The organism is Sphingorhabdus profundilacus (genome assembly GCF_009769755.1).
GTDB lineage: Bacteria > Pseudomonadota > Alphaproteobacteria > Sphingomonadales > Sphingomonadaceae > Sphingorhabdus_B > Sphingorhabdus_B profundilacus.
Window position 1 is genome coordinate 1,202,057 of sequence record NZ_SDWJ01000002.1, and the last position, 52,517, is coordinate 1,254,573.

Annotated in this window: 49 protein-coding genes and 1 tRNA gene (1 of these 50 cut by a window edge); 30 read left to right on the plus strand and 20 right to left on the minus strand. The window is 55.8% G+C overall.

Annotated elements, in window-relative coordinates; translation table 11 throughout:
* Window positions 1–1,488: the final stretch of a TonB-dependent receptor domain-containing protein gene (locus tag EUU23_RS13705; RefSeq protein ID WP_343032727.1), read on the plus strand. The gene continues 1,620 nt to the left of window position 1, outside the view; the window shows 1,488 of its 3,108 coding nt (coding positions 1,621–3,108); its start codon lies beyond the left edge, outside the window; the stop codon is at window positions 1,486–1,488.
* A gap of 133 nt (window positions 1,489–1,621) precedes the next feature.
* Window positions 1,622–3,625, plus strand: a complete 2,004-nt coding sequence (locus tag EUU23_RS13710; protein WP_160354604.1) for a tetratricopeptide repeat-containing sulfotransferase family protein — start codon at window positions 1,622–1,624, stop codon at window positions 3,623–3,625.
* A 96-nt stretch (window positions 3,626–3,721) separates the two neighbouring features.
* On the opposite strand, the gene clpB is transcribed toward EUU23_RS13710, so the two are convergent.
* Complete coding sequence (clpB, locus tag EUU23_RS13715) at window positions 3,722–6,295, minus strand: ATP-dependent chaperone ClpB (RefSeq protein WP_160354605.1); 2,574 nt, start codon at window positions 6,293–6,295, stop codon at window positions 3,722–3,724.
* Window positions 6,296–6,521: 226 nt separating this feature from the next.
* Between clpB and EUU23_RS13720 the strand changes: the two genes are divergently transcribed.
* From EUU23_RS13720 to EUU23_RS13745, 6 genes are all read left to right on the plus strand, one after another.
* Window positions 6,522–8,633 carry a penicillin acylase family protein gene (locus EUU23_RS13720; protein WP_160354606.1) on the plus strand — a complete coding sequence of 704 codons (2,112 nt, stop codon included), beginning with the start codon at window positions 6,522–6,524 and terminating at the stop codon, window positions 8,631–8,633.
* Between the two features lie 238 nt (window positions 8,634–8,871).
* Window positions 8,872–11,751 (plus strand): M16 family metallopeptidase, encoded by a 2,880-nt coding sequence (locus EUU23_RS13725; protein WP_160354607.1) that lies wholly within the window; start codon window positions 8,872–8,874, stop codon window positions 11,749–11,751.
* Window positions 11,752–11,762: 11 nt separating this feature from the next.
* Complete coding sequence (locus EUU23_RS13730; RefSeq protein ID WP_160354608.1) at window positions 11,763–12,062, plus strand: hypothetical protein; 300 nt, start codon at window positions 11,763–11,765, stop codon at window positions 12,060–12,062.
* Between the two features lie 276 nt (window positions 12,063–12,338).
* Window positions 12,339–12,899, plus strand: a complete 561-nt coding sequence (locus tag EUU23_RS13735; protein ID WP_160354609.1) for a TspO/MBR family protein — start codon at window positions 12,339–12,341, stop codon at window positions 12,897–12,899.
* A 38-nt stretch (window positions 12,900–12,937) separates the two neighbouring features.
* Window positions 12,938–13,255, plus strand: coding sequence for an accessory factor UbiK family protein (locus tag EUU23_RS13740; RefSeq protein WP_160354610.1), 318 nt, complete (start codon window positions 12,938–12,940; stop codon window positions 13,253–13,255).
* A 110-nt stretch (window positions 13,256–13,365) separates the two neighbouring features.
* The gene (locus EUU23_RS13745; RefSeq protein WP_160354611.1) at window positions 13,366–13,878 is read left to right on the plus strand and encodes a type III secretion system chaperone family protein; all 513 of its coding nucleotides are present in this window, start codon (window positions 13,366–13,368) and stop codon (window positions 13,876–13,878) included.
* Between the two features lie 12 nt (window positions 13,879–13,890).
* Here the strand turns inward: EUU23_RS13745 and EUU23_RS13750 are convergent, their stop codons facing one another.
* The 5 genes from EUU23_RS13750 to pyrC all read right to left on the minus strand — a co-directional run bounded on the left by EUU23_RS13750 (window position 13,891) and on the right by pyrC (window position 18,487).
* A complete protein-coding gene (locus tag EUU23_RS13750; RefSeq protein ID WP_160354612.1) occupies window positions 13,891–14,310 on the minus strand; it encodes a PaaI family thioesterase in 420 nt (139 codons plus the stop codon).
* Entirely contained in the window at window positions 14,307–14,780 is a 474-nt protein-coding gene (locus EUU23_RS13755; RefSeq protein ID WP_160354613.1) for a PaaI family thioesterase, read from the minus strand. The genes EUU23_RS13750 and EUU23_RS13755 overlap by 4 nt, the downstream gene beginning before the upstream one ends.
* On the minus strand, window positions 14,777–16,387 hold the full coding sequence (locus tag EUU23_RS13760; RefSeq protein WP_160354614.1) for an amidase: 1,611 nt from the start codon (window positions 16,385–16,387) through the stop codon (window positions 14,777–14,779). Before EUU23_RS13760 ends, EUU23_RS13755 begins: the two co-directional genes overlap by 4 nt.
* Entirely contained in the window at window positions 16,384–17,193 is an 810-nt protein-coding gene (gene proC / locus EUU23_RS13765; protein WP_343032728.1) for a pyrroline-5-carboxylate reductase, read from the minus strand. Before proC ends, EUU23_RS13760 begins: the two co-directional genes overlap by 4 nt.
* 247 nt (window positions 17,194–17,440) lie before the next feature.
* Window positions 17,441–18,487, minus strand: coding sequence for a dihydroorotase (gene pyrC / locus EUU23_RS13770; RefSeq protein ID WP_160354615.1), 1,047 nt, complete (start codon window positions 18,485–18,487; stop codon window positions 17,441–17,443).
* A gap of 38 nt (window positions 18,488–18,525) precedes the next feature.
* Between pyrC and ygfZ the strand changes: the two genes are divergently transcribed.
* Window positions 18,526–19,257: a CAF17-like 4Fe-4S cluster assembly/insertion protein YgfZ gene (ygfZ, locus tag EUU23_RS13775; protein ID WP_160354616.1), complete on the plus strand. Its 732-nt coding sequence runs from the start codon at window positions 18,526–18,528 to the stop codon at window positions 19,255–19,257.
* A gap of 325 nt (window positions 19,258–19,582) precedes the next feature.
* Here ygfZ and EUU23_RS13780 read toward each other — a convergent pair whose 3' ends face one another.
* On the minus strand, window positions 19,583–20,857 hold the full coding sequence (locus EUU23_RS13780) for a YceI family protein (protein ID WP_160354617.1): 1,275 nt from the start codon (window positions 20,855–20,857) through the stop codon (window positions 19,583–19,585).
* Window positions 20,858–21,088: 231 nt separating this feature from the next.
* Between EUU23_RS13780 and EUU23_RS13785 the strand changes: the two genes are divergently transcribed.
* A complete protein-coding gene (locus EUU23_RS13785; protein ID WP_160354618.1) occupies window positions 21,089–23,077 on the plus strand; it encodes a hypothetical protein in 1,989 nt (662 codons plus the stop codon).
* Between the two features lie 101 nt (window positions 23,078–23,178).
* The gene (locus EUU23_RS13790) at window positions 23,179–25,194 is read left to right on the plus strand and encodes a S1 family peptidase (RefSeq protein ID WP_160354619.1); all 2,016 of its coding nucleotides are present in this window, start codon (window positions 23,179–23,181) and stop codon (window positions 25,192–25,194) included.
* Between the two features lie 126 nt (window positions 25,195–25,320).
* On the opposite strand, the gene EUU23_RS14005 is transcribed toward EUU23_RS13790, so the two are convergent.
* A complete protein-coding gene (locus EUU23_RS14005) occupies window positions 25,321–25,572 on the minus strand; it encodes a hypothetical protein (RefSeq protein WP_179956552.1) in 252 nt (83 codons plus the stop codon).
* A 28-nt stretch (window positions 25,573–25,600) separates the two neighbouring features.
* A complete protein-coding gene (locus EUU23_RS13795) occupies window positions 25,601–27,547 on the minus strand; it encodes a TIR domain-containing protein (RefSeq protein WP_160354620.1) in 1,947 nt (648 codons plus the stop codon).
* Window positions 27,548–27,664: 117 nt separating this feature from the next.
* Here EUU23_RS13795 and EUU23_RS13800 point away from each other — a divergent pair, with 117 nt between their 5' ends.
* The 3 genes from EUU23_RS13800 (at window position 27,665) to EUU23_RS13810 (ending at window position 30,129) form a co-directional block, all read left to right on the plus strand.
* The gene (locus EUU23_RS13800) at window positions 27,665–28,504 is read left to right on the plus strand and encodes a peptidyl-prolyl cis-trans isomerase (RefSeq protein ID WP_160354621.1); all 840 of its coding nucleotides are present in this window, start codon (window positions 27,665–27,667) and stop codon (window positions 28,502–28,504) included.
* Window positions 28,501–29,478 carry a HupE/UreJ family protein gene (locus tag EUU23_RS13805; protein WP_160354622.1) on the plus strand — a complete coding sequence of 326 codons (978 nt, stop codon included), beginning with the start codon at window positions 28,501–28,503 and terminating at the stop codon, window positions 29,476–29,478. The genes EUU23_RS13800 and EUU23_RS13805 overlap by 4 nt, the downstream gene beginning before the upstream one ends.
* 117 nt (window positions 29,479–29,595) lie before the next feature.
* The gene (locus tag EUU23_RS13810; protein ID WP_160354623.1) at window positions 29,596–30,129 is read left to right on the plus strand and encodes a hypothetical protein; all 534 of its coding nucleotides are present in this window, start codon (window positions 29,596–29,598) and stop codon (window positions 30,127–30,129) included.
* 143 nt (window positions 30,130–30,272) lie between these two features.
* Here EUU23_RS13810 and msrB read toward each other — a convergent pair whose 3' ends face one another.
* The 4 genes from msrB to EUU23_RS13830 form a co-directional block, all read right to left on the minus strand.
* On the minus strand, window positions 30,273–30,749 hold the full coding sequence (gene msrB, locus EUU23_RS13815; RefSeq protein ID WP_425505125.1) for a peptide-methionine (R)-S-oxide reductase MsrB: 477 nt from the start codon (window positions 30,747–30,749) through the stop codon (window positions 30,273–30,275).
* Window positions 30,750–30,811: 62 nt separating this feature from the next.
* Window positions 30,812–32,092: a cytochrome P450 gene (locus EUU23_RS13820; RefSeq protein ID WP_160354625.1), complete on the minus strand. Its 1,281-nt coding sequence runs from the start codon at window positions 32,090–32,092 to the stop codon at window positions 30,812–30,814.
* A gap of 252 nt (window positions 32,093–32,344) precedes the next feature.
* Entirely contained in the window at window positions 32,345–33,571 is a 1,227-nt protein-coding gene (locus EUU23_RS13825) for an ABC transporter permease (protein WP_160354626.1), read from the minus strand.
* Window positions 33,568–34,500: an ABC transporter ATP-binding protein gene (locus tag EUU23_RS13830; protein ID WP_160354627.1), complete on the minus strand. Its 933-nt coding sequence runs from the start codon at window positions 34,498–34,500 to the stop codon at window positions 33,568–33,570. The genes EUU23_RS13825 and EUU23_RS13830 overlap by 4 nt, the downstream gene beginning before the upstream one ends.
* Window positions 34,501–34,548: 48 nt before the next feature.
* Here EUU23_RS13830 and queG point away from each other — a divergent pair, with 48 nt between their 5' ends.
* On the plus strand, window positions 34,549–35,694 hold the full coding sequence (gene queG, locus EUU23_RS13835; protein ID WP_343032729.1) for a tRNA epoxyqueuosine(34) reductase QueG: 1,146 nt from the start codon (window positions 34,549–34,551) through the stop codon (window positions 35,692–35,694).
* Window positions 35,695–35,702: 8 nt separating this feature from the next.
* Here the strand turns inward: queG and EUU23_RS13840 are convergent, their stop codons facing one another.
* Window positions 35,703–36,062 (minus strand): hypothetical protein, encoded by a 360-nt coding sequence (locus tag EUU23_RS13840; RefSeq protein ID WP_160354628.1) that lies wholly within the window; start codon window positions 36,060–36,062, stop codon window positions 35,703–35,705.
* Window positions 36,062–36,727 carry an EI24 domain-containing protein gene (locus tag EUU23_RS13845; RefSeq protein WP_160354629.1) on the minus strand — a complete coding sequence of 222 codons (666 nt, stop codon included), beginning with the start codon at window positions 36,725–36,727 and terminating at the stop codon, window positions 36,062–36,064. The genes EUU23_RS13840 and EUU23_RS13845 overlap by 1 nt, the downstream gene beginning before the upstream one ends.
* A gap of 73 nt (window positions 36,728–36,800) precedes the next feature.
* Between EUU23_RS13845 and EUU23_RS13850 the strand changes: the two genes are divergently transcribed.
* Window positions 36,801–37,796: an adenosine kinase gene (locus EUU23_RS13850; protein ID WP_160354630.1), complete on the plus strand. Its 996-nt coding sequence runs from the start codon at window positions 36,801–36,803 to the stop codon at window positions 37,794–37,796.
* On the opposite strand, the gene EUU23_RS13855 is transcribed toward EUU23_RS13850, so the two are convergent.
* From EUU23_RS13855 to tsaD, 3 genes are read right to left on the minus strand one after another with little or no spacing between them, the layout of a single operon-like run.
* On the minus strand, window positions 37,793–39,310 hold the full coding sequence (locus tag EUU23_RS13855) for a lipopolysaccharide biosynthesis protein (RefSeq protein WP_160354631.1): 1,518 nt from the start codon (window positions 39,308–39,310) through the stop codon (window positions 37,793–37,795). The two genes, EUU23_RS13850 and EUU23_RS13855, sit on opposite strands and share 4 nt — an antisense overlap.
* Before the next feature lie 23 nt (window positions 39,311–39,333).
* Window positions 39,334–40,314: an NAD(P)H-dependent glycerol-3-phosphate dehydrogenase gene (locus EUU23_RS13860; RefSeq protein WP_160354777.1), complete on the minus strand. Its 981-nt coding sequence runs from the start codon at window positions 40,312–40,314 to the stop codon at window positions 39,334–39,336.
* A gap of 11 nt (window positions 40,315–40,325) precedes the next feature.
* The gene (gene tsaD, locus EUU23_RS13865; protein WP_160354632.1) at window positions 40,326–41,360 is read right to left on the minus strand and encodes a tRNA (adenosine(37)-N6)-threonylcarbamoyltransferase complex transferase subunit TsaD; all 1,035 of its coding nucleotides are present in this window, start codon (window positions 41,358–41,360) and stop codon (window positions 40,326–40,328) included.
* 42 nt (window positions 41,361–41,402) lie between these two features.
* On the opposite strand from tsaD, the gene hemC reads away from it, so the two are divergent.
* From hemC to EUU23_RS13915, 10 genes are all read left to right on the plus strand, one after another.
* Window positions 41,403–42,356 (plus strand): hydroxymethylbilane synthase, encoded by a 954-nt coding sequence (gene hemC, locus EUU23_RS13870; RefSeq protein ID WP_160354633.1) that lies wholly within the window; start codon window positions 41,403–41,405, stop codon window positions 42,354–42,356.
* Complete coding sequence (locus EUU23_RS13875; RefSeq protein ID WP_160354634.1) at window positions 42,353–43,006, plus strand: uroporphyrinogen-III synthase; 654 nt, start codon at window positions 42,353–42,355, stop codon at window positions 43,004–43,006. Before hemC ends, EUU23_RS13875 begins: the two co-directional genes overlap by 4 nt.
* 59 nt (window positions 43,007–43,065) lie before the next feature.
* A complete protein-coding gene (locus EUU23_RS13880; RefSeq protein ID WP_160354635.1) occupies window positions 43,066–43,893 on the plus strand; it encodes an MICOS complex subunit MIC60 in 828 nt (275 codons plus the stop codon).
* Between the two features lie 48 nt (window positions 43,894–43,941).
* Window positions 43,942–44,679, plus strand: coding sequence for an esterase/lipase family protein (locus tag EUU23_RS13885; protein ID WP_160354636.1), 738 nt, complete (start codon window positions 43,942–43,944; stop codon window positions 44,677–44,679).
* A gap of 158 nt (window positions 44,680–44,837) precedes the next feature.
* Window positions 44,838–45,278 (plus strand): flagella basal body P-ring formation protein FlgA, encoded by a 441-nt coding sequence (locus tag EUU23_RS13890; protein WP_160354637.1) that lies wholly within the window; start codon window positions 44,838–44,840, stop codon window positions 45,276–45,278.
* Between the two features lie 100 nt (window positions 45,279–45,378).
* Window positions 45,379–45,651, plus strand: a complete 273-nt coding sequence (flgM, locus tag EUU23_RS13895) for a flagellar biosynthesis anti-sigma factor FlgM (RefSeq protein WP_160354638.1) — start codon at window positions 45,379–45,381, stop codon at window positions 45,649–45,651.
* Window positions 45,648–45,950: a hypothetical protein gene (locus EUU23_RS13900; RefSeq protein ID WP_160354639.1), complete on the plus strand. Its 303-nt coding sequence runs from the start codon at window positions 45,648–45,650 to the stop codon at window positions 45,948–45,950. The genes flgM and EUU23_RS13900 overlap by 4 nt, the downstream gene beginning before the upstream one ends.
* Before the next feature lie 67 nt (window positions 45,951–46,017).
* Window positions 46,018–46,800: a transglycosylase SLT domain-containing protein gene (locus EUU23_RS13905; RefSeq protein WP_160354640.1), complete on the plus strand. Its 783-nt coding sequence runs from the start codon at window positions 46,018–46,020 to the stop codon at window positions 46,798–46,800.
* The gene (gene flhA, locus EUU23_RS13910; RefSeq protein ID WP_160354641.1) at window positions 46,797–48,911 is read left to right on the plus strand and encodes a flagellar biosynthesis protein FlhA; all 2,115 of its coding nucleotides are present in this window, start codon (window positions 46,797–46,799) and stop codon (window positions 48,909–48,911) included. Before EUU23_RS13905 ends, flhA begins: the two co-directional genes overlap by 4 nt.
* A complete protein-coding gene (locus EUU23_RS13915; protein WP_160354642.1) occupies window positions 48,901–49,611 on the plus strand; it encodes a sigma-70 family RNA polymerase sigma factor in 711 nt (236 codons plus the stop codon). The genes flhA and EUU23_RS13915 overlap by 11 nt, the downstream gene beginning before the upstream one ends.
* Window positions 49,612–49,619: 8 nt before the next feature.
* On the opposite strand, the gene EUU23_RS13920 is transcribed toward EUU23_RS13915, so the two are convergent.
* Complete coding sequence (locus EUU23_RS13920) at window positions 49,620–49,940, minus strand: DUF1905 domain-containing protein (protein ID WP_160354643.1); 321 nt, start codon at window positions 49,938–49,940, stop codon at window positions 49,620–49,622.
* 16 nt (window positions 49,941–49,956) lie between these two features.
* The gene (locus EUU23_RS13925) at window positions 49,957–50,970 is read right to left on the minus strand and encodes a peptidylprolyl isomerase (RefSeq protein WP_160354644.1); all 1,014 of its coding nucleotides are present in this window, start codon (window positions 50,968–50,970) and stop codon (window positions 49,957–49,959) included.
* 80 nt (window positions 50,971–51,050) lie between these two features.
* Here EUU23_RS13925 and EUU23_RS13930 point away from each other — a divergent pair.
* The 4 genes from EUU23_RS13930 (at window position 51,051) to EUU23_RS13945 (ending at window position 52,371) form a co-directional block, all read left to right on the plus strand.
* Window positions 51,051–51,141 (plus strand) — tRNA-Ser (locus EUU23_RS13930).
* A gap of 64 nt (window positions 51,142–51,205) precedes the next feature.
* On the plus strand, window positions 51,206–51,379 hold the full coding sequence (locus tag EUU23_RS13935; protein ID WP_160354645.1) for a hypothetical protein: 174 nt from the start codon (window positions 51,206–51,208) through the stop codon (window positions 51,377–51,379).
* 44 nt (window positions 51,380–51,423) lie between these two features.
* Window positions 51,424–51,837 (plus strand): hypothetical protein, encoded by a 414-nt coding sequence (locus EUU23_RS13940; RefSeq protein ID WP_160354646.1) that lies wholly within the window; start codon window positions 51,424–51,426, stop codon window positions 51,835–51,837.
* A 312-nt stretch (window positions 51,838–52,149) separates the two neighbouring features.
* Entirely contained in the window at window positions 52,150–52,371 is a 222-nt protein-coding gene (locus EUU23_RS13945) for a hypothetical protein (protein ID WP_160354647.1), read from the plus strand.
* Window positions 52,372–52,517 lie beyond the last annotated feature (146 nt).

Consider the following 52,517-nt stretch of genomic DNA (forward strand, 5'->3'; position numbering starts at 1 on the left):
CTCAATGCAAGCGGTTTCCAAAAAGGTCAGACATCTGAACAGGTCTTTTCTGCTTCGATGACAGGCCTGCTTGGCGAATATGGCGTCAAGGCACCTTGGGCGAATGACGGCGTTGCCATCAACTTTGGTGTTGAGTGGCGCAAAGAATCGCTCGAACTGTTGACCGACAATGCGTTCCAGACAGGCGATCTGACCGGTCAGGGCGGCGCTACTTTGCCGCTATCGGGTGATTTCACCGTGAAGGAATTCTTTGTCGAGGCACAGATCCCCGTCATACAAGATAGCTTCATCCAGGAATTGTCGTTTAACACCGGCTTCCGTTATTCGGATTACAAGACAAGCTCGGGCAATTCCTACAGCACGAGCACCTACAAGATCGCTGCTGATCTTGCCCCTGTCGAAGACATCCGTTTCCGTGCGGCCTATAACCGTGCGGTTCGTGCGCCTAACATTCAGGAATTGTTTGCAACGCCAACAGTCGGCCTGAACGGTTCGGTTGATCCGTGCGCCGGCGTGGTCATCACTGCGGCTGATTTTGGCTGCTTGGCGCAAGGACTGATTGTCGGTCAAACGACAGCAGCAAACCCTGCCGGACAGTATAACGGCTTTGTTGGTGGCAACCCCAACCTGTCACCTGAAAAGGCAACAACCAAGACAATCGGTTTCGTGCTGCAGCCATCGTTCTTGCCGCGCTTTTCACTCACCGTCGACTATTTTGACATCAAGGTTGCGAACGCTATCCGTTCGTTCGGCCAAGATGCCATTCTTGGTGATTGTATCGCAAACGCAACCGCAACATTTACACCCGTTTCATGCGGACTGGTAGATCGTGATGCGGCTGGTTCAATCTGGCTAACCCCAGGTGGATTTGTGAACGATTTGCCAAACAATGTCGGTGAAGTGCAAACCAAGGGCATTGAAATCAACAGTGGTTATAATACCGAACTGGGTAGCCTTGGAACATTGTCCTTCAGCTTTGTCGGAACCTATCTGGATGCCTATAAGGTCGATAACGGCCTGACCCAGCCTTATGACTGCGCGGGCCTCTATGGTCCAACTTGCAGCAAGGGCGGCACCACGGACAGCGGCGCGCCGCTTCCTAAATGGCGTCACAAGGTGCGGACAACATTGCAGATGACCAATGGCATTGGTCTTTCACTGCAATGGCGTCGTGTCGGTAAGGTACGGGCTGAAACGCTTTCGAGCAATCCGTCGCTTTCCGGTGCATTCAACTTTGACCCAGGTCTTCGTATCAAGGCTCAGGATTATTTTGACCTTGCCACGACCGTTGCAATTGGCGACAATTTCAACTTCCGTCTGGGCGTAAATAACGTGCTTGATAAGCAACCGCCATTGGTCACATCAGGAAACGGCAACCGTGCCGGATCCAATTTGTGCCCAACCGGACCTTGCAATGGCAACACCTATCCTGCGACTTATGACGCACTGGGCCGCTATCTCTATGCGGGTATAACACTGGATTTCTAAATCCGGTTTGAAAGTGAAGTTCAGGCGGCCGGCATCACACCGGCCGCCTTTTCTTTTGCCTGAACACGGTCTATTCGACTGTTGCTGAGGTGCCCTGTTCTGCCAGCCTCCAAAAACGGATTGATTGGACTCCATGCTTGACCCGTTAACCGCCGATATTCTCAAAAGGGCGATGGCCGAAGTTCAAAAAGGCAATTTTGGACAGGCAAAGATAATTGCACAGGACGGCCTTTTGCAGTCGGGCGACTTGGTTGCACTGAATGCCTTTCTCGGCATGGTTTTTGCCCATGATGGCGACCTGAAAACTGCATCCGGCCATTTGCAAATCGCGCATCAAGGGCAACCCGGTGACGGCAAAATTGCCCTCAATCTGGTAAGCGCTCTTGTCGAACTGGGCGAATTTCGGGCCGCATTCGACATCGCATCATGGGACCAGCTGCTGGCCGATCCAACATTGCGTATGGCGCGGTATCGAGCATTTTTGGCCCAATCGCTGGAATTATTCCCCGAAGCGGTTCAGGCCTATCAATATATAGTGGCGCGCGCCGAAGATGATTTTGAAAGCTGGAACAATTTGGGCAATGCCTTGCAACCCGTCGGTGATTATCTGGGCAGCGTGCAGGCATTGGAGCGGGCAGTTGCGCTCGATCCGAAGTCTGCGCCGTCGCGGCTCAACCTGGCAGCGGCATATTTTGCTGCGGATCGTCAGGCGGATGCGGAGACCGCCATTCGCGGAGTCATTGCAGATTACCCCGGGACCGCCCCGCCATTTTACGAACTATATCTTTTTTGCAAGCGCGCCGACAGGACGGACGAAGCCATATATGCCCTTGAACAGGCGGCCGGGCTGGACCCTGACAATGCCGATTTTCAGCTCAAGCTCGGCGTCGAATATGGCAATGCATTGAGAACAGAAGAGGCTGAAAAGGCATATCTCAAAGCGATTGCAATCCATGCCGGGTTGGCGGAAGCCTATTTGGGGCTGGCGATCCAATATGAACATATGAACCGCGAAAGTGAATTTTCGCCGCTGATTGTCCGTGCGGAAAAAAATGGGCTGGATGTCGGCGTCCTCGCTTTTCTCCGTGCGCTGGAATTGCGACGGACGGGCGCATTTTTGGAAGCGCTCGACGCGATCGCACATGTTCCGGAAACGCTGGAACCTGAACGCACGGCGCATATCCGGGCCACGCTTCTGGATCGGCTTGGCCGTTCGGATGAAGCATTTGAAGCGTTCGAAACGACGGCAAAACTGCACCAGATGGATCCTTCCGATCCCTTGTCCCGCGCGCGCGCGATCCGCGATCAACTGCGTTCCGAGATCGGGTTGCTGACGCCCGAACTTGCATCGACATGGACTGGACCAACTGCCTCAATCGACAGACCCGACCCTGTTTTTCTCGTCGGATTTCCCAGATCGGGTACAACATTGCTGGATACTATCCTGATGGGGCATCCGCACACGACGGTTCTTGAGGAAAAACCGGCGCTGAATCGCGTGGATCATCTGATCGGTGGCCTGCTGGGACTGCGATCGCTTGGCCCGGACGAAGTCACAAAGGCGGTGCAACACTATTTTGCTGAGGTCGATGCGGTAACAGACGATCCGAAAACAAATTTGCTCATCGATAAATCACCCCTTTTTCTGCAAAAAGTTCCGCTTATTCAGCGTCTCTTTCCAAAGGCGCGCTTCATACTCGCATTGCGTCACCCCTGTGATGTGTTGCTCAGCTGCTTTATGAGCAATTTCCGCCTGAACTCCGCAATGGCCAATTTCCTGCGTCTCGAAGATGCGGCGGAATATTATGACCTGACCTTCCGCCATTGGCAAAAATCCTGCCAGTTATTTTCTCCCAATGTCCATGTCATTTCCTATGAACGCATGGTCGAGGACATGGAGTCAGAGGTTCGGCCGCTTTTCCAGTTTCTGGATCTGGAATGGCGTCCGGATGTGCTTGACCATCAACGCACGGCAAAGGCACGGGGGTTGATTACGACCGCCAGCTATTCTCAGGTGACCGAACCGATATACCGGCGCGCATCCGGTCGTTGGCTTCGCTATCGCGATAAAATCGCGCCGGTTTTACCGATATTGCAGCCCTGGATCGATGAATTTGGATATGAGTCGACGACTTAGGCTGGGATGTTGGGGACTGTCCCCTTTTTTGAACCCATTTTGCCCTGCGGCTTCCTTCCTTACCAATCTCGACGACGAAATTTATGCGATCATGGCCTAGGTCAAAACCAACGCACCTTCGCCTTCATCCACCTGCACCGTCGATCCGTCGGGGATTTCCCCGCGCAGCAATTTGTCGGCCAGCGGATCTTGCAGATAGCGCTGGATCGCACGTTTCAACGGACGTGCGCCATAGACCGGGTCATAGCCCACCCGCCCCAGCCACGCTTTCGCCTTGTCGGTCAGCGCCAGCTCGATCTTCCGGTCCTTCAGCAATTTCTGTACCCGCTTGACCTGAATTTCCACAATCGGTGCCATATGTTCGGCGGCGAGACGGTGGAACAGGATGATCTCGTCCAGACGGTTCAGAAATTCCGGCCGGAAATGGCTGCGGACAATTTCCATGACTTGGGGTTCGACATCTTTCACATCCTGACCGTCCTCCAGCCCCGCCAGATACTGGCTGCCCAGATTGGAGGTCAGAATGATGAGCGTGTTGGAAAAGTCGACTGTGCGTCCCTGTCCATCGGTCAGACGCCCATCGTCGAGCACCTGCAACAGGATGTTGAACACATCGCTATGCGCTTTTTCGACCTCGTCAAACAGCACGACCTGATAGGGTCGCCGCCGCACGGCCTCGGTCAGCACGCCGCCTTCTTCATAACCGACATAGCCCGGAGGCGCTCCGACGAGACGCGATACGCTATGCTTTTCCATGAATTCGGACATGTCGATGCGGACCATGGCATTGTCATCGTCGAACAAGAAGCTCGCCAGTGCTTTGGTCAGTTCGGTCTTGCCAACGCCCGTCGGGCCTAAAAACAGGAACGACCCCAGCGGACGGTTCGGATCCTGCAACCCTGCGCGGCTGCGGCGCACCGCCTTGGATACGGCCTCGACCGCATCCTTTTGCCCGATCACCCGGCCCCCGATCAGCGCCTCCATATTGAGCAGCTTGTCGCGCTCACCTTCGAGCATCTTGTCTACCGGGATACCGGTCCAGCGGCTGACGACACCGGCGATATCCTGCGCGGTAACCTCTTCGCGCAGCATCGCATTGCCGGCAGCGGCTTCGGCTTCCTCCAATTGTTTTTCAAGGCCTGGGATCGTGCCATATTGCAGCTCACCTGCCTTGGCCAGGTCGCCACCGCGTTGCGCCTGTTCGAGCTCGATCCGCGCAGCATCAAGCAATTCCTTGATCTTGGCTTCGGCCGAAATCTTTTCCTTTTCCGCCTGCCAGCGTTGCGTCAACCCGGCGGACTGCTGTTCCAGATTGGCCAGTTCGTTTTCCAGCGTCGCAAGCCGGTCCTTGGACGCATCGTCGCTTTCCTTTTTCAGGGCCTCGCGTTCAATCTGCAACTGCATGATCCGGCGGTCGAGATTCTCGATTTCTTCGGGCTTCGATTCCACCTCCATCCGCAACCGCGATGCAGCTTCATCCATCAGGTCGATGGCTTTGTCGGGCAGAAAGCGGTCGGAAATATAGCGGTGTGACAAAGTAGCGGCACTGACTAGCGCGCCATCTGTAATCCGCACGCCGTGGTGCAGTTCGTATTTTTCCTTGAGGCCACGCAGGATGGATATCGTGTCCTCTACTGTAGGCTCGCCTACAAACACCGGCTGGAACCGACGTTGCAGCGCGGGGTCTTTTTCGACATGCTTTTGATATTCATCAAGCGTTGTCGCGCCAATGCAATGCAATTCGCCGCGCGCGAGGGCAGGCTTGATCAGATTGGCGGCGTCCATCGCGCCTTCGCCCTTACCCGCGCCGACCAGCGTGTGCATTTCGTCGATAAACAGGATGATGTCGCCCTCGGCCTGCTTGACCTCGTCGAGCACGCCTTTCAGCCGCTCCTCAAACTCACCGCGATATTTCGCACCGGCAATCAGCGAGCCCATGTCGAGCGAGAGCAGCTTGCGATGCTTCAGGCTGTCGGGCACGTCGCCATTGGCAATGCGGAGCGCAAGGCCTTCGGCGATGGCGGTTTTTCCGACACCGGGTTCCCCGATCAGCACAGGGTTATTCTTGGTCCGACGGGCCAATATCTGGATGGTCCGGCGGATTTCTTCGTCGCGTCCGATGACCGGGTCCAATTTGCCGGCGCGCGCCACTTCGGTCAGGTCGCGGGCAAATTTCTTCAGCGCGTCATAGCGGTCTTCGGCACCGGCGGTATCCGCCGTGCGTCCACCGCGCAGTTCGTTAATCGCGCCGTTCAACCCTTCGGCATTCACGCCGGCCGCCGCAAGCGCCTTACCCGCCGCGGTCGTCGTGGCAAGGGCCAAAGCGAGCAGCAGACGCTCGACGGTGACATAGCTGTCGCTTGCCTTTTGCGCGACCTGCTCGGCTGCGTCGAGCACGCGCACGGCGTCATTGTCCAGACCCGGCGTCTGTTGCGCGCCACCGCCGGACACGGCGGGCACTTTGGCCAAGGCCGCATCGGTTTCGCGCAGCGCCGTAGCCGCATCGCCGCCTGCCGCCTTGATAAGGCCGGACGCCATACCCTGTTCATCCTCCAGCAGCGCCTTGAGCAAATGCTCCGGGCTGATCCGCTGATGGCTCATTCGGATGGCTACGGTCTGCGCGCTCTGCAGGAAGCCCTTGGCGCGGTCGGTAAATTTTTCGAGATTCATGCCTTCATTCCATCTTTCTCAATTGCTTCCCCACCATTGATCTAGGAAGCGTTCTTCGAAGATGTAATGTTGCATTTATGCCACACAAGCCCGGTGCATCAATTTATTCACTTTAAGCGGGAAGACCTGATCGCTGACGTTTCGATTGTAACGGATCGAACAATTCAGGGGCGACATCAGCCGAGCGAGTTGCTAGCAAATTAAAAAACATATTCGGGAGAGAGAGATGAAGCGTTGGCTTTTAGGTGTTTCGGCGGTGATTGCCACCGTTGCAGTGGCAGGACTTGTTTGGGAACCATTGGTCGCAACGGAATATGCTGCGCCGCCGTCCCGGAAATATGATGTCGAAATCGCCCGCGATTCTTTTGGCGTTCCACATATCAACGGCAAGACTGATGCCGACGCAGCCTATGGCCTAGCCTATGCCCATGCCGAGGATGATTTTTCGACGATCGAAGATGTCGTGGCCATGACGCGGGGGCGCTATGGCGCGTTGGCGGGGTCTGACGGGGCAAAGGTCGATTATGTCCTGCACTTGCTGGGCGCACGCGAAACGGCGGAGCGCCGCTATACCGAATTGTCCCCGGAAGTGCGCGCTGTGGCCGAAGGCTATGCTGCTGGCCTGAACCATTATGCACAAAAACATCCGCAAGAAGTGCGCCTGTCGAAACTGTTTCCGGTAACCGGGCAGGATATCGTCACGGGTTTCGTCCTGCGTGCGCCTTTTTTCTATGGGCTGGACAATGTCATTGGCGCGCTGGCCGAGGGTAAGCCGCAGCCGCGTGAAAGCGCAGCGCGGATGACGCCCATTGGCCGCGATCCCGAAATGAACGGCTCCAATGCCTTTGCCATAGCGCCCAAGCGTATGGCTGATGGCAAAACCTGGCTGATTTCCAATTCGCACCAGCCCTATGAAGGTCAGGTGGCATGGTATGAGGCGGTGACTCATTCGGGTGAAGGGCTGGACATGGCAGGCGCGTTGTTCCCCGGATCGCCTTTTGTGCTGCTGGGGCATAACCGCAATCTGGGCTGGACCAATACGGTCAACCGTCCGGATCTGGTCGATGTATATAAGCTGGTGCTGAACAAGGCAGGCGACAAATACCGGTTCGACGGCAAGTGGCTGACGCTCCAGTCCAAACGGATATGGCTGCCGGTCAAATTCGGACCATTTACTTTGCCGGTGCCCCAGACGGTGTATCGTTCGATCCACGGGCCAGTCATCAAAAATGATAAAGGTGCCTTTGCCGTCCGCTATGCCGGTATCGACAGCGTGAAGGCGGTCGAACAATATTATCGCAACACAAAGGCCCAAAATTGGGAAGAATGGTCGAAATCGATGGCGATTGGCGGCATTCCGGCGACCAATTTCGTCTATGCCGACAAGACCGGCCGTGTCGCCTATATTTACAATGCCCTATTCCCTGACCGGAAACCCGGTTTTGACTATACGCAGGAATTGCCCGGCGACACATCGGCGGCGCTGTGGAACGGCCCTGTTGGATTTGACCGCTATCCCAAGATCGTCGATCCAGCCTCCGGCTTTGTCCAAAATGCCAACAACAACCCCTTTCTGGCCGCAGGTCCGGGGTCGGAAATGAAACCGTCGGACTATTCACCCTATCTCGGGATCGAACGGGGGATGACCAACCGCGGATTGCGCGCGACAGAGCTGCTCGCTGCGGACATGTCCATCACACCCGAAGAGCTTTTGGCCATCAAGATGGACACCGTTTACAGCAAGCAAAGCTGGGTCGGTGCATGGATGGCCGCATTTGCCGCGCTGGATTTGAAAGATGATCCCGACTTGCAAAAAGCGCAGAAATTATTGGCGACATGGGACTGGTCCAGCGATGGAAACGGCGCTGCTGATGCGTTCGCAGAACGTATCATCCGTTTGGGTGCGCGGCCAAACTGGCGCGGTGATCCGATGCCGGATGCGCGCAAAACGCTAAAAGAGGCGGCAGATGAGTTTAAACTCCGCTTTGGCCGCATCGACCCGCCTCTCGCCGATATTCAGCGATTGCGGCGCGGCAAGGTGGACATGGCGATGCTCGGCGGCACCGACACATTGCGTGCAACCACGATGTGGGATACCGAACAGCCGGACAAGAAAGAGCGGGTTCGCCATGGCGACAGCTTCATCATGCTGATCCGCTGGGACAAGGATGGCACGCTGACATCAGAATCGATCCAACCCTATGGCGCGGCGACCACACGACCCGATTCCCCGCATTACACCGATCAGATGAAGCTATTCGTGGCCGGAAAATACAAGCCGGTGCATTTTGAGTGGGCCGACGCCGTGAAGGCATCGAAGCGTCGTTATCGACCATAGGGGAGGCGGCAGTTTCAAGCCGATCAGTCGCTTTGCTTCTGCTTATGGCGCCGGATAGCGCGGGTTTTCTAGTGTCCGAAAAATTTGCAGGTTTCGCACCTCTCTTGCAAATGGGAGCGCACGGTTTGCTGTTTAATCCTAACAGGATGCCGTTTGTCGAATTATTGGCGGGGCCGCATTGTGTTTGGTCCCGCTTTCGCTATCTTTCCGGCTATTATTAAAGCTTTGGGAGCATCACATGGTTCGTAAATTCACTCTCGCGCTCTTGCTATCGGGCAGCGCGCTCATTTCCTCTGCGCCCGCTTTGGCGCAAGAGCCTGCACCTGTTTCCAAACTGGTCGAGGCGGTCAATATCCCGCACGAGAAATTTGTTCTTCCCAATGGCTTGACCGTGCTGGTGCATGAAGACCGCAAGGCACCGGTGGTGGCCGTGTCGATCTGGTATGCAGTGGGGTCGAAGAATGAGCCGAAGGGCAAGACCGGCTATGCCCATTTGTTCGAACATATCATGTTCAACGGCAGTGAGAACGCACCGGGTGATTATTTCGAATATACCAAGAAAATCGGCGCAACCGACCTGAACGGCACGACGTGGCTCGACCGCACCAATTATTTCCAGACCGTGCCGACAACCGCGCTTGAATCCGCGCTGTTCCTCGAAAGCGACCGGATGGGCTATTTGCTGAACGGTCTGACCAAGGAAAAGCTCGATAACCAGATCGGCGTCGTTTCCAATGAAAAGCGGCAGGGCGATAACCAGCCTTTTGGACTGGTGGATTATAAAAGGTCTGAAACCCTGTTCCCCGTCGGGCACCCCTATCATCATGACACGATCGGCAGCCTGGAAGATCTGGCTGCGGCGTCGCTGGATGACATGAAGACGTGGTTCACCGACCATTATGGTCCGAACAATGCGGTGCTGGTGCTGGCGGGCGACATCAATGCCGCACAAGCCAGACCGTTGGTCGAAAAATGGTTCGGTAAGATCAAGCGCGGCAAAGATGTTGCGCCTGTGAACGCGCCGGTTCCAACATTGGAAAAGCCGATCAAGATTGTCATGAAGGACAAGGTTCCGACAACACGAATCTATCGCAACTGGGTGGTGCCAGGACTTGCTGACCCCGATACCAATGCGCTTTATGTGGCGATGAGCGTTCTGGGCGGGCTTTCAAGTTCGCGGCTCGACAATATCCTGATCCGTCAGGAACAAAGCGCAGTTTCCGCTTCGGCCTATCTGTTGCCATTCGTACATGGCAGCGCCGTTAACATCCAGGTGGATGTCAAGCCGGGCGGCGATGCCGATGCGGTGGCCAAAAGGCTTGATGAAATCCTTGCCGATTTCATCGCCAACGGCCCCACGGCCGAAGAAGTACAGCGCGTTGCCACCAGCACGATTGCCCAGCAGATTGACGGGCTGGAACAGGTCGGCGGGTTCGGCGGAAAAGCCGTCGCACTGGCCGAAGGACAGCTTTATGTGGGCGATTCCAACTTCTACAAGAAAGAACTGGAGCGTTTGGCCGCGACCAAACCCGAAACCGTGAAGGCCGCGCTGCAAAAATGGCTGACCCGGCCGGTGCTGGAAATCCGTGTCGAACCGGGCGAGCGTGAAGCCTATCAGGAAGTAGCGGCGGGAACCGGATCGCGTACCGGCACCTTGTCCGCCCCTGCATTTTACAGCCCCCCGGGTAGCGACGATATGGCCGGAACTGTGGGAACCACTTTTCAGGACCGCAGCAAATTCCCTGAACCCAGCGGAACCCCGGCACTGGATTTCCCGACGGTAGAAGAAACCACGCTGACCAACGGGATCAAGGTGTTCTTCGCCCGCCGTGCCGCTGTGCCAACCGTGCGCGTCGCGGTCAGCTTCAACGCTGGCTATTCTGCTGACCCTGTCGACAAGCGCGGTATTGCGTCGATGATGTCGACGATGCTGTTGGAAGGCACCAAGACGCTGACCTCGACACAGATCGCAGAAACCGAAGAGAAGCTGGGCGCCGACGTCAATGTCAATTCCTCGCTTGACCGGACCGTGGCAAGTGTGCGGGCGGTCAAGCCCAATCTGGCGCCGTCGCTTGACCTGTTGGCGGACGTCATCAAAAATCCCGCTTTTGACGATAAGGAACTGGAGCGCGTTCGCGTGCAACAGCAAACGCGCATCAAGTCGGAAAATAATCAGCCGCAGGGCATCGCTGTCCGCACGCTGCCGCCGCTCATCTATGGTCGGGGGCATCCATATGGCGGTCCTCAAACCGGCAGCGGCTATGCCGAAACCGTGGCCACGATCAGCAAGGCCGAAATATCTGCCTTTCACCAGGGTTGGGTTCACCCATCCAAGGCGGAGATATTCGTGGTCGGCGACACCAGCCTGAAGGAAATCAAACCGCTCCTTGAAAAGCGGTTCGGCAATTGGAAGCCTGCAATGGCGGCCGCGCCTGCGAAGAATTTCGCGGTCGCGATTCCGGCGGCTCAGTCGAAAATCCTGCTGATTGACCGTCCCAATTCGCCGCAATCTTTGGTGATGGCGGGTACGGTTCTGGGTGCCAAGGGGTCCGACGACCTATTGACATTGCGCGCCGCGAACGAAATTTTCGGCGGTGACTTCCTGTCACGGATCAATATGGACCTGCGCGAAACAAAGGGTTGGTCTTATGGGGTTCGCTCTCAGGTAAACGGTGCCGAAGACCGCGTACCTTTCTATATGTTTGCGCCGGTGCAGACCAACCAGACAGGTCCGTCGATCAAGGTTTTGATGGACCAGCTCAATGATTTCAACGGGACGAAACCGGTGACGGCTGACGAACTGGACAAGACCATCAAAGGCAATGTTCTTGAACTGCCCGGCAGCTATGAACAATCAGCAGCGGTGCTCGGCCAGATGCAGGCGGATCGTTTGAACAAGCGTCCGTTCGATTATGCCGAAACCATTGCGGCCAAATATACCGCGTTGACCGCAAAGGCGTTGAATGACGAAATGCGTGCCAAAATCGACCCTGCCAAGATTACGTGGCTCGTTGTCGGCGATGCGGCAAAAGTAAAACCGCAACTGGAAGCACTCGGTTTGCCGATTGAAATGGTCGGCGAAACTGCTAACACCAGTGCAAGCAACAACGCTAAATAAGGAGCAGGAATATGGCATCAGTTGATGGCGATTGGGATGTAACGATCAAAAGCCCGATGGGCGACCAGAAGGCAGTTCTTACCGTGAACAGCGACGGCGCAAGCTTTTCTGGCAAGATGGCGGGTGGACTTGGCGCGATGGATATCCCCAGCGGATCAGTTGATGGAAACACGATAAGCTGGTCGATGGACATGACTGTTCCGATGCCAATGAAACTGGATTGCACAGCCACAGTCGATGGTGACGCGATTTCCGGCGAAGTAAAAGCAGGCGCTTTTGGTTCGATGGGGCTTTCAGGTTCACGCAAATAAATTCGGCTTCGCAAAAGCTGTATCTTAAATGACGGTCTGGGCCGCCTGCCCTTCGGGGAAGGCGGCCTTGTTCTATTAGTCCGGACTGCAAAGGATCAGGACAATGAAAAGACTTGCGAGGCGTCAGAAAGCCTTGGGATATATTTATCCCGGCGGCTTCCTTTCTCGCCCTGAGCAAATGGCCTCAAACCTCGCAATTGCTTTTAACAGGTCCGGACCCTAAGGACTTGGGGGAACGGCGTTCGCCCGAATCGCCGGATACGTCTGGAGACTCCCATGAACCAGCTTGCATCTGCTTCACAGCTACGCATGTCGCTCTTGCGCTGGGCGCTTTTTGTGATCCCTGTTATCATGTTTCTTGGATTTTTATCGGGGACCATATCGGGCTCTACGGCGGATAATAACTGGTACCAGACATTGATAAAGCCGGATATTCAACCCCCTGGCTGGGTCTTCGGAATTGTCTGGCCGCTATTATATCTATCCATGGGCCTTGCCTTTGCGATGGTGCTGCATGCGCGCGGTGCCCAAAATCGCGGGTTGGCGATCGGTCTTTTTCTGGTCCAGTTTCTCATCAATCTGTCCTGGTCTCCGATTTTTTTCGGCCAGCACAAGGTTAGTTTCGCCCTTTACGTCATCGTCACCCTGATTGTCGCGGCCATCGCCACGACCTTTGCCTTTGGCCAGATTCGCAAGGCGGCAGCTTGGTTGATGGTGCCTTATTTGGTCTGGATCAGCTTTGCCGCGATCCTCAATTTTAAGATTGATCAGCTAAATCCCGATGCAGAAAGCCTTTACGTTCCGGCTGCGAGTTCCCAAATAGGGTCTGGCCGCTAAATCCCGCCCCCCGGGACACTGGCAATGGAGTAAACGACATGCAAAGCGAAAAGCGTATTTTTGATGATCTGGCCAAGGTGCTGAACGGCGTTGCTGGTACAGTCGCAGGCATGGGCCGCGAAGCCGAAGCGAGTATGCGCGAGCGCGCCCGCGAATGGGCAGGCGGGCTGGACCTGGTTACGCGTGAAGAATTTGATGCGGTCAAGGCGCTTGCCGCCAATGCCCGTGCCGAAGCCGACGCATTGGCCAAGCGCGTCGCCGTTTTGGAAGCGGCGGCGGGGCTGAAATCGGCTTCGGCGGCCAAGGTTGCGCCGAAAGCGAAGCCTGCCGCGAAGAAGCCGGCGACCAAAAAGTAAAAACTTTTCCACAACCCGCCCACAGACTTGTTCGGACAGACGACGCAAGACCCTTGCGCGCGAGTCCGCGGCAAGGCAGAATCAGACGATATTAATGGGCGCTTCACAGCATGCACGATGCAGACGAACAATATGAGCAGTTTGAACGGGATGAATCCGCACCTGTAGACATGCTTGCTGCATTGTTCGAGGCGCGCGGCTGGTCCTATGAACTGGACGGTGAGGATGAAATCACCGCAGAATATAAGGGAAGCTGGACCAGCTATCAGATCCGCGCCATCTGGCGTGAAGAGGATAATGCCCTGCAGCTCATTCTGCTGCCCGATGTGACCGTCCCCAGTGACAAGCGTGACAGCGTTTACAAGGCACTGGGGCTCATTAACGAACAATTGTGGCTAGGCCATTTCGATATGTGGTCGGCCAATGGCATATTGCTGTTCCGGCACGGCAGTTTGATGCCATCAAATGGCCTGCTGGGTGTCGACCATGCCCAGACCATCATCGACGTCGCTATCGACGAATGCGAACGCTTTTATCCCGTATTCCAGTTCATTATCTGGGGTGACAAATCGCCCGAAGAAGCCATCGCCAGCGCCTTGATCGAAACCCACGGCGAAGCGTGAAAAGCGACTTTTTTAACTTCCCTCGATTTTCGGACGACGGATCAGATAGTGCATGGTGGCCATCGCAATAGGCTTTGTCCTGTCGTCCTGCCATGCACGGGCTTCGACATTGGCCATTGTCCGGCCCAGCCTTATGACCTCACCCACCGCATAAGTCATGTGCCCCACGCCGCCGCGCATGAAATCGATGGTGACATTGACTTGCTTGATGCCGCTGTCGCTGCCTTTGGCACGCAATGCCTGATGGATGGCGGCGACTGCGGCGATTTCCAGCAAGCCTGATATGGCGCCGCCGTGCAGAAATCCGGGGCGGCCTTGCACCTTGTTGGCAAAGGGCATGCCGATCACGGGCGCACCCTCGACATTGTCGACAATTTCCATATCGAGCGCCAGCGCATAAGGCGGCAAGCCGGCAGGATGGGTGTGGTTCATGATACCCGGTCGCCTACGCGGATGAAGGTGCCGCTGGCATGGGCCAGCGGGTCATCCGGGTTGCCATTATGGGCAAAGCCCCGCACAAATCCGATGCTGTGCGTCAGATGGTAACAAATCCCCCGACCATAGACCCGCGCGCCTGATGGTGACGGGCGCAGATAATCGAGGCGCAGGTCCATGGTAACCTGCGGGCGGAATTCGCCCAATTTAGTCCAGATCGACATGCTGGTGGCATTGTCCATCAGGCTGATGACCACTGCCGATGCGAGAATGCCGGTATCGGGATCAGCCACCAAATCCTCGCGCCAATCGATGGCGAGTTCCACCCAATCGTTGCCATGCCCGACATATTCCATATCGAGAAAACCGCCATGCCCGAATTTGCCCATCAGCTTGTTGACCAAAGCCGGATCAAACGCTGCATTTTTCGGGATTGCACTTCGCAAATCAGGTTTATTAGGTGTCATTGTTTTTCATCCACACTGGCAGCAAATTTGGGGACAGACCGCATTTGCGAAAGCTGTTCATAGGCAAAGCCGGCCTTGAGCACCACATGGTCATGCCATTTTGCGCCAATGAAACTCAAGCCCACAGGCAGGCCGCCCGATAGACCCATGGGAACGGTAAGATGCGGAAATCCCGCAATCGCAGGCCATTGACTGGCGCTTGGCCCGGTAAAGGCATCGCCCTTGCCCAAGGTTGACACCCATGCCGGTCCATTGGTTTGCGCGACGATGACGTCCAGCCTGTGGGTGGTAAGCATGCTGTTAAGCGCGTCCGCCGCCAGCTGTCGCGACGTTGCCAAAGCGGTCTTGTAGGCGGGGTCATCAAGTCCTGCTTCCTTGTCGGCGAGCTCAAAAGTTTCCTGTCCGAAATACGCCAATTCAGTGTCGGCATGGACCTTGTTGAAGGCAATGATATCAGCAAGGGTTTTATGCGGAACAAGATTTTGCGGCAGCCCTTGAAGATAGGCTGCAAGATCGGCTTTCAGCTCGGCCAGCAAAACCTTGAATTCCGCCGCCCCCATTTTTTCCCCGTCAACCTTGCTGCTATCAAGCAGGATGATTTCGGCCCCGCCTGCTTTCAATGTCGCAATGGCGGCGTCGAACCGGGCGGCGTCCACATCCGGCGCGCGCAAGACACCGATCCGCATCCCGGACAATGCCGTCACAGACAGCCCCGCAGCATAATTGCCGCGCCACCGGTCTGCCTCTGCTGTAGCGGCGTCTTGCGGGTCAGTGCCCGCCATCGCGGTCAACATAATCGCTGCGTCCCTTACGGTGCGGGTCATGGGGCCTGCCGTGTCCTGGCTATGGCTGATCGGGACGACAAAGCGGCGCGAGATAAGGCCCACGGTCGGTTTGAACCCGACAATGCCATTGACACCCGAAGGGCAGGTGATGGAACCGTCGGTTTCAGTACCGATGGTCGCCGCCGCCAGCCCGGCCGCCATGGCCGATCCGCTTCCGCTCGAAGATCCACAGCTGTTGCGGTCCAGCGCATGGGGGTTTTTGGTCAAACCGCCCACCGCGCTCCATCCGCTGGTGGATTTTTCAGACCGGATATTGGCCCATTCGCTCAAATTTGTCTTGCCCAAAATCACCGCCCCCGCTTCGCGCAGCCGGGCGATCAAAGGGGCGTCGCGGCCAGTAACATTAGTTGCCAGCGCCAGCGAACCCGCGGTGGTCGGAATTGGGCCGGCCACTTCGATATTATCCTTTACCAGCACGGGCATTCCATGCATCGGCCCGCGATATTTACCGGCCTTCAGCTCTGCATCCATTGCCCGCGCTTGATCCAATGCATCGGGAAATGTGGCGATGACAGCGTTCAGCATGGGGCCGTTGTCATCCACCGCTGCAATCCGCGCAAGATAGGCCGCGGTGATCGCCTCGCTATTAAGCGCGCCGTCATCAATGCCGTCTGCCAATTGCGACAGGTCGAAACTCTCAATGGGACCCGCCTTGGCAAGGTTGGCCTTGGCGATTTCGGTCGTGGGTGGCGGTGCCACCGAAGCGATCAGCGGCGATGAAAGCAGGGCAAGGCCTGCCCAGATTGCGCCTTTAACCGTCATGTCTTGTCCCCTTTGGCCAATTGCGCGCCACGGTCACGGGCCGCTTTCAATGTTGCTTCGACCAGATTTCGCAAGCCGTCCCCTGCGTCCAGCACGGCAAGCCCCGCCGCAGTGGTGCCGCCCGGGCTGGTGACGCGCATGGCCAATGCCGCCGGACTTTCGTCCGATACCGCCGCCAGCCGTGCTGCACCTGCAACCGTGGCCAATGCGAGCCGCGCCGATGTTTCCGCAGGTAACCCCGCCGCAACGCCGCCTTGGGCCAAGGCGTCGATAAAACGGTAGACAAAGGCCGGACCGGACCCGGCAAGCGCGGTGACGGCATCCATTTGCGCCTCGTCGTCGATCCAGACCGGCGTTCCCAAGGGCGCCACCAAAGCGTCCACCGCGTCCCTTTCCGCCGAAGACAGCGCAGCGGAAAACAGACCCAGCGGTGAAAGCCCCAGCGCCGCCGACAGATTAGGCATCAACCGTACGATATGGGTGTCTGGAAAAAGGGCAGCAAGCGCCGATGTCATAGCACCGGCCAAAATTGAAAGAACCAGCGCATTCGGCGCAATCCGCGCACGGATGGCAGGGGCAAGACTGTCGAGAATCTGGGGCTTAATGCCCAAAAGGACCGTGTCGAATGATTCATCGAGCGCATCAGCCGATGCCACATGGCGGACCCCTGACGGCAGATCCTGCGCCACCGGATCAATCACGGTAAAATGCTTCGGCGACCGTCCTGAAGCCACCCACCCGCGCAACATCGCACCGCCCATATTGCCGCAGCCAACAATCAATATGTGAGACGAAATTTCGGGCACACCATCCATCCTGCAGTTCACACAAGGTCCATGCCCTATCTGTACGCAGACGGCAACCTCAGGGTCCGCTTCTGTTCTTCGCGTCCGGTGCAAACACAATGCGGGGGTTCGAAATACCCTTCTTCATCGCTTTACCTTTACCCTGGCCTAAGTTGGAGGTGATGGGGGCAAAAAAGTCGGCCTCTCCCACTAACGGGAGGGAAGCAGGATTTGCGAACCTATGAGACGATAGTCGCGGGGAGGACTTTCAAAGGTCCGCAGCAGCCACAACCCAACCAAGCGTCTCGCCTGCATGGAAAGGCACGATCGTGGTGCCATTGGCATCGACCGTATGGGGGACATTGGTTGACCCGCGCTCCAGCGTGATTGTACCCTTATTCAAGGGCAGACCATAAAAACGTGGGCCGTTCTCGCACGCAAAGGCCTCGAATCGGTCAAGCGCACCTTCTTCGTCAAACACCGTGACATAGCTTTCCAGCGCATAGGGTGCGTTGAAAATGCCCGCACAGCCACAGGCGCTTTCCTTTGCCGATTGGGCGTGCGGCGCGCTATCTGTGCCGAGAAAATATTTGGCGTTGCCCGATGTCGCCGCCTTGCGTAGCGCAAGCCGGTGCACCTCGCGCTTCGCAACGGGCAGGCAATAGGCGTGCGGGCGCATCCCGCCCTCAAACATCGCATTGCGGTTGATATGCAGATGCTGCGGCGTGATCGTCGCGGCGACATTGGGTCCGCTGGCATCGACAAAGGCGGCGGCATCGGCAGTCGTGATATGTTCGAACACGATCTTGAGTTCGGGCAAATTCCGGACGAGGCCGGTCAAAATACGCTCGATAAACACGGCCTCACGGTCGAAAATATCGACATGGCTGTCGGTCACCTCGCCATGGATCAGCAAGGGCATCCCCACCGACGCCATTGTTTCGAGCGCGGGCATGATCCGCGCGATGTCGGTCACGCCATGCGCGCTGCCCGTGGTGGCATGGGCAGGGTAAAGCTTGGCGGCCGTAAACACGCCCTCGGCATAGCCCCGCGCCAGTTCGTCGCCGCGCACATCATCGGTCAGATAGGCTGTCATCAAGGGCGTGAAATCCACCCCCGCAGGCACAGCCGCCTGTATTCGGTCGCGATAGGCGGCGCAGCCTTCGACGCTGGTCACGGGCGGCGACAGGTTGGGCATCACAATGGCGCGGGCAAATTGCCGGGCGGTAAAAGGAACAACCCCGTTCATCACGGCGTCATCGCGGAAATGGAGGTGCCAGTCATCGGGGCGGCGGATCGTCAAGCTGTCAGTCATCCCTTCCCTTTAGGCGAAGCGGACCCTATCTGTCACGCATGTCCAACCCCCGCCTGTTCGATCGCGCCGTCCTCCGCCTCTCCCCCACCGAGGAGGACGAAGATGTACGCGGATTTCTGCAAGGGTTGGTGACACAGGACAGCAAAGGCACCCTGCCCGCATGGTCCGGACTGCTTACGCCGCAGGGCAAGGCTCTGTTTGATTTCATCCTGTGGGACGGCGGCGCGGATATCCTGATCGATTGCGAGGCCGCACAGGCCGAGGCGCTGGCACGGCGGCTGTCCATCTATCGCCTGCGCCGCAAGATTGCCATTGGAGTCGATGATACCCTAGGCGTGTTCTGGTCACCCGAAGGCGAAGGCGACCCGCGCCACCCCGCGCTTGGCCGCCGCTGGATTGCGCCCGTCGACGCTAACGATGCGGACACAAGCGCCACCTTCCGCCGTCACCGGCTGGCGCTCGGCATCGCGGAAGGTCTGGCCGAACTTGGTAGCGACCAGACACTCTGGCTGGAAACTAACGCGGCGGAGCTGGGGGGCGTGTCCTTTTCCAAAGGATGTTATGTGGGACAGGAAAATACCGCGCGGATGAACTGGCGGCAAAAAGTCAACCGCCGGCTGATAGTCGTCCCGCTGGCGAACGCCGACCCCAAAAGACAGCGGATGGCCTATCCGGAGCTTGGGCTCTCGGTCGAGTTGCGGCGGGTGGAGGATATGGCGGGGCTGGAGTTGCCGGAGTGGCAGCGGGCTGCTTTGGGGGTCACGCATTGACGAAATGGTAAGTCAGTAGTTTGGGACCTGAACAAGCGCAATGATTTTTGAAAATATGCTCCCCTCATTGTGGGAAGAGGAGAGCTTAGATGCCTGTCGGTGGGGTCGCAATTCACCGTCAGGCATTATCAAACCGGAATGGCACTCTATCGAGGAGCATGCCCCCACATCCGATTCTTTTCTATGTCTAATCTGCATAAGCGCATCATTTTTTAAGTCAAGAAACATCGCGAAACACGACAGGGCAAATCACGCAAAAGGCACATTAAAATTGCGACTGTTGCAACAATGGCACATCGGCAGAAGGTCACGGAATTTGTCCGAATTAGTTTTTGGCCTTGGCAGAAAAGTTAAACGAAACCGATACATTGTCCGCCACTTCATCAGTCGCCGCCCATTCGCCGCTGCCTACGCCAAATGCCGTGCGCTTTATCCGCGATGTGCCCGATACTTTCGCGGACTGCCCGTTAATCTTAAGATTGAAATCGAGCGATAAAGGCTGCGTTCGGCCATTCAGATTCAATGTGCCGCGCGCCCGATAGGTGTCGCCGCCGACATGGGTGATGGATGAAGATTTGAACGTCGCTTTGGGGTGCGCGGCCACATTGAAGAAACTATCGCCTAGCAAAATTTCATCGCGCTGTGCATCCGAAGTAGTGGCCGAACCAAGGTCAACATTGACCGTGATCGCCGAACGGGCAAGATCGTCCTTGCTAAAGTGGATATCGCCGGTCCAGCGCCCAAAGCTGCCATTGATTGGCGTTCCGTTCCAATCGACGGTAAAGCCAAGACGGCCACCGCGCGCAATCTGCCAATCTGCAAGTTTTACGGCGGTATCCGCAACGGGCGTTTCTTGTGCTGCCTCGGCCAAACCTTCAGAGGTATTTTCCGCACCATCTTTGGTATCGGTTGCCGATGGCGTCGCAATTGGTGCAGCAGGCGTGGCAGAAACGGGCGCCGCCGTCTTTTCAGGCAGAGCCGAGCTGATCGTGTACCCGTTCCAGAATGCAAAGCCAAATGCTGCAAAAATGACGGACAGGGTCACAAGAACCGACCCCCCGCGCCGAACTGCCCATGGGATCATCCGCCCCAGAATATTTTCGCCTTTGAAAAACTGGTGCCGCAATGCGCCTGCCACATGCAGAACAAGCAAGCCGATAGCCACCCAAGCCAAAAGTTCATGCGCGATTTCGGCAGGTTCATGAAATGCTTTGCCAATGGGCAGATGCGGTAAGGGGATCGTGCCGAACAGCATGGTAGGAATACCGATTTTGGCGGTTGATACCAGAATCCAGCCGGTTACCGGCCCGCCAATCATCACGATGTAAAATGCCGCATGAACCATTTTGGCCGCACGTTGGGACCAGATATTATCAGCAAATGCCGCCGGTCTTGGCAAGGTGTACCGCAAAGCGAGACGCAGGATCGACAAAACCAAAATCGCAATGCCGACCGATTTGTGCAGCTGAAAAAGGCCAAACAGATTGGCCCCGCGTTCGAGAGTTTCAAACTGCCACCCCAGCGCAATCTGGAAAACAAGCGCAAGTGCAATAGACCAGTGCAATAGCATCGCGATGAAAGAATAACGGGCGTTTGTCATGAATATGCTCTCGATAAATAACAATGTCGGTCATGGGGGCCATAACCAAAAACAAACGATCGCGGATTTGCGATACCAAGATCGCTATGTTATGGCAAGGCTCGACCCCTGATCTTGCCCTTAATCCTGCAACCGGTGCCAGATGGCCGCCAACCTTGATGATGATAGCAGCCGGGGTTCGGCTGAGTGTCCTGGCCTTAAAATGGGTCTGTGAAAGATTGGGGTGTCTGCATGCTAAGCGAAAATGGCGGCATTTCGGGCTTACGCACGCCGCCGATTATACTGGATATCGGAATTACGGGCCATCGCAGCCGCCATCCGATATTTTCGCACAACAGAATGGCAATTTCGGAAAGTCTGTCCCGGTTGATCGATCTGCTGGAACGGGTCGCGCATGAAACGCTGAATGACAGTGACGAAGGCAGCTTACCGCTTGTCCGCCTGCACTCCATGCTGGCCTATGGGGCAGATATCATGGCCGTTGATGCGGCGCGGGCTAAGGGATGGCCGGTGGTTGCCCCTTTGCCATTCGGGCGGGCGCTCAATCTGGCGATCAACGCGCATCCTACCAACCTTGCCGATATGCAGGCCTTGCTGGAGGGTCATGCCGCTGCCGATCCCGATACGGCATTGCGGGCGGCTGAGATCGAGACGATTGCAAAGCAGGTCAGCCTGTTCGAACTGGCGGAACAGGACAAAGACGTTGAGGCTTATTATCGCGCACATCTTGGCGCGCCGGATGACCGTTTGGCAGAACAGGCCTTTGTCGGAATATGTTCCGACCGCGCAGCGATGGCCGCACGGGTCATGGTCGAACATTCCGATATTCTGGTAGGTATATGGGACGGCGTGACGCGGGGGACAGTGGGCGGCACGCGGCACACCATCGAAAGTGCTTTGGAACAGGGCATTACGGTCATCTGGATTGATGCCGCCAATCCCTATGGCTGGCATATCTTGCGCGCAACCGAAGAATTGGCCGGATTGACCCGGCGCGCGCCCGATCCAAACCCCGAATCCGCAATCAGGGCAATTGTCCGGGAAACCCTGTGTCCTGTTGGCGACAAGTGGCAAAATGAACCTGCCAACCGGAAATGGCGCGCCAAAAGCACAGCGCTGTTTCAGGCTTATCGACGGGTTGAGGCGGTGTTTGGAACGCCCGGGGCCCGCGCTTTTCGAAGCCTTACCCAATATTACGAACATCCTGATGCCATAGCGGCGGGCAGCGGTGCGCCCATGCTGAAGGCTGCAAAATCCCTTCCCGGCGGGGATCCGGTCATTGCCGAACGGATCGCGACCGACATATTGCAGCCATTTGCCTGGGCGGACGGCGTATCGACCTGGCTATCGGATGCTTATCGCGGTGGAATGGTCGCCAGTTTTTTGTTATCGGCCTTTGCGATTATTGGGGGCATTGCCTATCTGCCCTTTGCATCGATTGATGCCAAATGGGGCTTTGCTGCGTTTGAATTTCTGGTTTTGGCGGCGATCGTCCTGATCTTTCTAACCGGCAAAAGGCGGCATTGGCATGAACGCTGGTTTGAAACCCGGCGCGTCGCCGAATATTTCCGGCATGCGCCAATATTGTTGTTATTGGGGGCGGCCCGGTCAACCGGCCGGTGGCCGCGCGGATCAAAGGGCAATTGGCCTGAATGGCATGTCCGGCACGCCATGCGTGGTGTGGGGTTGCCACATATGAAAGTGACATCTGAATTTCTGCGTGCTGCCCTTGTGCTGATGCGTGACCATCATGTGTTGCCACAACGCAGCTATCATCAGGGCAAATCGATCCGTCTCAAGCGTACACAGCATAATCTGCATCGCACTTCCGAGCTGTTATTCTTGCTGGCGGTTCTTTCGGTCACGGTTTACCTTTTGATCGAAATTGGAGCCGCTATGCAAGTTTTGCCGCATGATTTGCCCCATGCAGTAGCCAAGTCCTTCACCTTTTTGGGGGTCTTGTTTCCCACATTAGGTGGCGCCTTTGCCGGCATCCATTATTTCGGTGACTTTGAACGCTTTGCCGCAATATCGGAAATAACGGCAGAAAAGCTGGGCGATGTAGAAACGCGCATCGCATTTCTGCTGGACGCGCCCGATTGCGACATCGCCTATTCACGCGTTTCGGGTCTTGCCCATGCGATAGACGATATCGTCGTCGACGAAATTGAAAACTGGCAGGCAGTCTTTGGCGGAAAGCATATCACGGTCCCGGTTTAACGGGGCAAATTCCCCGTAACAGGCAAAAGTATTACGTAAAAAGCTGTACTGTGATACTGGTTCAGGAACGGGTCGCGCCGGTTGCTTCCAATGGGGGGAAGATGACGCAGCATGTTCGTGGAATAAAGCCTTCGGAATGGGTATTTTATCGTCATCTGGTTACCGGGCTGTTGCTATTGACGGCATTTTGCAGCGTGCAGAATGCTTTCGCACAGCAACTTGATGCCTATCAAGACGGGCTGCCGCTCGACGATGTAGGTGACTCATCGGCAGAGACAGTGCCTGCGCCAAATTCCCTTCCTACCGCTGTTCCGTCGGGGTGGATTATCGGCGCAAATGAGCCCACGGCTGATGCCCGTTCGGATCAACGTCCGATCACCATTGGGTTTCGACAGAATTTGGGCCGCGACATGAAACGGATGCAGGATTTTGTCGCCAGAGATTGGGCGTTGCAAATTGGCTGGCCTGCTGAATTCGAAATGAGCCGTTCTTTCGACGACCCGTCGCAACTGGTCCTGATCGATATGTTGCACCAGCCGCCATTTATAGACATGGCTGACACGGACATTTCCTTTATTGCCAATAATTACGACGCCGTGGCGATATCACGCGAAGTGAATTCTGCGATCATGATCGGCAATCCTGATGCCCCGGGATTTGCGGAAAAATTCTACGTCGAGATCGCCAAAATCATTCGCGCGCGCGCCCTTATTGCCAATTCTTTCCCCGCCAATGCACGTGAATATGCACTGTGCGCTGAAAAAGGTGACCGGCCATGTCCAGAAACAGGTCAATCCCGGATAACGGATCTGGGCACCAATGATAAGGTGCACTTTGCGCTTCGAAACGAAAGCCAGGAACCACAATTTGTATATGTGTTTCTGATCGACCCGGAAAATGAATTACGCCTTGTCATAGGTGGCCCAACGCCCCTTGAACCCGGCGCGATGGTGGAAGCCAAAGGCGAACCTGTCGAGCTTAAGCAGGGGCGCTATCATATCTTCATACTCCGGTCCGATCGTCCGATTGATGATGCTCTGTTTCTTAGCGACATTGGGAAAATCGACCCTTCGAAATGTAGCGAAGGAGTCGCAGAAAGCCTGTGCGCTATCCTGTCCGGGCAAGATATTTCCATTCCCCGCGGGAGCGCATTGTGGGACCGGGGGTGGAGCATGAACGTCGAAACCATTGCCGCCGTCGTCAAAAAAACGGTGACAGTAGGTGGCGGAGATGTTGCAAAGGCAGGCTTCGCGCCTTGGCAGGTGCAAATCTATTCCAATCAAACCTATAGCAAGGCGCAAATTGCCAAGGACACAGAGGCAGGGGCCAAGGGCAAGTCACTGGCGAAGCAATTGCCTTTTCAACTCTATCATCGTTGTGCGGGGTCGTTAATTGCGAAGAATATTGTTTTGACGGCGGCGCATTGCGTTGCACATCCACCGGTCGACGGCACAAATGTTCTACGTACCCGCGAAGTTCTTGTGGGTACGCAGACCTTGAGCCAAGGCGGTGCGCGGTACCGGATTGTATCGGCTGTGGTGCACAAAGGGTATAAGCCGGGCAGTCAAAAGGATGATATTGCGGTCGTGCGGATCGAACCCATCGCAGCGCCGGCAACGCAATATGCAATCAAATTACCCGATGATGTGGCCGGATTCAGCAAGGTTGTTGCTGGATCGAAAATCAGCGTACTCGGCTGGGGTTTTACCGGGGTAGTTGGCCGGACGGAACGTCATGAACGAACACGGGCAGGCCCCCAATTTGCACAGGATAAACTCAGGATAGCTGCCATGCAGGCTTATGATACCAACGCTTGCAAGCTTTTGTCCGGCTATCAAAATATCGACAAAAAGATTTGTGCAATCACGCCAGAAGACCGCACAAAACCGGGCAACAGTTTCAGCTGTCGCGGGGACAGCGGCGGCCCTGTTATCCAGCAATCCAATGGACGTGTTGTTCAGGTTGGTCTGGTATCTGGCGGTGTGGGATGCGGCGCGAATGAAAATGGGAAGCAAAATCCATCGCTGTTCGTCGATCTGGCGCAATACACGACATGGATCAAAAATGCAGAGACGCGCGTGCGCGCAATCTCGAACGCTGTTGAACCCATGCCTTGAGGATGAAGGTTCTGTCTTTTTCCGCCGTCACCCTGAAACCGCAAATGTGCTGAGCACCATTTGGATCAGGGTGACGATCAAGCGAAGCGATATTTATCGGTTCACGGCCAATTCGGAAATCTCGGATTACTGTTCAGTATTACCCTGATCCGTCGAACCCTGGTCGGTCGAACCTTGATCCGTCGAACCTTGGTCTGTTGATCCCTGATCCGTCGTGCCTTCTTCGGTCTTGGCAGCGGCATCTTCAGCAACCGGTTCGGCCACAACAGTTTCATCAGCGACAACTTCTTCGGAAGCTTTTTCCGCTTCGGGTTTATTGCAGGCGGTTACGCCCAGCGACAAAATGGCAGCAGACGACAATAAAATGATCTTATGCATAATCTTTCCCCCTTCAGGAAATATGAAGTTACACAAATTTCAGTTGCCGTAGCAAGGCAATAAAACGGGTATCTGCACGCAGCGGTTCAAGGAACGGATCATTCAGCAAATAAACAAGCCCTGAATCCGCTGCGGCATAGGCTTTATCGAGTGCGGCAAAGGCTTTTTCGATTTCGCCCCATTGGGCAAATATCTGCGCCTGTTGATACAGCGCATTATCGCCATGTTCGGCAATCAGCGCAGCCAGCGCCGCGTTCGCCTTGCCCTTATCGTTGCGCCTGTGGGCGATGATGGCATCGCCGGGCAGCGCTAAAAGGCTGTTGCTTTCCAGCGCGAATTCCGCCTGCGCCTTGTCAAGATCGCCCAGCATGAAATAGGCATTTGCGATATCGCCATGCAATGTGCCGCGCTGCGGGCTGAGCGCCAACGCCTTGCGCCCGAAACCAATCGCGGCTTGATAGGCTTTGGCCGCATATTTGATATTACCTGCGGATTTGAACATGGACGAATTGAGCGGATCTAGCACAGCGGCCCTGTTAATGGCCGTTTCGGCGGCGACAAAGCGTCCCGTGCGCGCGCAATATACAGCATAGCGACTAAGTACATCGACATCGCCCTGTGCCAGTTGATGTGCGCGTTCATAAGGTGCGCGGGCCGCAGCCGCATCGAGCCGCCCGTAAAACAAGGCATAGCCCAAGGCAGCATAAGCAGGTGCAAAATTTGGCGCGTTGCGCGTCGCCTGCTGCGCTTCGGACACCGCTTCGTTATACAAGGCCTTGCGTTCAACGGCTGTTGCATATTGGTTGGCGATGACCGCAAGAGTGCGCGAACGCAGGGCCCGGGCGGCGGCATAATCAGCATCGATGGCAATAGCCTGTTCCAGCTTCGCCAGCGCCGCCCGCTCGGATGCTTCGTCAATATGTGATTCAAAAAGATCGCGCCCGCGCAGATACGCATCGAAAGCGGCCAGGCTTTTCGTACCACCGACCTGAAGGGCCTTTTTACCAGCCGAACCTTCATCCATCACCGCAGATAGCGCCCCTGCAACAGCAGTAGCAATTTCGCTTTGTACGGCGAAAATATCAGCCAATTGCCGTTCGAAAATTCGCGACCATTGGGTCGTTCCTGTTCGGCCATCGGTCAACTCCGCCGCAATTTTTACCCTGTCGCCCACGCGCTGCACATTTCCATCCAGCAGGAATGACACATTCAATTCTTTGGCAATCGAACGCGCATTACCGCTATGTTCTCGAAACTGGTTGGACGAAGTTTGCCCGACAATTTCCAATAACCCGTTGCGCGAGAGATTGGACCGGATTTCAGATGCCAGCCCGTCGGAAAAATACCGTTGCTGCGGGTCCCCACTCAAATTATCAAAGGGCAAGACGGCAACGCTGTTGCGGATGGCCGGGCTGCCGAGCATATTTCCTTTCCAGATAGCTATACCCGCAGCCGCCGCAGCCACCGATAGTCCGCCGCCGATGGCCAAACGCCGTCCTATTTTTCTGCTTTGTTTTACAGGGGCAATCGGAATGGAAAGGACCGCGCGATGCGATGCCGCAATGGCCCGCAACATGCGAAGAATTTCGGTGTCCGAACTGTCTATTCTGGATTGAGCCAGATTGATAACCTGAAACTGTCCAAAACCCAGCGGTGGTTCACAGCCATCCAGCGATAACGGTATTAAAATGCCCCGGTCGCGGCCGCGTGTGGCTTCGTCACGCACCCAATGGGACTGGACCGATGTTCGGGACCACAGGACAACCACGGCTTTGGCCCTGTCAAGCGCATCCTCCGTCGCTTTTGAAAACCGCTCGCCTCCTTCAAGCAACCCGTCCCACCATGTGGTAAAACCGGCATCTTGGATAACACCTATTATCGGCACGGCCCGCGCCTGATCTTCGCGCGAATAGCTGAAGAACACAGTCGATGGCTGCGGATCGGAATTATCAGTTGTCGGGTCGCGGTCAGTCAAATCGATGCGTGCCCCCCAGTTGCAGCAAAGCCCGAAAAAGCAGGCCCGAAATCCGCCTATTTCTCACATTCTTTATCGGTGCTTGCAACCATTTTGATGGCGCTTTAGGCAAATAAAATGAACATCCTCGAAAAGCTGCGGCTACAGACGCGTGCCTTGCTTCGTGAACCATTGTTGCATTTTATCGTCGCCGGGCTGCTGGTGTTTCTGCTTTCGCTGTGGCGTGGGGACGCGGTCGACCCGGCAAGCAGAACCATCGTCATTTCCGAAGATACCGTGCAGCGTCTTGCCGCCAGTTGGGAACAGATTTGGCGGCGTCCACCGACCCAGGCAGAGATAGACGGATTGATCCGCGACTATATCAAAGAAGAAATCTATTATCGGGAGGCAAAGCGGATCGGCCTTGATGAGGATGATACGGTCATTCGGCGGCGTTTGCGGTCCAAGATGGAATTCCTGGCCGTCGCACAAACGGAAAGTGCCAGGCCCGATGAACGGACATTGCAACGCTGGCTTGACCGGCACCCACAAAGGTTCGCTGAAGAGGTCGAGTTCAGTTTTGACCAGATCTATCTAGGCGAGACCGATACTGATGGCACAGCGGCGATGTTACAGATTTTGGCATCGGGCGGTGACTGGCGCAATTTGGGTCGGCCGATTTCGCTTCCCCGGTCAATGGATGCAGCAGCGCGGTCGGACATTGCGCGGCAATTTGGTGATCCGTTCGCCCGATCTCTGGCGCTTGCCCCGCAAGGCGGCTGGACCGGGCCAGTCAAATCGGGTTTCGGGGTTCATCTCGTTCGGGTCCGCGTCGTCCAACCAGCGGGCAAGCCCATATTGGCCGAGGTCCGGCAGGCGGTCGAAAATGACTGGCGCGTCAACAGCGCAAAAGTGCGCGAAGCAAAAGCCTATCAAGCATTGTTGGACGGATATTCCATAAAGATAGCCAAACCATGACACGCCTATTATGGCTTCTGATTTTGCTGGCGGTTCAGGCCCCTGTCCATGCAGACGAATTGCGGCCCGGCTATGTAGAATTTGAACAAAAGTCTGCAAATGAATGGATCATAGTCTGGAAAATCCCGCTGCAAGGAGGGTTTACGCCTTTGACCCGACCCCAATTACCAGCCGGTTGCCAAATGACGGGCATAGCGGCTCGGCAATTGTCTGATGCGGCGGTAACCACGCGTTCGGCGGTGCATTGCCGAGGTGATGTCTCTGGCCAGTTCATCGGACTGGAAAATTTCGAAACGGCGCAATCCGACGTGCTCGTCCGCGTGGCGCCTTTGGCACGGCCGGTGCAGGCAATGCGCCTGACACCTGCCGAACCACGCACGATCATTCAGGCTAGGGCAGGTACTTGGCAGGTTGCCCAAACCTATTTCCTGACCGGTATCGACCATATCCTGTTCGGATATGACCATCTGCTATTCGTTGTGGCACTGGTTCTGTTGTTACAGGGTTTCTGGACGATTGCCAAAGCGGTGACGGCATTCACTTTGGCGCATTCGCTGACTTTGGCAGGCACGACATTGGGCTGGATCGGCCTGCCGCAAAATCCTGTGGAGAGCGTTATTGCCCTGTCGATCATGTTTTTGGCTGTCGAAATCATCAAACGTAAACCGGACCAAAAGCGATTGTCGGAACGCGCCCCGTGGATTGTTGCATTCGGCTTTGGTCTTTTACATGGCTTTGGTTTTGCAGGTGCGTTGAAAGAGATTGGTTTGCCCGAGCAGGATGTATCCATCGCCCTTGTCACTTTCAATCTAGGGGTCGAGGCGGGCCAAATTGTGATTATCGCGGCAACTTTGATGCTTCTGGAAACGATAAGGCGATTGTTCGCGACGGCCTTGGTCCCGGTCATAACCATGGCGACTTATGCCATCGGCATCACCGCAAGTTTCTGGTTCATTGAACGCACATTTTCCTGATGGCGCCAAAGTCGGTCAAATACTGACCCCGCGCGCCGGTAGGGCTTGCAGTCCCCGACCCCTAATTGCTAAGCTTCTATTCTCTTTGGAATTGCTGATTAGAAAAGGGTGCTTGAAATGCGGGCAAATTGGATTTTGGCATTGATCGGTTACGTGGCCGCATCGGCAGCCCCAGCCATCGCACAGGGCAATGCAGCCCCCGAAATTCGCCCAGCAGTGTTTGAAGACCTGTTGCGGTGCCGTTCGATATCGGACGAAACCCAACGGCTTGCCTGTTATGATGCCAAGACCGCAGCGATGGATGAAGCGGAAAAAAAGGACGAACTGGTCCTGGCCGACACGGCATCGATGAAAGAGGCAAAGCGTGGCTTGTTCGGCTTTTCCATCCCTAAACTCAAAATCTTTGGCAATGACAAACAGGAACAGGAAAAGTTCGAACTGGTCGCCAAAATCGATACCGCCTTTCAGACAGGGCATGGCCAATGGACCATCATTTTGGACAATGGTGCCCGTTGGATGCAAATTGATTCCCAGACCATGGTTCGCAGCCCGGCAAAGGGCATGGATATCAAAATCCGTGAAGCCGCAATGGGCAGCTATTTCGCCAATATAGCCGGGCAAAGAGCCATCCGCATGCGCCGGGTGAATTAGGTCCCGAACGCATAATTATTGGCTCAATTTGTCCCAGGCTTCCGTCCTTGTCCTGAATAAAATGACCTCAAATCGTGTAAGCGCATTTAAGTGGTCCTGACCTTAAACAAAATGACGATATTCAAGGTCATCATCACCCCGTCTCAGCCCGGCAGAAACTTCATAGCGACGCCGTTCATACAATAGCGTTTGCCGGTGGGCTTGGGTCCATCGTCAAACACATGACCCAGATGCCCGCCGCAGCGTGCACAATGCACTTCGGTGCGGGGCAGGCCAATTTTATAGTCGGTCTTTGTGCCGACCCCGCCTGCCAAGGGTTGCCAGAAACTCGGCCATCCAGTGCCGCTGTCATATTTGGTTGTGGACGAGAACAGCCGCTGGCTGCACGCTGCACAGACGAAGGTGCCCTTGCGCTTTTCCTTGTTCAGCGGGCTGGTAAAGGGCGTTTCGGTATCTTCTTGCCGTAACACGCGATAGGCCGCAGGCGGCAACCGTTTTTTCCACTCGGCGTCGCTATATGTCACGGCATAGCGTGTTTTGGCTGTCGCGTCGGCGCCGCAGCCGAAAATGAAGGCGGCAACCCCGACACTGCCAAAGGAAAGAAACTGGCGCTTGTTCATCTGCATGGCGATATCCTTAATCTGATTTCAGATGTAAATACGTACCAGCAGACCAAAAGGTTTCAATATTTCGACAGTTCAACCATCATCTTGCGATATCCATGGACAAAGCATCCTGCGACACGCTCGGGTTCGCCAAGCACATTGGGCCGCAAGCGCCGCTTTGCCATTTCTTCGAGCAGGATACGGATTTGCAGTTCAGCAAGCCGCGCACCCACACAGCGATGGATGCCATAGCCAAACGCCAAATGTCGCCGCGCATTTTCGCGATCAACAATCAACTTGTCCGGATTGTCGAACACCGTTTCATCCCGGTTGGCGGACAGATACCACATGCCGATCTTGTCGCCAGCCTTGATCGGCGCACCGAACAGATCATGGTCACGCAATGCCGTGCGCCGCATATGTGCAAGCGGCGTCTGCCAGCGGATAATTTCGCTGACCGCATTGGGGATATATTCCGGATTTTTCTCCAGCTTTTCCCGCTCGTCCTGAAACGAATGCAAGCCATAAGCATAACCCGACATCGAATTGCGGGTGGTGTCATTGCCGCCGACGATCAGCAGGATCAAATTGCCCATATATTCGAACTGGTTCATGTCCTTCATCGGCGAATGGATCATGCGGCTGATAAGATCAGGTGCCTCACCCCGGTTTTTACGTTCTTCCCAAAGGCCCTGGAAATAGGCACCCATTTCGAACATTTTTTCCAGCCTGGCCTTGCGGGTTTCTTCGGTGCGGAACAGTTCGACATCGCCGGCCCAATCCGACCATTCGGTCAATTTGCGCCGATCCTGCCACGGAAAGTCGAACAGCAACGCCAGCATTTGGGTCGTCAATTCAATCGAAACCAGGTCGACCCAATCAAAGGATTGGCCGACCGGTAACGAATCCAGCAATTCACCGGTGCGTTGGCGAATATCGCTCGACATCCGCTCCATTTCCCCAGGCGTAAATGCAGGCGCTATAACCCTGCGTTCCTCGGTATGTTTGGGCCGGTCCATGGCAATGAACATCGGCATGATGATTTTCTGGTCTTCGGGAATCGGTTCATCCAGCGATTCTTCGTCAACCAGCGTAATGCCCCCATGTTCAAAGGACGAAGAATAAATGTCTGGCAACGCTTCTACATGTTGAATGGCTTTTAACGTTGTGACGTTCCAGTAACTGCCAAAACCGCTGCCCTCAATCTTGTTGATCGGTGCTTTCTCACGCATTTCCTTGAATATCGGATGCCAACGATCTTCCGTATATATTTCAGGAAGGGTCACATCCCAACGATGCGGAGCTTTGTTGATTTCCCATGGAAGCGAATCATTTTCAAAGACGGGTGCTGTGGCCATTATATAAATTCCTCTCAGTGAAGAAACTGCCACTACTTACAAATATGTCAATCCCGTTTCGATACGCAACTTATGGGCAGGATCACTAAACTGCAGATGCGAGGCGTCAAAATTGGCTTCGACCTCAAGCCAAAAAACGCCTGCTGCTAGAGTTACGATTGGCGGCGCCCATTTTGGGCTATATCTCCGCCATTTTTACGCCTCGAAAACCCATATGAATGGGTTTTGACTCCATCTTACGTTCGGCACATTTTACCCGCCGACCGCAATCAGTCCGAACAATTTACGTTTACCGTCACCCTTGATTCGACCGGCATTGCCTGATTTCATCACATTACGCTTGAATAGCCAGACGCCGAGACGAAGCAGAAGGATGGCGAAAAATAACTGGCCCACAATTGCCACCCCATGATGCCATAATGTCGGTTCCAGCGCGGCACGGCCAATCATGGCGAAAGGTGAACTGAACGGGAAGATCGCGGCGAACTGTTCGACGGGCTGGCCTGTTTTAGTCAAGGCATAGGATGCGAAAAAGAAATTGATGAGCTGCGCCATCGTGACCGGCATCGAAATAGTCTGAACCTCGCGCACCGTTGCGGCCATGGCACCAATCCCCAAAAACAGCGCGCCAAGCATGAGATAGGCCATGATGAAATAGGTAAAGCATAATGTAATGAAGATGGGCCATCCGACAGCAGGCGTCGGGAAATTGGGAAGTCCTTGCGTCACCTGTAACCCTATACCGCCCACGGTCGTCCAGACCAATATCCCCAATAACGCCATGCCGAGCATAGCAAAAAGCTTACCTAGAAAAACGGATTCCATGGGAATGGATGCGGCCAGTATTTCGATAATCTTGTTCGATTTTTCCTCGACCAGATTGGACAACACCATACCGGCGAGCAACATAGTCAGGAAAAAGACCAGAACCTGTCCACCTTGCGCGGTGACGGTTCGCAATTGTTTATCATTATTTGCCGTTTCGGCCACGAAGTCCGCCTTGGCGTCCGACAATGTCACCGCACCGGGGTTTAGCGCGTGCGCCGTTAGTAATTCAATGCTTGCGCTTTCGCGGTCAACCGACCTCTTTGTTCCCGTGACAATGGGCCGGGCCAGCGTCCCGGTCAAAACAACGCTAAGATTATCTTCCTTTTTGTTCAGATAATCTTGCGGGTTCTTGCCGCCGTCGCTGGTCGCATCGCCGACAATTTTCATCTGGGTAAAATAGCTCTCGCCCATGTTGACCGCCAGCTTTTCTCGCATGTCTATCAGTTTTTGGGAATCAGCTCGGGCCATTGCTAGGCCGACCACTGGCTGCGCGGCTTCCCGGGCAATCTGGCCACCAAGGCTGCCTGCTGCAATGCCTACAAGAACCGGAAAGAAAGGCCCCAGCAAAAAGAAAATGAAGGCCTTGGAATAAATGATCGCGGAAAAATCGCGGCGGGCGATTACAAAAGCGGCGCGGAGTATCTCTTTCACAGCGTTTCTCCTGCTATGGGTTCATCCATTTCGGCCGCGACTGACTCGCCTGCAATGGCAACGAACGCATCGTGCAAACCGGGGCGTTCGATGGACAGCGATTTGATCCCTGCCTTGCCTTCTACCAATGCTGTGAGCAAAGGTTCTACGCCGGTTTCGGGCAGTGTGAAATGCCACCAATGGCCCTCGGCGCGTGTGTCGGCGGGCAAGGCCTTGCGCCATATGCCATCCAGCGTTTCGGTTTCCAGATGCACTTGTGGACGCAGTCGGTCACGGGCTTCGGACACCAGCCCGTCGAAACTGATCTTGCCTTTGGCAATGATGGCAATACGTTCGCATAGGCGTTCGGCATGCGCGATGACATGGGTTGAAAAAATGACCGTAACACCTCTTGCTGCCTGGGCGCGGATCATTTTTTCAAGCTTTGCCTGGTTCAGTGCGTCGAGACCTGAAAAGGGTTCGTCCAGCACGATCAATTTGGGATCATGTACAATGGTGCCCATCAACTGCACGGTTTGCGCCATGCCCTTGGAAAGTTGGCGGATCTGGCGGTCGGCGGCGTAGCCAAGGCCTGCCTCTTCCAACAACGCACGGCCTTTCTCTTTACCTTCCTTGAGCGACAAGCCACGCAGCGCGCCCATAAAGGCGATGGTATCGACCGCGCGCATGGACTGGTACAGACCCCGTTCTTCCGGCAGATATCCCACATTGCGTGATTGGGTGATGGGCCGGTCAGAGCCAAGAAGGGTTCGCACACCGGCATCGGGGTCGATAATGCCCAACAAAGTGCGAAGCATCGTGGTCTTGCCTGCGCCATTGGGGCCTAATATGCCATAAATGCTGCCCACCGGTACTTTCAGGTCAACCCCGTCTACTGCGCGAAATCCGTCGAACTGCTTGACAATTCCCTGTGCCTCGATTGCATACATTCTAAAACGCGCCCCGGATAAGATAGAGGTGCTGAATAGGGTTGGCGTGTGAAAAGACACAAGACAAATTTGGTTAACGCGTTGAAAGCCCAAGCCGCAAGCGAAGGTTTTGTGGCTGTTGGCATCGCACCGGGCCATTTGGCTCCTGCGGCGGGTGCTCGTTTGCGCCAATGGTTGGATGACGGCTGCCATGGCGACATGCTGTGGATGGAAAGCCGCGTCGATCAAAGGGCTAACCCTGATGTGCTTTGGCCCGAGGTTCGGTCCGTCATCATGCTGGGCATGAGCTATGCCCCCTATGCAGACCCAATGGCGCTGGCAGATTATCCGGAACGCGGACGCATTTCGGTCTATGCCCAGGGGCGCGATTATCATGATGTTGTCAAGGGTGCGCTAAAACGCTTGGCAGGCTGGTTGGCGCATACCGCGGATGCAGGGGTCAAGGTGTTCGTCGATACCGCACCGGTGATGGAAAAAGCGTTGGCAGAGGCCGCCGGTCTGGGCTGGCAAGGCAAGCATAGCAACATCGTCAGCCGCGCACATGGCAGTTGGCTGTTTTTGGGGGCGATATACACGACGGCACATTTGGAACCGGATAGGGCTGACGGTGACCGTTGCGGTTCCTGTCGTGCCTGTCAGGATATTTGCCCCACGGACGCTTTCCCCGCGCCCTATCAGGTTGATGCGCGGCGGTGTATTTCCTATCTGACAATCGAACATAAAGGGCCGATAGATCGCTCGCTTCGTCCCCTGATCGGCAATCATATCTATGGCTGCGATGACTGTTTGGCGGTGTGTCCGTGGAACAAATTTGCCAATACCGCGGCGGCGCACAAAGCATTTCTGCCGCGGGCTGAGCTTGTCGCTCCGCGCCTCGCCGATTTGCTGGCATTGGATGACGCTGCATTCCGCACGCTGTTTTCGGGATCACCGATCAAGCGGATTGGCCGCAACCGTTTTGTACGCAACGTTCTGATCGCGGCGGGGAATAGCAAAGATGTGTCTTTGCTACCGGGGGTCATCCATTTGTTGGGCGACAGCGATGATGGGGTGCGGGCAAGTGCTATTTGGGCGTTGGGGCGGATTTCTCCTGATGAATTTGACGAAATGAAAACCCTTTTGGCGGAAAATGAGGGAAGTTCGGTGGTACGTACCGAATGGGACTTCAGCGCGGGGGAAAACGAACTCTGGTGATAGTTCCCCTAACGCCGGATCAACGCCTCGATACAGGCCGCACGGTCGACTTCGGCACCGTCACTGCGGCGGGCATCAACATGGGTTACGATTTCTGTTCCTCCCTTTCCATCAGGATAGAGATAGACATCAAGAATGCAGACCTTGCCGGTGAACTGCAATTTGCGACCGTAAACTTCGATAATGTCAAGGCGTGGCTCACCAAACAGGCGTTTCAACGTAGCTGTATCTTTTCCCATGACCAACGCAACACCCCTTTTTTCAAGCGAAGGGCGTGCGGGAACGCTGGATATCTGGCGGTCTGCGCCGATTTGGGCAGACGCACTGGCGGTGGCCGCCGCGTACAACAAGATAGACCATTTATACATTATAATTTGGCCACTCCCGAATGGACCATATGCACCGCAGTGGCGGTTGCCAGAACAGGTATGAAGAGATTGAGAACAGGTACCATCATCCCTGCGGTTCCAAAAAGCCCCAATAGCAGGCGGGGCAGTTTGCGAATCGAACCATGATCCTTGCCATGGCGGGCAATCAGCATATCTTCCAGATCCCGACCTAGCAGCAGCGCGTTGACCAACAGGAAGGCAATTGCGGTACCTATTCCGGTAAAGAGCAGCAGGACGTAAATGGGCAGTGCCAATATATTGTAAGCAATCACGCGGATGACCGAGCGGGCTGCCATTTGAACTCCGGTCGCAAGGCCCGGTCGCTTTCCCCGTTCTGCATGCTGGGGATAATGTCGGTCTTCAACGGCATCGATTATATCATCGGCGAAGATCCAGGTCATTGCAATCGCGACGACACGAAACAACAGGATTGCGGTCAACAGCGATAGTGCCACGGAGAGCAACATTGTCCAGGTTCCGTCGTCGGCCAGATTGAACCAATCGAACAAGGCGTTTACGCCATACCAAAGGCCGACACCCAATAGCACAAATGCAGCAAGGGTAAGGAAGATGACCTTGGCCATCAGCAGTGCGACACGTCGGTCCGTCAGGCTTTGGAACGACAACATAAGTGCTTGGATCATCGTTCCACTCTAAAGCGCTTGCTCGAAATGTCCAATCCCACTAGGGCGCGCCGGACCGTAAACAGGATATTATATGACTGAAATTCGCTATGACGTGCTCGCAATCGGCAATGCGATTGTGGATATTATCGCCGAAACAAACGATAGCTTCATCACCGAACAGGGCCTGACCAAAGGTAGCATGCAGCTGATCGACGAAGATCGCGCGAGGACGCTGTACGATCATATGGGACCGGCACGTGAAATCAGCGGTGGCTCGGCCGCAAACACCTTGGCTGGCCTGGCACGGCTGGGGCATAAAACCGCATTTATCGGTCAGGTCGCAAATGACCAGCTTGGTAATGTGTTCGCGCACGACATCCGCGCAGGCGGGATCCATTTCGACATTCAGGCGCGTGATGGTGCTCCGGCCACGGCCTGCTGTTATATCCTGGTGACCCCCGATGCCCAGCGCACGATGAATACATTCCTGGGCGCCTCGCAATATTTGCCGGCGCGTTTGATCGACAAAGAACTGATCGAGAGCGCGGCGATCCTGTATCTCGAAGGCTATTTGTGGGACCCGGAGGAGCCGCGTGCGGCCATGCGGAACGCCATTGACGTGGCGCGCGCTGCGGGACGCAAGGTCGCGCTGACACTTTCGGATGCATTTGTTATCTCCCGGCACGGCCCCGATTTTCTTGCCGAGATGGAGGCGGGACGCATCGATATTTTGTTTGCCAATGAAGTCGAAATTTGCGCGTTACATGGTAGTGATGATTTTGAAGCATCGGTCGCCGCGATCGCGGCCAAGGTTCCTCTTCTCGTGTGCACCCGCGGCGAACACGGGGCGATTGCAGTGGAAAATGGTGTTCGCACCGCGGTGTCGGCGGAGCCTGTCACGCAACTTGTCGACACCACAGGCGCAGGTGACCTGTTCGCCGCAGGTGTTTTTGCAGGGATTGCCCAGAGCAGGCCGATGGCCGAATGCCTGACGATGGGGGCCGTTTGCGCCGCTGAAATCATCTCGCATTATGGCGCCCGGCCCGAAGCGGATATCGCCGAATTGGTGCGTCAAAGGTTCGGTTAGCCCGCTTTTTTGCGGAACAAGACCCGGTCTTCCGGACCAAATCCCCAGCGCCAGATTATCCAGCTATATAGACCTAATATAATCGGGATGCCGATGGCCAGTTCGACCCATTCAAATCGGGCCGGGACACTGACTATAAGCATGCCTGTGCAGGCTGCGCCGACAACGGCGAAGACCAGGGCGCTGCGCCAGATGCTGATGCCATGACCGAGCAGACGGCTTAAGAAGCTGGATTTGATGATTGAACCTATTCCCAAAGAAATCATCAGCCCACAGGCAACCGCTGCTGCCTGATAAAGCCCGACATAGGATGGTTTGATCGGCCAATAGGGAATAAGCAGGATAAGGCCCACGCTCACCAAAGCCTGGACCGCGAGCATAGCAATGGAAATCAGCAAATTGCGGTGGCGGGCCATATATACAAGAGCGGATTCACTGACGACTGCGGTGGCGGCAGCGACCTCCGCCGCGAGCAGGAATGCCAAAGCGCCCGTGCCGCCGACAAATTCCGGGCCTACAAGTCCCATTACCGCTTCGCCCGGTATGCCAAGCGCGAGCGCAATCCCGGCTTGGGCAGCGATGATCCAGAAACCCACTTGCCCCACTTGACGGGCAATTTCGGCATAATTTTTAGACTTTAAATTGCGTGTGATCACTGGTCCCAAAATAGGGTCGAAACTGGTTTTCAGTTTTTGTGGCAGACTGGCGACCTGTTGCGCGACATAGTAAATGCCAACGATGGCGGGCGATGCAAACAGGCCCAATATGGCAAGGTCCAGCCTTCGGCTTCCCCATTCGGCAGCATCTGCAGCGGCGAGGGGAAGATTGCGGCGGGCAATGGCATAGGACCGCGAAAAACTTGGTATCCAACCCCAGGCAACACCATAGCTGCGCCAAAGGGGCCAAAGCGCAAAGAGCAAAGCAGCGATCAATGATGTTACATAGGCAAGGATCAGCCCGTCACGTGCGGAGTAAAAATATAGGATTCCTGCCGCGATACTGATGGTCCAAGGTTCAATTATGGCGCGCGCGCGCACCGTTGACAGAATATCAAAGCGGTAAGCCAATGCGGCCAAGGCAATGTCGGTGGCAACAATCGCAAAGATGACCAGCGGTAAGAAGCGGTCAAGTCCGTTAATGGCACTATTGGGAAACATGGTCTGTGGTATGGCTATCAAAAGTATGGCGCCAAGTGCGGAGGCGAGCATCGCGGAAAACATGGCATCGGCCACCAAATTGGCATGCGGGCGTTCGCCTTGGGACAATAGTTCCGCCAAGCCGCGCCTTAGGCCCAACGTCGCCAATTGGGCGACGAATTCGACAATCAATATGGCATATGCAAAGCGGCCCAAGGCTTCGGGGCCATAGAGGCGACCGGCGATGAAAAGAAACGGAATGCGCGCTGCAAGACGCAGCAGAAAGCCAAAGACGTTCGTCCGCCCACCTTTTGCGAGCGCCTGAATGTCATCCTCGTCGGTCCGGACTGCGGTCAATATCTCATCCCTGTTGGCCATATGCTAGCGCAATCGCTGGCGACTTACCAGCTTTCGGCTTTCAGGGGACGCGATAGCAGCGCGGTGGTCACGTCGCTGACATTTGCCTTGCCCCCCAGCAAAGCGCAAACAGCCGCTACAATCGGCATGTCGATGCCCAGTTTTTGGGCTGATTGCAAAAGCACCGGGGCGGTAAACGCTCCTTCGGCCACTGTGTTTCGGTCCGCGAGTAGGGCGTCTACCGAGAGTCCTTGGCCTAAACCGCGACCAAGAGAGAAATTACGGGAATTTTCGGAACTACATGTCAGAACCAAATCACCCAGCCCCGATAATCCGGCGAGTGTTTCTGGCCGTGCACCGCGCGCAAGGCCATAGCGCTGAATTTCGGCAAATCCGCGTGCAATAAGCGAGGCGCGCGCGTTGAGGCCAAGGCCTGCTCCATCGACAACGCCGCAGCCGATCGCGAGAACATTTTTTACCGCTCCTCCAATTTCAGCGCCGGTTACATCATCGGACCAATAGGGCCGGAAATGTGGGGCGGCTATTAAGTGCATCAGCATGGCGCCTAAGGCCTGGTTGGCAGTGGCAAGCGTGATAGCGGTCGGTTTGCCGACTGCCACTTCATGTGCAAAGGTGGGGCCAGATAGTACAGCGAGTGGGTTGTCCGGCCTGACTTCGGATGCGATGTCCGTCATCAGCATTTCTGTGCCCGCCTCTATGCCCTTTGCACAGAGCAACAGGGGCGCTTCCGTTTGCGGAAGTGCGGAAAGGGTCGCGCGAACATGCTGGGCAGGTGTGACGATCAGAAGCGCGCCGCATGCCTTCATGGTAGTCAAATCACCCGTAGCCCGGATGTTGGATGCGAGCTTCAATCCGCGCAGGAACAGGCTATTTTCATGCGTTTCGTTTATTGCTGTGACGACATCTTTCTCGCGCGCCCAGATCAGGACTTCGGGATGAATTTGCGCCATCACTGACGCAAGCGCCGTGCCCCATGCGCCGCCGCCTATTATGCCTATCGGGATTCTGGCATCGCTCATGCTTTTACTCCTGCGCCCCTAGCGGCGGGTGCATCCGGGTCCAAGGGCCAACGTGGTCGGGCAACGAAATCGAGCCCGTCAGTCAAGCCAGCGGCGAAGCGCTCGGCTCCGGCCCATGCGATCATTGCGCCATTATCAGTGCACAGCCACAAAGGTGGCGCAACAAAACGCATACCGCGCGCTGCTGCAAAGTCCGCTAACATTGCCCGTATCGCCCCATTGGCAGCAACACCGCCTGCCACCACCAATGCGGGCAGGGGATTGATGCGGTCAACTGAATAGCGCAGCCTGTCCAAAAGACATTCAACAACAGCCTGTTGAAAGGACGCCGCGATATCTTCGACCCGATATTTCCCCGTTTCGTGCGCCCGAAGGACTGCGCTTTTCAGCCCTGCAAAAGAGAAATGTGGTTCATCGGCACCCTTTAGCGGTCTGGGCAATGGAACCGCGCTGGCGTTTCCGTTCGCGGCGGCCCGTTCGACGGCAGGACCACCTGGAAAACCCAGTCCCAAAATCTTGGCGGTTTTGTCGAACGCTTCACCTACTGCGTCATCAATGGTCGTGGCCAGCCGATTATAATCGCCAACTCCGTTTACGCGCAGCAACTGGCAATGCCCACCCGACACAAGCAAAAGCAAATAGGGAAATGCAAGATCAGCGTCGACCAGACGGGGGGAAAGGGCGTGTCCTTCAAGATGGTTGACGGCGATAAGAGGCTTGTCCGCAGCCATCGCCAAGGCTTTTGCGGTCACCAGTCCGACCATCACACCACCGATCAAGCCGGGACCTGCAGTCGCAGCGATGGCATCCATGTCTTGCAAGGTCATGCCTGCGTCAGCGAGCGCCGCCTGCACCAGCGGGGCCATGAGTTCAGCATGGGCGCGGGCCGCAATTTCGGGGACGACCCCGCCAAAGGCGCGGTGGTGGTCTTCCTGTCCGGCAAGTGCGTGCGCCAATATCGTTCGATCCGAACGCACGATAGCCGCTGCGGTTTCATCGCAGCTAGATTCAAGTCCCAGAATAATTGCCATTGCCCTTTCCCATAGGTGCCTGCCTCGTTATGGACAAGCGGCATGACGGTCCCTGACTTTACTTCGCTCAGCCCTTTACGCATCGGCACACGCCGTTCCCCGCTTGCGTTGGCGCAAGCCGAAATGGCCGCTGCCGCTATTCGCCTGGCGCATGGGTTTGCGGAAGATGCGGTCATTCTGGTGCCGATGTTGTCGATGGGCGACAAGATACAGGACCGGCCCCTGTCTGAAATAGGCGGCAAAGCCCTGTGGACCAAAGAACTGGAGCGCGCGCTGGTCGAAGACGAAATCGACATTGCCGTTCATTCGATGAAAGATGTCGAGACCGTGCGGTCGCCACTGTTCATTCTCTCGGCCATGTTGCCACGCGCAGACGTGCGTGATCGGTTGATCGGAGCGCGAAGTATCGAAGAACTGCCCCATCAAGCAAAAGTCGGAACCTCCAGCCCGCGCCGAGCTGCACAGTTGAAGGCTTTACGACCGGATCTTGTAACGGTACCCATTCGGGGAAATGTCGCGACGCGTCTGGCCCAAGTCGACGCTGGAGAATTTGATGCAACGCTTTTGGCGGCGGCAGGACTGGATCGCCTGGGTCAATCGGACGTCGGGACTAACCTGGCCCCGGAAACCATACTTCCCGCCGCGGCGCAGGGCGCTATTGGGATCGATCATTTGGCGAAACGCGACGATCTTGCTTTGCTGTTGCAGCCGGTCAATGCATGGGCCACATTCACTGCCGTATCCGCAGAACGCGCTTTTTTGGAAGCGCTTGGTGGCAACTGTCATTCTCCGGTGGCGGCGCATGCGACATGTTCAGTGGCGACTATTGTGCTGCGCGGTGAAATATTGGCCGAAGATGGCAGCGAGAGGCAATGTGGCAGTTTAGAATTTGCGGTCGACGACAGTGAAGGTCCGCCTCGTCTCGCCACCGAATTGCTTGAAAGATCGAGTGATAGGCTGCGTCGGTTATTTATGAGTTCACGGCCTAATCCGTGAAACTACTTGTAACCCGTCCGCAACCCGGTGCCGATGCAACAGCCGCCCGGATTCGGGCTGCGGGACATGAGGCTGTGGTATCGCCTCTTTTTGAAGCGCAGCCTGTGGATTGGGAAATCGATACCCGAAAGACATATGATGCGTTATTGATAACCAGCGCAAATGCCATTCGCCATGCCGGGCAAAAGCGAGAAGGATTGGCGCACCTGCCGGTCTTCGCTGTTGGCCAAAATAGCGCACATATCGCTACGTCCCACGGATTTAACGTAGAATATGTGGGATTTGAAGGCGTGGAGCAACTTTTACCACATATTCAAGCACATAAGTTACTCTGGCTGGCTGGCGATGACCATATGGATTTTGAGTTGCCCCAGAGGATGGATATGGACGTCCACATTGTTTACCGCAGTGTCGCTTTACCCCAGCCGAAGAATTTTGCCGAATCTGTGTTGAATGTGGACTATGTCTTGTTGCATTCTTCCCGGGCCGCAATGCTTTTTTCAGAATTGATTTTGGACCAAGGAATTGAAAAAAAACAGATTTCAATTGCCGTATTTTCCGAAAAAATTGCACAGGCCGCCGGTTCGGGGTGGGACAAGGTCCGTGTTGCCCGATACCCATCCGACGAACACCTCTTGTTCGAACTCTAAAGGCGCTTTACAAAAAGCACCGGTAATCCCTAACAGATGCTTGGGACGAAGGGGATTGAATGACTGATTTTGCGACGAATGCCGCAACCCCGCGGGGCGGGGTGAAGTTGAAACATATCTTGCTCATGCTTCTGTTTGCCTTTGCTGGTGGCGCGGGTGGCAGTTGGTGGCTGGCTGATCGCTATGGCTGGTTCGAACCGGCGAAGGAAAAGCTCGTGCCTTCTCCGGCGGCGACGCGGACGCAGGCAGCAAAACCGTCGCAATTTGCAGTTCCTCCTGCCATTTCATCCATCGATTCAACGATTGCCGCAGAAAATACTGCGCGGGCAGAGGGGCTTTTGGTTGCATTTGCAGCTCGCAGGGCGATCGACAGCGGGGCGCCTCTGGGCTATTTGACTGACCAACTGCGCGTGCGGTTCGGCACAAGCCAGCCTGATGCGGTATTCACGATATTGCAGGCCGCGCAGACTCCGGTCACTTTGCAGTCGTTGCAATCCGAACTTTCTGCTATCGAAAACCTGTTGCTGACCGGAATGCGTGAAGAAACATTTTGGGCCACAATCCAGCGCGAGTTTTCCGAACTATTTGTGTTACGAAAATCCGAATCGCTATCACCGGCACCAACCCAAAGACTGCTGCGCGCCCATGCCTTGGTAGAATCAGGTAATTTGGCTGGCGCTATCTTGGAAATATCGAACATGCCCGGAAGCAACTCGGTCGAAGGTCAGGCTTGGTTAGCGCGGGCGCGCACCTATGCCGAGACGCGCAAAGCCCTTGATATCCTTGAACGAAGCGCGCTAGCGGCGCCGCCTTTACCGGTTTCTTCTATTCCCGTGACGGCACCGTCGGTGATGGATGTGCCTTTGCCAAAAGCAGTGAACGAATAAATTTCGTCATAAATCTTTCATAAATGTCCAGCCGCCATATAAGGGCGCATGGCCACCCGATTCTCACGACTTTCCTATAGCGACGCAATCGTCCGTACTTCCTCCGGCGTTGGCCGGGGCACCGACGCGCCTGCACTGCCTTTATTGGCTCGCGAAGCTCTTTCTTTTGCTTATATGCGGACCAGTGCTGCTTTTGCATCGACGGTGGAACTGGACGTTGCAGGTAACGGACGTCCGGTCATGATTGTCCCGGGCTTTATGGCTTCTGACCAGACGACATCGCGACTGCGTCGATCCCTGCAAGATGCCGGGTTTAGTGCACATGGCTGGGGTTTGGGCCGCAATAAGGGTATCAAGGCTGATATTTTCGAGCGGCTCGATAAAAGAGTTGCGGAACTTGATATTGACGCCCCGATCACGCTGGTGGGGTGGAGCCTGGGTGGGTTGATTGCACGCGAATATGCCAAAGTGTCGCGCCATAATGTCGCAAAAGTCGTCACGTTAGGCAGCCCCTTTTCGGGCGACCCGCGCGCCAATAATGCATGGCGTCTCTATGAATTTGTTGCTGGATATAAGGTGGATAATCCGCCACTTGATGTGACTTTGTCTGAAAAGCCACCTGTGCCGACATGCGCTTTCTGGTCGCAAAATGACGGTGTCGTTGCCCCCGGCTCTGCCTGCGGACTGATCCATGAATCGGACCAACAGATCGAACTGGATTGCAGCCATATGGCGTTTGTCGCCCGGCCCGACGCCATTCGCGCGATCGCACGCGCGCTGGTCTAGCCCCGCGTCGAAACTTTTCGACATTCGCGTCGACGACGACTAGGTACAGCCCCCAAAAAGCATCGACAGCGCAGTAAAGATACATGGCAGCTTAGCCGCGCCCCTGAATGGCATGATATTTGCTTACGTGTGAATATATGTTTTCACAGGAGCCTTTCATGTTTCACCTATTATTGTTCGTCGCCGCGTCTTCTTCTTCGTTTGAAGATCTGAACCGGCTGGATGATCGTATACTGGCGGTATCGCCTGAGGCAGAACTGGTTGATAAAAGGCTGAAACTGGCTGCGTGCCCGGAAAGCCCGATCATTGCGCCGCCTGTTGGTGGTTCAGTTATCGTGCGATGCCCGGCGCTTGGCTGGCGACTGCGGGTTGCGACGAAAAACACGAGCGAAAAAGCCGAATTGGCCGAAATTGTCATTCGCAAGGGCGAAATGGTCGAATGTGTTACAGACGGCCGCGGTTTTGCCGTTTCTACGACCATGATTGCATTGGAAGATGCCATCGTTGGTCAGGCTGTGCGTGTCAAATCTGTGACAAATAGCAAAACAGCGACCACTATGACCGCCGTTGCAAAAGCACGCGGATTGGCATCATTCTGAATCGGATTAATCTATTGCTAAACTTTATCGCGTGATCGCCGTTTCTGATTCCATACGGGCTGTCGGTTTCCTGACGGTCGATATGGAAAGGAACAGAAAAATGGTGGATTCCGTAAAGTTCGGACCGGCCAGACTGGCTCCGGGTCTGCGTGCATCTGGTGCGGTGGACGCCGTGCCGAAGCGTGAAAACATGTTGAAACCTGCCGCTCCACATAGCTTGAGCCTTGCAACTGCGCTCGCGCAAAAGGGCCCCCCTTTTGATGCCGAAAAGGTTGCTTCTTTAAGGGCGGCTATTTCCAGCGGTGCGTATAAAGTCGACCTGGGCACGATTGCTGATGGCATCATCCGCTTCGGCGGACAGGATCTTGGTTGAAGATTATGATGGATGCAGTCATTCAATATCAGGCCGATTTGATCGCAGCGCTGGATATGCAAGATGCGGACGCCATATTGTCCGCCAGCGGCGCGCTTTCCTCAGCGATTGAAAGGCTGCGTCAAGAACGGCATGTGCCGCCGCATGGCCAGCTTTCGCACGGCCTGAAACAAGCAGAAGCGGCGCGAATCCGGGTCAAATATCTGACGGCCTGGAATCGACAGAAAATTGACCGGCTGGCCGAATGCCGTGGCCAAATATCCTCTGCTGTTTACGTAATGCCACAAAAACACACGTAAAAGCGTAAGTTTCGTAAAACTGGCACGAGCATTGCAATTCATCCGGCATGACCAACCGGACCACACAATGACACGACCTATAAATGATACAGCGTCACCGCAACGCGTAACGGCAGCAATTGCCAAGGCATCAGCACGCACCGGCGTCGATTTTGACTATCTTATGGATCAGGCGCGTATCGAGAGCGGGATGCGCCCGGACGCTCGCGCGCATACGTCCAGTGCGACCGGACTTTATCAGTTCACCAAACAGACATGGCTGGGTACCGTCAAAGAACATGGCGCATCACATGGACTTGATTGGGCGGCCAATGCGATATCCAAAAACGCCGACGGAACGTTTTCGGTAGCAGATGGCTCAACAAGGGCGGCCATTTTGGATTTACGAAACAATCCGGAAGCCGCAGCATCAATGGCGGCGGAGTTTGCTGCAGATAACGGACAATATCTGCAGGCTCGTATCGGCACCAACCCCGAACCGGTTGATTTATACCTGGCGCATTTTCTCGGTGCCGAAGGGGCGGCGAAATTTCTCGACGCCTTTCAGGAAAATCCTGATCAAAATGCCGCGCCGTTATTTGCCGAAGCTGCACGGGCGAACCAATCGATTTTTTATCGCACCGATGGATCCGCGCGCAGTCTTGCGGAGATCAGGCAGAATTTCGCATCGAAACTCGGCAATGCGCCCAGTGGTTTTCCAATGATCTCGGCGCAAGCAACGCGACATGCCGCTTCATCGGCCCAAACGCGCGCTCCGCTGGAAATGGCAACGATGGAACCTATGCCGAAAAAACTCGATCTCAATTTTGCGCGTAATGCCTATCGCCGACTGTCGGGAATTTCCGCATGAATGGTCGGCTAAACTTTGCAATCTGGCTCGACTCGATAAAAGGTGGGGCCTTGCCGGTGGCGGTGTTGCTGCTGGTTATGTTGATGATTGTGCCGATTCCGGCGGTATTGCTTGACGTCGGATTCATATTGAACATCATGATCAGCCTCGCTGTTTTGATGGTTGCGATGAATGTCGCAAAGCCGCTCGACTTTTCGGCCTTTCCCACAGTCCTGCTTTTGGCGACGCTTTTCCGTCTGGCGCTGAATGTCGCGTCGACCCGCGTCGTTCTTGTAGACGGCCATACCGGGGTCGCTGCTGCTGGCCATGTTATCGAGGCCTTTGGCGCCATTTTGATTGGCGGTGACTATATTGTTGGCCTGTTGGTCTTTGCCGTTCTGCTGATTATCAACATGGTTGTGATTACCAAGGGTGCGGGTCGCGTTTCCGAAGTGTCGGCGCGCTTCACCCTTGATGCCTTGCCGGGCAAGCAAATGGCGATCGACGCCGATTTGAACGCCGGGCTTGTAACGCCGGACGAAGCCAAGGCGCGGCGTCAGGAAGTTGCAACCGAAGCTGACTTTTACGGGTCGATGGACGGTGCCTCCAAATTTGTAAAAGGCGACGCAATTGCAGGCTTGCTGATCCTGTTCGTCAACATCTTTGGCGGATTGCTGCTCGGTGTCGTCAGCCATGACCTTAGCTTCGGTGATGCTGCGGAAATCTACATCAAATTGGCCATTGGCGATGCCTTGGTGGCGCAGGTGCCCGCATTGCTTCTGTCGATCGCAGCCGCTGCAATCGTAACCCGCGTGTCTTCGCCGCTTGATTTGTCAGGACAGATTTCCACTCAATTCGGTCATGCCCGGGCATGGGGCCCCGTGGCGGGCACTTTGACCTTGCTGGGGATGGTTCCGGCGATGCCGCAACTCGTTGTCCTTCCGGCCGCCGCGTTTGCTGGCGGTATATGGTGGTTGCTCAGGCGTGCCGAAAAATTACCGCCGCGGCCAGTTGAAACAATTCCGGACGCGACGCCCGGCCATATTATCGAATGGAGTGAAATCGCAGAATCCGCCCCGATCACATTGGAACTCGGCTATTCGCTGGTCAGCCTGGTCGACGAACGCAAGGGCGCGCCTTTGATGGGTCGGGTAACCGCCATCCGCCGCCAATTGTCGCGTGAATTCGGCTTTGTTGTCCCGATGGTAAAGGTTTCCGATGACCTGTCCTTGCCCGGTAACGCCTATCAGATCCGCATATCAGGGGTTTTGGTGGGCGAAGACAGCGCTTGGGCGAACGAATTGCTCGCGCTTGATTCAGGCGATTGCCTTGAAGGTGTCACTGGCCGGGCGGTCAAAGACCCCAGCTTTGGTCTGGACGCGCTTTGGATCTCGGAACGTGACCGGATCGATGCGGTTGCGGCTGGATATACGGTTGTCGACCCAGCGACCGTAATCGCGACCCATCTTAACCAGCTGGCCACAGCTTCGGCCGCCGAATTGTTCGGAATGGACGACGCACAGGCGTTGATCGACAATTTGAAGGAGAGCTATCCACAACTCGCCGCAGGGCTGACCCCAGCGCCCTATGCATTGGCTGCGATTACCGCATTGTGCCGTGCTTTGCTGGTGGAGCGGGTTCCATTGCGCGATTTCCGCCGTGTGGCCGAGGCAATGGTTGACCTTGCCCCCCGCAATCTGGACGCAACCGATCTGGTCGAGGCTGTGCGCCAGCGGTTGGGCGCGTTAATCGTGCAGACCATTGTTCCGGTGAAAATGCCCTTACCGGCCATTACTTTTGAAGGCGAGCTGGAAAGCTTGCTGGTCCAGTCGGTGCAAAGTGCGCCGTCGGCAAACTGGCCGTTCGAACCCGCGCTGGCCCGCCGGATTATCACTGCTGTCGATGATGCGGTCCAACCCATGCTGGTGGCCGCGCGCAGCTTTGCCGTCATCACATCGCCTCTATGCCGCGCTGCGGTCGCCCGCTTGTTAAGGGCGCAATTCAGCGATGTCGCGGTGCTGTCCTTCCTCGAAATTCCCGAAAACAAAAAAGTCGATGTGATCGCCGTCGTTGGCGGCACACCGCGGTTGGCCGATGCCAATCACTATAAAGGAGAAACCGATGCTGAATGAAGCCCGTGCCGCCTATGCCCGCCCGGACACGACAAGCCCGGCGCGCCTGATCGAGACGCATAGTGCGCTAGTCCGTCGCGTTGCCTGGCATGTGCACAGCCGTATGTCGACCGCCATTGAAGTCGAAGACCTGATCCAGATCGGTTTTATCGCGCTGGTCGAGGCCGCCCAGCATTTTGAAGATCGCGGCATTGCTTTTGCACCTTATGCCTCAACCCGCATACGCGGTGCGATGGTCGATGCGTTGCGCCGCGACGCGCGTATGGGCCGTGCGGGCATGGCTAATCGCCGATATCTGGCCAGCATTCGCGCAAAACTGGAACAGGAATATATGCGCCCGCCCAGTGATGCAGAAATGGCCAGTGCAGCCGGGCTTGAGCCACAGGCCTATTATGCGATGGCCGCTTCTACGCAGGCGGTGGCGCAGGATTCCATCGACGAAAGCTATTCTGACCATGACATGTGGTTTGCCGACCTGGCCGATAGCGCCGACACCGCGCTTGAAAAGGCACAGTTGCGCGAAGCATTGATGGCCAATCTTGCAAAGCTGACCGAGCGGGAGGCCGCCATTTTGCAGCTCTATTTTGTTGAGGAACTTAATCTGGATGAAATCGGGGAAACACTTGGCGTAGGCGCGGCGCGCGTGTGCCAGATTAAAAAGGCCGCGCTCGACAAGATGCGGAGTTTGATGATGGATTAGGTCGCGTCCTAAACCGCCACCGAAACGGAAACATCATCTCCGGCGACCAGCCCTTGCGATTTCCGGACGGCCGCTTTTACCGGCAATAGCCAACCGCCACTGCCTTTGTCGGGAAAGATGGATGTATCCCATGACGTATCGCCGATATAGGCCCGAACCTTCATCGCGCCCCAGCCGCGCCGTCGTCCGCTTTCCAGCCGCCGCATCAGCGCCAACGCATGAATGGCTTCGGCAGCCGCGCCACTAATCGTCAGAAAATGCCAGCTTGCAGGGGCCCTGTCGCTGCTCCAAAGCCAGAGCTTGGTAGTAACCGCATAGATTTCGGTCACCTACAATCTCCTTTCGCTATTTCGATGGTTTCCGCCTGACCGGGACCGGAATGTTGCAAATATCTGCGCCGCCCGCCGGCGTTATGAAAAACGGATCGCGCCGGTTCGCTCGTGCATCTGAATAGGCTTTGAAGCTCGGGGTGTGGGTGTAAAGATACTCGAAAGACGGGACATTCTGAACGTCCGTCCCCAACCGCACGGACAAAATTGGCACCCGTTCTTCGCCCTTCTCGTAAAAGCCCAGCGCACCTGTTCCGCGTGGCAGGCTGGACAGATGCTCGATCCCTTCGATCACACGGCCAACCAAGGCGATATTGCGGTCCAGATGCCGCGGTGCGTGGCCGATGACCGTATAGAGCTCCGCGCCTGTGCCGGTGTCGGGTGACAGGTTCCTGCCAACGCCGACCATGCCATAGCAATGGAGAGGCCATGCTGTCTTGGGATCTACACCCGCGGGCCAGCCTTTGTAAAAGCCATAGCCATCAGCATATGGATCGCGGCGAATTATCTGCCGGTCCACTTCCCTGAAACAGGCTGAAATTTTGTTTTCACTTTCGCGCTTGCACGCGTCTTCGGCTTCCTTTTGTCCGACAATTGCTGAGAATAACAGCATGGAGGCAAAAGGGTCGACCAGCGGGACTGTGTAACCGCTTTCCGGCACGACCTCCAATCCCTCCGGCAATATTTTCTTCTCGGTCGCATCGCCCCATTGCACAACATAATTGTCCTGCACGCGGTTGATGCTGGTGCCATCCCACCAATGTGCCGTTGCCAGTTTGCGGATATTGCCGATCCAGCCCTGGCTGAATGGGGCAGGCAGCAACTGGATCACCACATGGCGCGGTTTGCCCGCCGCGTCAGGTGCCAGATCCATGACCAGAAGGTCGGATGGCGCAATTGGGGCCCATTCTTGCGCTTTGGCCGCCGCCACGATCTCGCTTGGTGCGGGATAGGTTTTTGCCTCTTGCGCGAACACAGGCGTGGAGGCGCAAAAGGCGACAGCGGCGGTCAAATTCAAAAATTTTTTCATGAAACGGCTTATGGCAAATCAGTGTGCCTTGCGAAAGCGCAAAGGAGCCGCTAGGGGCGTCGCTTCCCCGAAAGGGATGCGGAGACGTGGCCGAGTGGTCGAAGGCGCTCGCCTGGAAAGTGAGTATACGTCAAAAGCGTATCGAGGGTTCGAATCCCTCCGTCTCCGCCACGCAGTCTAAGTATTTCTAATATAACTTTGACAAAAATCGTCACGAAACCCAACTGCATCATGGATGCAAAGCGCCGGTCCGCTAACCAAAACAAACGATGCCTATGCGTGGGGGTCGCATTACAATATCAACAGGGCTTATGGCACCAACGGCCTGAACCAGCTGACCAGCGCAGGCGCAACGGCGCTTGGTTATGCCTGCCCTGAGCTTGTCGAAGGGACGGACGTGGCAACCTGACTGCGTCGGGCAGCAATAGCTACAGCTACACCGCAGAAAACCGCATGGCGACCGCGCCCGGCAGTATCTACATCGGCTATGAGCCGTCGGGGAACCAGATCCTTCAGCTTTATAGCAGTGGTTCTGGCACCGATACGCGGTTCGGCTGGGACGGCGACCGGATCAATCTGGAGATCAACGCCAGCGGCTGGACGACGCTGCGCCGTTATGTGCCGGGTCCGGGCACCGACGAGACAGTGGTCTGGTATGAAGGCGCTGGCCTGACCGACCGCCGCTGGCTGCACAGCGACGAACGCGGCAGCGTGACTGCGGTGCTTGAGTTCCCAGTTCCGCTCTCAACTCTCCCTGTTCGAGTATATCAATTCCCTGCTTTTCAGTTTAGGGAAATGCCCTCAGAAAGTACGGAAATGCTGAAATTCACCGCATCGAATTATGTTAGTCGACGTGAGTTTTGTTGAATTTCCCTGTAGTTTCCCTGTGCATCAGGGAAAATGCAAATGGAGACGGGTCACCATCGACTGCACCCACCGCCACCTAGTCTGCAGTTTGCGGCAGTTCCATAGAACCAGCGTCAATATCCCGCAGTTGCGGGCCTTTCAGCGATCTATACTGTACCTAGAGAATGCTGTTGGAGAGCGTTGAGGGGCCAAATATATCTATTTTCGCTGCTGCCATTTTTCGCGGTTGAGTTTGGGACTTAACAGGTGGCGCTAAACCCAGCGAATGCACAATGTTGATTGCGGCGCATCGGCAGTTCGCGGGAGAGGGTTATGCCGACCAACGGTTCGATCGATCTGTCGAGTATGGCGTTATTTGCCGGCGCGGCTCTGTCGCTGGCTTCAGCGACTGTTGCATCGCAGGTGGCGCTCGGATTGGGTGCAATGTTTGCGTTGGCGGCAGCTATTGTAAGCATGCGAAGGTTCATCCTGACAGTCGATAATGGCGCAATCCCAATTTCTAATCGTGCAGATGAAGCGGCTTCTTCATGTTGACGCTGAATTGGGGAAGGCAGCCTTAAACGGCAGGAATATTCGGCGGCTGCGGAACAAAGCTGATGGCCGCGGCTTGTTCCTAGCGAAAGTGCGGCACGCCTGCGCCGATGGAGATTGACAGTGAAAGTTCTTATGATCCTCACTTC

Excerpts from the sequence above, each read along its gene's own strand:
- EUU23_RS13760 (WP_160354614.1), bottom strand. The coding sequence starts at position 16,387 with ATGACGGTTAAAGGCGCAATCTGGGCAGGCCTTGCCCTGCTTTCATCG.
- EUU23_RS13810 (WP_160354623.1), top strand. The coding sequence starts at position 29,596 with ATGCGGGCAAATTGGATTTTGGCATTGATCGGTTACGTGGCCGCATCG.
- EUU23_RS13880 (WP_160354635.1), top strand. The coding sequence starts at position 43,066 with ATGACTGATTTTGCGACGAATGCCGCAACCCCGCGGGGCGGGGTGAAG.
- EUU23_RS13845 (WP_160354629.1), bottom strand. The coding sequence starts at position 36,727 with ATGATCCAAGCACTTATGTTGTCGTTCCAAAGCCTGACGGACCGACGT.
- EUU23_RS13915 (WP_160354642.1), top strand. The coding sequence starts at position 48,901 with ATGCTGAATGAAGCCCGTGCCGCCTATGCCCGCCCGGACACGACAAGC.
- EUU23_RS13940 (WP_160354646.1), top strand. The coding sequence starts at position 51,424 with ATGGCGACCGCGCCCGGCAGTATCTACATCGGCTATGAGCCGTCGGGG.
- flhA (WP_160354641.1), top strand. The coding sequence starts at position 46,797 with ATGAATGGTCGGCTAAACTTTGCAATCTGGCTCGACTCGATAAAAGGT.
- EUU23_RS13785 (WP_160354618.1), top strand. The coding sequence starts at position 21,089 with ATGCTAAGCGAAAATGGCGGCATTTCGGGCTTACGCACGCCGCCGATT.
- EUU23_RS13790 (WP_160354619.1), top strand. The coding sequence starts at position 23,179 with ATGACGCAGCATGTTCGTGGAATAAAGCCTTCGGAATGGGTATTTTAT.
- EUU23_RS13890 (WP_160354637.1), top strand. The coding sequence starts at position 44,838 with ATGTTTCACCTATTATTGTTCGTCGCCGCGTCTTCTTCTTCGTTTGAA.
- EUU23_RS13740 (WP_160354610.1), top strand. The coding sequence starts at position 12,938 with ATGCAAAGCGAAAAGCGTATTTTTGATGATCTGGCCAAGGTGCTGAAC.
- EUU23_RS13885 (WP_160354636.1), top strand. The coding sequence starts at position 43,942 with ATGGCCACCCGATTCTCACGACTTTCCTATAGCGACGCAATCGTCCGT.
- msrB (WP_425505125.1), bottom strand. The coding sequence starts at position 30,749 with ATGAACAAGCGCCAGTTTCTTTCCTTTGGCAGTGTCGGGGTTGCCGCC.
- EUU23_RS13800 (WP_160354621.1), top strand. The coding sequence starts at position 27,665 with ATGAACATCCTCGAAAAGCTGCGGCTACAGACGCGTGCCTTGCTTCGT.
- EUU23_RS13805 (WP_160354622.1), top strand. The coding sequence starts at position 28,501 with ATGACACGCCTATTATGGCTTCTGATTTTGCTGGCGGTTCAGGCCCCT.
- EUU23_RS13850 (WP_160354630.1), top strand. The coding sequence starts at position 36,801 with ATGACTGAAATTCGCTATGACGTGCTCGCAATCGGCAATGCGATTGTG.
- EUU23_RS13855 (WP_160354631.1), bottom strand. The coding sequence starts at position 39,310 with ATGGCCAACAGGGATGAGATATTGACCGCAGTCCGGACCGACGAGGAT.
- EUU23_RS13720 (WP_160354606.1), top strand. The coding sequence starts at position 6,522 with ATGAAGCGTTGGCTTTTAGGTGTTTCGGCGGTGATTGCCACCGTTGCA.
- EUU23_RS13755 (WP_160354613.1), bottom strand. The coding sequence starts at position 14,780 with ATGACACCTAATAAACCTGATTTGCGAAGTGCAATCCCGAAAAATGCA.
- tsaD (WP_160354632.1), bottom strand. The coding sequence starts at position 41,360 with ATGGCAATTATTCTGGGACTTGAATCTAGCTGCGATGAAACCGCAGCG.
- EUU23_RS13840 (WP_160354628.1), bottom strand. The coding sequence starts at position 36,062 with ATGTATAAATGGTCTATCTTGTTGTACGCGGCGGCCACCGCCAGTGCG.
- ygfZ (WP_160354616.1), top strand. The coding sequence starts at position 18,526 with ATGTCCAACCCCCGCCTGTTCGATCGCGCCGTCCTCCGCCTCTCCCCC.
- EUU23_RS13735 (WP_160354609.1), top strand. The coding sequence starts at position 12,339 with ATGAACCAGCTTGCATCTGCTTCACAGCTACGCATGTCGCTCTTGCGC.
- EUU23_RS13745 (WP_160354611.1), top strand. The coding sequence starts at position 13,366 with ATGCACGATGCAGACGAACAATATGAGCAGTTTGAACGGGATGAATCC.
- clpB (WP_160354605.1), bottom strand. The coding sequence starts at position 6,295 with ATGAATCTCGAAAAATTTACCGACCGCGCCAAGGGCTTCCTGCAGAGC.
- EUU23_RS13710 (WP_160354604.1), top strand. The coding sequence starts at position 1,622 with ATGCTTGACCCGTTAACCGCCGATATTCTCAAAAGGGCGATGGCCGAA.
- EUU23_RS13750 (WP_160354612.1), bottom strand. The coding sequence starts at position 14,310 with ATGAACCACACCCATCCTGCCGGCTTGCCGCCTTATGCGCTGGCGCTC.
- pyrC (WP_160354615.1), bottom strand. The coding sequence starts at position 18,487 with ATGACTGACAGCTTGACGATCCGCCGCCCCGATGACTGGCACCTCCAT.
- hemC (WP_160354633.1), top strand. The coding sequence starts at position 41,403 with ATGACGGTCCCTGACTTTACTTCGCTCAGCCCTTTACGCATCGGCACA.
- EUU23_RS13925 (WP_160354644.1), bottom strand. The coding sequence starts at position 50,970 with ATGAAAAAATTTTTGAATTTGACCGCCGCTGTCGCCTTTTGCGCCTCC.
- EUU23_RS14005 (WP_179956552.1), bottom strand. The coding sequence starts at position 25,572 with ATGCATAAGATCATTTTATTGTCGTCTGCTGCCATTTTGTCGCTGGGC.
- EUU23_RS13830 (WP_160354627.1), bottom strand. The coding sequence starts at position 34,500 with ATGTATGCAATCGAGGCACAGGGAATTGTCAAGCAGTTCGACGGATTT.
- EUU23_RS13725 (WP_160354607.1), top strand. The coding sequence starts at position 8,872 with ATGGTTCGTAAATTCACTCTCGCGCTCTTGCTATCGGGCAGCGCGCTC.
- flgM (WP_160354638.1), top strand. The coding sequence starts at position 45,379 with ATGGTGGATTCCGTAAAGTTCGGACCGGCCAGACTGGCTCCGGGTCTG.
- EUU23_RS13935 (WP_160354645.1), top strand. The coding sequence starts at position 51,206 with ATGCAAAGCGCCGGTCCGCTAACCAAAACAAACGATGCCTATGCGTGG.
- EUU23_RS13945 (WP_160354647.1), top strand. The coding sequence starts at position 52,150 with ATGCCGACCAACGGTTCGATCGATCTGTCGAGTATGGCGTTATTTGCC.
- EUU23_RS13820 (WP_160354625.1), bottom strand. The coding sequence starts at position 32,092 with ATGGCCACAGCACCCGTCTTTGAAAATGATTCGCTTCCATGGGAAATC.
- EUU23_RS13780 (WP_160354617.1), bottom strand. The coding sequence starts at position 20,857 with ATGACAAACGCCCGTTATTCTTTCATCGCGATGCTATTGCACTGGTCT.
- EUU23_RS13730 (WP_160354608.1), top strand. The coding sequence starts at position 11,763 with ATGGCATCAGTTGATGGCGATTGGGATGTAACGATCAAAAGCCCGATG.
- EUU23_RS13905 (WP_160354640.1), top strand. The coding sequence starts at position 46,018 with ATGACACGACCTATAAATGATACAGCGTCACCGCAACGCGTAACGGCA.